Origin of the sequence: Alkalicoccus luteus (assembly GCF_052061695.1) — a bacterium.
GTDB classification, from domain to species: domain Bacteria; phylum Bacillota; class Bacilli; order Bacillales; family Salisediminibacteriaceae; genus Alkalicoccus; species Alkalicoccus luteus.
On the sequence record NZ_JBPZEY010000005.1, the window covers coordinates 1 to 57,671 of the forward strand.

53 protein-coding genes, 1 pseudogene and 3 riboswitches (1 of these 57 running past the window's edge) are annotated in these 57,671 nt (G+C 49.9%); of the genes and pseudogenes, 9 read left to right on the top strand and 45 right to left on the bottom strand.

What is annotated here, in order from left to right:
• Positions 1-698: 698 nt before the first annotated feature.
• Positions 699-1,280 carry a biotin transporter BioY gene (locus ACSZLD_RS07815; protein ID WP_444684833.1) on the top strand — a complete coding sequence of 194 codons (582 nt, stop codon included), beginning with the start codon at positions 699-701 and terminating at the stop codon, positions 1,278-1,280.
• Between the two features lie 46 nt (positions 1,281-1,326).
• On the opposite strand, the gene ACSZLD_RS07820 is transcribed toward ACSZLD_RS07815, so the two are convergent.
• From ACSZLD_RS07820 to ACSZLD_RS07830, 3 genes are all read right to left on the bottom strand, one after another.
• Entirely contained in the window at positions 1,327-2,514 is a 1,188-nt protein-coding gene (locus tag ACSZLD_RS07820; RefSeq protein WP_444684834.1) for a DctP family TRAP transporter solute-binding subunit, read from the bottom strand.
• Between the two features lie 64 nt (positions 2,515-2,578).
• Positions 2,579-3,853, bottom strand: coding sequence for a TRAP transporter large permease (locus ACSZLD_RS07825; protein WP_444684835.1), 1,275 nt, complete (start codon positions 3,851-3,853; stop codon positions 2,579-2,581).
• A gap of 29 nt (positions 3,854-3,882) precedes the next feature.
• Positions 3,883-4,461, bottom strand: coding sequence for a TRAP transporter small permease (locus tag ACSZLD_RS07830; protein ID WP_444684836.1), 579 nt, complete (start codon positions 4,459-4,461; stop codon positions 3,883-3,885).
• 452 nt (positions 4,462-4,913) lie between these two features.
• Here ACSZLD_RS07830 and ACSZLD_RS07835 point away from each other — a divergent pair, with 452 nt between their 5' ends.
• Positions 4,914-5,393: a divergent PAP2 family protein gene (locus ACSZLD_RS07835; RefSeq protein ID WP_377909703.1), complete on the top strand. Its 480-nt coding sequence runs from the start codon at positions 4,914-4,916 to the stop codon at positions 5,391-5,393.
• A 54-nt stretch (positions 5,394-5,447) separates the two neighbouring features.
• Here ACSZLD_RS07835 and ACSZLD_RS07840 read toward each other — a convergent pair whose 3' ends face one another.
• The 3 genes from ACSZLD_RS07840 to ACSZLD_RS07850 form a co-directional block, all read right to left on the bottom strand.
• Entirely contained in the window at positions 5,448-5,768 is a 321-nt protein-coding gene (locus ACSZLD_RS07840) for a YuiB family protein (protein ID WP_377909702.1), read from the bottom strand.
• A 71-nt stretch (positions 5,769-5,839) separates the two neighbouring features.
• A complete protein-coding gene (locus ACSZLD_RS07845) occupies positions 5,840-5,965 on the bottom strand; it encodes a YuiA family protein (RefSeq protein WP_377909701.1) in 126 nt (41 codons plus the stop codon).
• A gap of 339 nt (positions 5,966-6,304) precedes the next feature.
• Entirely contained in the window at positions 6,305-7,513 is a 1,209-nt protein-coding gene (locus tag ACSZLD_RS07850) for an NAD(P)/FAD-dependent oxidoreductase (protein WP_377909700.1), read from the bottom strand.
• Between the two features lie 358 nt (positions 7,514-7,871).
• Between ACSZLD_RS07850 and ACSZLD_RS07855 the strand changes: the two genes are divergently transcribed.
• Positions 7,872-8,867 (top strand): NAD(P)/FAD-dependent oxidoreductase, encoded by a 996-nt coding sequence (locus ACSZLD_RS07855; protein WP_377909715.1) that lies wholly within the window; start codon positions 7,872-7,874, stop codon positions 8,865-8,867.
• 136 nt (positions 8,868-9,003) lie between these two features.
• Here the strand turns inward: ACSZLD_RS07855 and ACSZLD_RS07860 are convergent, their stop codons facing one another.
• Positions 9,004-9,354 carry a HesB/IscA family protein gene (locus tag ACSZLD_RS07860; protein ID WP_377909699.1) on the bottom strand — a complete coding sequence of 117 codons (351 nt, stop codon included), beginning with the start codon at positions 9,352-9,354 and terminating at the stop codon, positions 9,004-9,006.
• A gap of 183 nt (positions 9,355-9,537) precedes the next feature.
• Between ACSZLD_RS07860 and mqnE the strand changes: the two genes are divergently transcribed.
• Complete coding sequence (gene mqnE, locus ACSZLD_RS07865; RefSeq protein WP_377909698.1) at positions 9,538-10,632, top strand: aminofutalosine synthase MqnE; 1,095 nt, start codon at positions 9,538-9,540, stop codon at positions 10,630-10,632.
• 47 nt (positions 10,633-10,679) lie between these two features.
• Here the strand turns inward: mqnE and ACSZLD_RS07870 are convergent, their stop codons facing one another.
• Positions 10,680-10,922 (bottom strand): hypothetical protein, encoded by a 243-nt coding sequence (locus ACSZLD_RS07870; protein ID WP_377909697.1) that lies wholly within the window; start codon positions 10,920-10,922, stop codon positions 10,680-10,682.
• An 18-nt stretch (positions 10,923-10,940) separates the two neighbouring features.
• Complete coding sequence (locus ACSZLD_RS07875; protein WP_444684837.1) at positions 10,941-11,177, bottom strand: YuzB family protein; 237 nt, start codon at positions 11,175-11,177, stop codon at positions 10,941-10,943.
• A 239-nt stretch (positions 11,178-11,416) separates the two neighbouring features.
• Here ACSZLD_RS07875 and ACSZLD_RS07880 point away from each other — a divergent pair, with 239 nt between their 5' ends.
• Positions 11,417-12,499 (top strand): NAD(P)/FAD-dependent oxidoreductase, encoded by a 1,083-nt coding sequence (locus tag ACSZLD_RS07880; protein ID WP_377909696.1) that lies wholly within the window; start codon positions 11,417-11,419, stop codon positions 12,497-12,499.
• A gap of 98 nt (positions 12,500-12,597) precedes the next feature.
• Here the strand turns inward: ACSZLD_RS07880 and ACSZLD_RS07885 are convergent, their stop codons facing one another.
• On the bottom strand, positions 12,598-12,900 hold the full coding sequence (locus ACSZLD_RS07885; protein ID WP_444684838.1) for a YuzD family protein: 303 nt from the start codon (positions 12,898-12,900) through the stop codon (positions 12,598-12,600).
• Positions 12,901-13,029: 129 nt separating this feature from the next.
• Between ACSZLD_RS07885 and ACSZLD_RS07890 the strand changes: the two genes are divergently transcribed.
• On the top strand, positions 13,030-13,266 hold the full coding sequence (locus tag ACSZLD_RS07890) for a NifU family protein (protein ID WP_168007589.1): 237 nt from the start codon (positions 13,030-13,032) through the stop codon (positions 13,264-13,266).
• A gap of 56 nt (positions 13,267-13,322) precedes the next feature.
• Here the strand turns inward: ACSZLD_RS07890 and ACSZLD_RS07895 are convergent, their stop codons facing one another.
• The 3 genes from ACSZLD_RS07895 to ACSZLD_RS07905 are packed head-to-tail and all read right to left on the bottom strand — an operon-like array spanning position 13,323 to position 15,525.
• Entirely contained in the window at positions 13,323-14,303 is a 981-nt protein-coding gene (locus tag ACSZLD_RS07895; protein WP_377909694.1) for a 2-hydroxyacid dehydrogenase, read from the bottom strand.
• Positions 14,300-15,073, bottom strand: a complete 774-nt coding sequence (nucF, locus tag ACSZLD_RS07900) for a 5' nucleotidase NucF (RefSeq protein ID WP_444684839.1) — start codon at positions 15,071-15,073, stop codon at positions 14,300-14,302. Before nucF ends, ACSZLD_RS07895 begins: the two co-directional genes overlap by 4 nt.
• Positions 15,070-15,525 carry a DUF86 domain-containing protein gene (locus tag ACSZLD_RS07905; RefSeq protein WP_377909692.1) on the bottom strand — a complete coding sequence of 152 codons (456 nt, stop codon included), beginning with the start codon at positions 15,523-15,525 and terminating at the stop codon, positions 15,070-15,072. Before ACSZLD_RS07905 ends, nucF begins: the two co-directional genes overlap by 4 nt.
• A gap of 168 nt (positions 15,526-15,693) precedes the next feature.
• On the opposite strand from ACSZLD_RS07905, the gene glpX reads away from it, so the two are divergent.
• The gene (glpX, locus tag ACSZLD_RS07910; protein WP_377909691.1) at positions 15,694-16,665 is read left to right on the top strand and encodes a class II fructose-bisphosphatase; all 972 of its coding nucleotides are present in this window, start codon (positions 15,694-15,696) and stop codon (positions 16,663-16,665) included.
• 43 nt (positions 16,666-16,708) lie between these two features.
• Here glpX and ACSZLD_RS07915 read toward each other — a convergent pair whose 3' ends face one another.
• The 20 genes from ACSZLD_RS07915 to ACSZLD_RS08005 all read right to left on the bottom strand — a co-directional run bounded on the left by ACSZLD_RS07915 (position 16,709) and on the right by ACSZLD_RS08005 (position 36,945).
• Positions 16,709-17,020 (bottom strand): YutD family protein, encoded by a 312-nt coding sequence (locus ACSZLD_RS07915; protein WP_377909714.1) that lies wholly within the window; start codon positions 17,018-17,020, stop codon positions 16,709-16,711.
• A 47-nt stretch (positions 17,021-17,067) separates the two neighbouring features.
• Positions 17,068-17,952: a lipoyl synthase gene (gene lipA / locus ACSZLD_RS07920; RefSeq protein ID WP_377909690.1), complete on the bottom strand. Its 885-nt coding sequence runs from the start codon at positions 17,950-17,952 to the stop codon at positions 17,068-17,070.
• A 411-nt stretch (positions 17,953-18,363) separates the two neighbouring features.
• Complete coding sequence (locus tag ACSZLD_RS07925; RefSeq protein ID WP_444685009.1) at positions 18,364-19,716, bottom strand: sodium-dependent transporter; 1,353 nt, start codon at positions 19,714-19,716, stop codon at positions 18,364-18,366.
• Between the two features lie 389 nt (positions 19,717-20,105).
• Positions 20,106-21,680 (bottom strand): Na+/H+ antiporter NhaC family protein, encoded by a 1,575-nt coding sequence (locus ACSZLD_RS07930; protein ID WP_444684840.1) that lies wholly within the window; start codon positions 21,678-21,680, stop codon positions 20,106-20,108.
• A gap of 74 nt (positions 21,681-21,754) precedes the next feature.
• A riboswitch (Lysine riboswitch) is annotated at positions 21,755-21,925 on the bottom strand.
• Positions 21,926-21,970: 45 nt separating this feature from the next.
• Positions 21,971-22,474 carry a type 3 dihydrofolate reductase gene (gene folA, locus ACSZLD_RS07935; RefSeq protein ID WP_444684841.1) on the bottom strand — a complete coding sequence of 168 codons (504 nt, stop codon included), beginning with the start codon at positions 22,472-22,474 and terminating at the stop codon, positions 21,971-21,973.
• Positions 22,471-23,265, bottom strand: coding sequence for a thymidylate synthase (locus ACSZLD_RS07940; RefSeq protein ID WP_377909687.1), 795 nt, complete (start codon positions 23,263-23,265; stop codon positions 22,471-22,473). Before ACSZLD_RS07940 ends, folA begins: the two co-directional genes overlap by 4 nt.
• Before the next feature lie 13 nt (positions 23,266-23,278).
• Positions 23,279-24,652 carry a bifunctional metallophosphatase/5'-nucleotidase gene (locus ACSZLD_RS07945; protein ID WP_444684842.1) on the bottom strand — a complete coding sequence of 458 codons (1,374 nt, stop codon included), beginning with the start codon at positions 24,650-24,652 and terminating at the stop codon, positions 23,279-23,281.
• 14 nt (positions 24,653-24,666) lie between these two features.
• On the bottom strand, positions 24,667-25,491 hold the full coding sequence (locus ACSZLD_RS07950) for a sulfite exporter TauE/SafE family protein (RefSeq protein WP_377909685.1): 825 nt from the start codon (positions 25,489-25,491) through the stop codon (positions 24,667-24,669).
• A gap of 32 nt (positions 25,492-25,523) precedes the next feature.
• Positions 25,524-26,390 (bottom strand): DUF72 domain-containing protein, encoded by an 867-nt coding sequence (locus tag ACSZLD_RS07955; RefSeq protein WP_444684843.1) that lies wholly within the window; start codon positions 26,388-26,390, stop codon positions 25,524-25,526.
• Positions 26,391-26,514: 124 nt separating this feature from the next.
• Positions 26,515-27,912 carry a Fe-S cluster assembly protein SufB gene (sufB, locus tag ACSZLD_RS07960; RefSeq protein ID WP_377909683.1) on the bottom strand — a complete coding sequence of 466 codons (1,398 nt, stop codon included), beginning with the start codon at positions 27,910-27,912 and terminating at the stop codon, positions 26,515-26,517.
• Positions 27,913-28,041: 129 nt separating this feature from the next.
• Positions 28,042-28,488: a Fe-S cluster assembly sulfur transfer protein SufU gene (gene sufU, locus ACSZLD_RS07965; protein ID WP_377909682.1), complete on the bottom strand. Its 447-nt coding sequence runs from the start codon at positions 28,486-28,488 to the stop codon at positions 28,042-28,044.
• A complete protein-coding gene (locus ACSZLD_RS07970; RefSeq protein WP_377909681.1) occupies positions 28,475-29,698 on the bottom strand; it encodes a cysteine desulfurase in 1,224 nt (407 codons plus the stop codon). Before ACSZLD_RS07970 ends, sufU begins: the two co-directional genes overlap by 14 nt.
• Positions 29,699-29,700: 2 nt before the next feature.
• Positions 29,701-31,008 carry a Fe-S cluster assembly protein SufD gene (gene sufD / locus ACSZLD_RS07975; protein WP_377909680.1) on the bottom strand — a complete coding sequence of 436 codons (1,308 nt, stop codon included), beginning with the start codon at positions 31,006-31,008 and terminating at the stop codon, positions 29,701-29,703.
• A 25-nt stretch (positions 31,009-31,033) separates the two neighbouring features.
• On the bottom strand, positions 31,034-31,813 hold the full coding sequence (gene sufC / locus ACSZLD_RS07980) for a Fe-S cluster assembly ATPase SufC (protein ID WP_377909679.1): 780 nt from the start codon (positions 31,811-31,813) through the stop codon (positions 31,034-31,036).
• Between the two features lie 389 nt (positions 31,814-32,202).
• Positions 32,203-32,346 (bottom strand): YuzK family famiily protein, encoded by a 144-nt coding sequence (locus ACSZLD_RS16865; protein ID WP_502306120.1) that lies wholly within the window; start codon positions 32,344-32,346, stop codon positions 32,203-32,205.
• A gap of 663 nt (positions 32,347-33,009) precedes the next feature.
• Entirely contained in the window at positions 33,010-33,960 is a 951-nt protein-coding gene (locus ACSZLD_RS07985; protein WP_377909678.1) for a MetQ/NlpA family ABC transporter substrate-binding protein, read from the bottom strand.
• A gap of 19 nt (positions 33,961-33,979) precedes the next feature.
• Positions 33,980-34,648 (bottom strand): methionine ABC transporter permease, encoded by a 669-nt coding sequence (locus ACSZLD_RS07990; RefSeq protein WP_377909712.1) that lies wholly within the window; start codon positions 34,646-34,648, stop codon positions 33,980-33,982.
• 7 nt (positions 34,649-34,655) lie between these two features.
• Positions 34,656-35,681 (bottom strand): methionine ABC transporter ATP-binding protein, encoded by a 1,026-nt coding sequence (locus ACSZLD_RS07995; protein WP_444684844.1) that lies wholly within the window; start codon positions 35,679-35,681, stop codon positions 34,656-34,658.
• 156 nt (positions 35,682-35,837) lie between these two features.
• A riboswitch (SAM riboswitch) is annotated at positions 35,838-35,946 on the bottom strand.
• A gap of 167 nt (positions 35,947-36,113) precedes the next feature.
• Positions 36,114-36,497: a glycine cleavage system protein GcvH gene (gcvH, locus tag ACSZLD_RS08000; RefSeq protein WP_377909676.1), complete on the bottom strand. Its 384-nt coding sequence runs from the start codon at positions 36,495-36,497 to the stop codon at positions 36,114-36,116.
• A 91-nt stretch (positions 36,498-36,588) separates the two neighbouring features.
• Positions 36,589-36,945, bottom strand: a complete 357-nt coding sequence (locus ACSZLD_RS08005; protein WP_377909675.1) for an arsenate reductase family protein — start codon at positions 36,943-36,945, stop codon at positions 36,589-36,591.
• Positions 36,946-37,086: 141 nt separating this feature from the next.
• On the opposite strand from ACSZLD_RS08005, the gene ACSZLD_RS08010 reads away from it, so the two are divergent.
• The gene (locus ACSZLD_RS08010) at positions 37,087-38,220 is read left to right on the top strand and encodes an FAD/NAD(P)-binding protein (RefSeq protein ID WP_444684845.1); all 1,134 of its coding nucleotides are present in this window, start codon (positions 37,087-37,089) and stop codon (positions 38,218-38,220) included.
• Positions 38,221-38,342: 122 nt separating this feature from the next.
• Here the strand turns inward: ACSZLD_RS08010 and ACSZLD_RS08015 are convergent, their stop codons facing one another.
• Genes ACSZLD_RS08015 through ACSZLD_RS08025 form a run of 3 tightly spaced genes read right to left on the bottom strand, consistent with a single transcriptional unit; the run spans position 38,343 to position 43,725 of the window.
• A complete protein-coding gene (locus ACSZLD_RS08015) occupies positions 38,343-40,121 on the bottom strand; it encodes an acyl-CoA dehydrogenase FadE (RefSeq protein ID WP_444684846.1) in 1,779 nt (592 codons plus the stop codon).
• 19 nt (positions 40,122-40,140) lie between these two features.
• Positions 40,141-41,322 (bottom strand): acetyl-CoA C-acetyltransferase, encoded by a 1,182-nt coding sequence (locus tag ACSZLD_RS08020; protein ID WP_377909672.1) that lies wholly within the window; start codon positions 41,320-41,322, stop codon positions 40,141-40,143.
• 18 nt (positions 41,323-41,340) lie between these two features.
• Positions 41,341-43,725 (bottom strand): 3-hydroxyacyl-CoA dehydrogenase/enoyl-CoA hydratase family protein, encoded by a 2,385-nt coding sequence (locus tag ACSZLD_RS08025; RefSeq protein ID WP_444684847.1) that lies wholly within the window; start codon positions 43,723-43,725, stop codon positions 41,341-41,343.
• Positions 43,726-43,941: 216 nt separating this feature from the next.
• Here ACSZLD_RS08025 and ACSZLD_RS08030 point away from each other — a divergent pair, with 216 nt between their 5' ends.
• Positions 43,942-45,075 (top strand): YibE/F family protein, encoded by a 1,134-nt coding sequence (locus ACSZLD_RS08030; protein WP_444684848.1) that lies wholly within the window; start codon positions 43,942-43,944, stop codon positions 45,073-45,075.
• Between the two features lie 427 nt (positions 45,076-45,502).
• Here the strand turns inward: ACSZLD_RS08030 and ACSZLD_RS08035 are convergent, their stop codons facing one another.
• The 9 genes and pseudogenes from ACSZLD_RS08035 to ACSZLD_RS08075 form a co-directional block, all read right to left on the bottom strand.
• Positions 45,503-47,539: a bifunctional 2',3'-cyclic-nucleotide 2'-phosphodiesterase/3'-nucleotidase gene (locus ACSZLD_RS08035; protein ID WP_444684849.1), complete on the bottom strand. Its 2,037-nt coding sequence runs from the start codon at positions 47,537-47,539 to the stop codon at positions 45,503-45,505.
• A gap of 416 nt (positions 47,540-47,955) precedes the next feature.
• The gene (gene secY / locus ACSZLD_RS08040) at positions 47,956-49,257 is read right to left on the bottom strand and encodes a preprotein translocase subunit SecY (protein ID WP_377909668.1); all 1,302 of its coding nucleotides are present in this window, start codon (positions 49,255-49,257) and stop codon (positions 47,956-47,958) included.
• Positions 49,258-49,504: 247 nt separating this feature from the next.
• Positions 49,505-50,044: pseudogene (locus ACSZLD_RS08045) on the bottom strand (DsbA family oxidoreductase); the annotation flags it as partial.
• Between the two features lie 113 nt (positions 50,045-50,157).
• The gene (locus ACSZLD_RS08050) at positions 50,158-51,315 is read right to left on the bottom strand and encodes a homoserine dehydrogenase (protein ID WP_444684850.1); all 1,158 of its coding nucleotides are present in this window, start codon (positions 51,313-51,315) and stop codon (positions 50,158-50,160) included.
• The gene (gene acsA / locus ACSZLD_RS08055) at positions 51,312-52,979 is read right to left on the bottom strand and encodes an acetate--CoA ligase (protein WP_444684851.1); all 1,668 of its coding nucleotides are present in this window, start codon (positions 52,977-52,979) and stop codon (positions 51,312-51,314) included. Before acsA ends, ACSZLD_RS08050 begins: the two co-directional genes overlap by 4 nt.
• Positions 52,976-53,725 (bottom strand): ABC transporter ATP-binding protein, encoded by a 750-nt coding sequence (locus ACSZLD_RS08060; protein ID WP_377909665.1) that lies wholly within the window; start codon positions 53,723-53,725, stop codon positions 52,976-52,978. Before ACSZLD_RS08060 ends, acsA begins: the two co-directional genes overlap by 4 nt.
• 13 nt (positions 53,726-53,738) lie before the next feature.
• On the bottom strand, positions 53,739-54,584 hold the full coding sequence (locus tag ACSZLD_RS08065) for an ABC transporter permease (RefSeq protein WP_377909664.1): 846 nt from the start codon (positions 54,582-54,584) through the stop codon (positions 53,739-53,741).
• A gap of 15 nt (positions 54,585-54,599) precedes the next feature.
• Positions 54,600-55,583 carry an aliphatic sulfonate ABC transporter substrate-binding protein gene (locus ACSZLD_RS08070; RefSeq protein ID WP_444684852.1) on the bottom strand — a complete coding sequence of 328 codons (984 nt, stop codon included), beginning with the start codon at positions 55,581-55,583 and terminating at the stop codon, positions 54,600-54,602.
• A gap of 66 nt (positions 55,584-55,649) precedes the next feature.
• Positions 55,650-57,431 carry a PLP-dependent aspartate aminotransferase family protein gene (locus tag ACSZLD_RS08075; RefSeq protein ID WP_377909662.1) on the bottom strand — a complete coding sequence of 594 codons (1,782 nt, stop codon included), beginning with the start codon at positions 57,429-57,431 and terminating at the stop codon, positions 55,650-55,652.
• A gap of 143 nt (positions 57,432-57,574) precedes the next feature.
• A riboswitch (SAM riboswitch) is annotated at positions 57,575-57,671 on the bottom strand; it runs 20 nt beyond the window's last position.

The following is a 57,671-nucleotide window of genomic DNA, read 5'->3' on the forward strand; positions in this document are numbered from 1 at the left end:
CCTCCCGGTTTCCCGGTCGGTCAGAACGGAATCTGGCTAAAGATTCCTGTATTTCAAAAATTGACAGAGAATGATTCATTCTCTTTCCTTCTTCTTGTCTTTTGTTTAGTTTTCAAAGGGCCGTGTTGCTCGGCGTCGCTCGTTTTGGCGACTTTTTAATCATAGCATTTATGATGTTTCGTCGTCAATAACTTTTTTGGAAGAAAAGCGCTTTGTTTACTGCGGCTTCTCTCAAGCGACATTAAATAATATATCACGATAATAAATGGTTCGCAATAGATTATTTCATTTTTTGTATCTCTTTTTTACAAAGAAAAAAGCGCGTCTCGTTGACGGCCTTTCATATTTTAATTGCTGCCTGAAGGAAAGTCAATCACCATTCAAAATAAATTCACTTCTGATTCGTGTTTATCATTACTACTGTTTACTTAACAATTTGCCGTTCGGTCAATACACCTTTCAGTAGAGGATAAATGCTTTGTATTCATGATGCTCCGTGATTTCTTTACTCGACTGCTCCTCACCTCTTTTTAAATCTCCTTGTTCTAGTAGCTTCGATAATCGCCAGCGAGGTCCGCTTTACATCTTTATAAATTAGAAATAAAGAAAGAATTGACAAAACTGTGCTTTCATTTTACGATTTTGTTAACCTTACATAGTTAAACTGGTTAACAAATCGAAATGAAGGAGTGTTTACATTGAAACATTATTCAAAAGCACGAGCGATCACTTTTGCTGCTATGTTCATTGCGCTGATAGCAATTGGAGCCAATATGGCAGCTGTCGTAACAATCGGAGCTGTCCCGCTCACATTTCAAACCGTTGTGGCTGTCCTTGCCGGTCTCATTCTGGGCAAAAGGCTTGGAACATTCGCCATGCTCGGTTACATCCTGCTTGGTGCAGCAGGCGCACCGGTGTTCGCCGGCTTCTCGAGCGGCATGGCTGCGCTCGCCTCTCCTACGTTCGGCTTTATCTTATCCTTCCCGGTTATCGCCTTTGTAACAGGAATGATCTCAGAACGTTCGGCTTCTAGCACGAAGGCAGTCTACTTCACGGCAGGCTTAGCCGGGCTCGCAGCAAACTACGGCATTGGAGTACCATACGTTTACCTGCACTCCACCATTATTCTTGGCGTTCCGGATCTTGCATTTTGGGCGGTTGCTGCCGGGATGACTCCTTTCTTTATAAAGGATTTCATTCTTGTCTTTTTCACAGCGGCGCTTGCCGTGAAGCTGAAGCCTCATCATTCTTCGAGACCCGCTCTGCGGAAAGCAGCTTAATTGAAAAAAAACTCGCAGTCCGTTGAGGGACTGCGAGTTTTTTTTGTTATTCGTCTTCGTTATCTTCCGCATCTGCGTTGTCTGCTTCATTATCGCCGTCCGTTTCCGTCGGATCTTCGCCGGACATTTCAGCGATCTCTTCTTCAAGCATGTCGAGGATCATTTCCCCTTCTTCGCCGCCTTCTTCATCTCGATAGATGTCACGAACCGGGATCGCGAGTTCACGGAATGCATCACGCTCATCTTCAGAGAGTTCGTAAATTTCCGTCGGGTTCTCTTCATCGTCTTCGATCTGAGCAAGGAACTCTTCGTTCTGCTCTTCCTGAATATCAAAGCCGCGCTGACGCATTTCTTCTACTGCTTCATCAATAACCCCGCGAGTAGCATCATCCAGACCGTTGTAGAAATCCGGGTTTACCGTAGTCATCGTGACGTACATGTTGTGGTTGGATATCGTCATATGGTCCTGAACCTCGTTAAAGTTTGCATCCGCGATAAAGAAGATCGGGTTCTCCTGTCCATCTACTGCTCCCTGCTGGAGACCTGTATACAATTCACCCCAGCTCATTGCAGTCGGGCTTGCTCCGTACGCGCGGTAAGATTCCAGAATGAGTGGGGATTCCTGCGTGCGCATCTGGAAGCCCTGGAAATCATCCGGTGTACGCAGCTCTGAATTACCCGTCCACTGCATCGCACCCTCCGTCCAGAACGACAGCGGCATAATACCCTGCTCTTCGTAACGGGCTGCAAGGTGATCATTGATCGCTTCTGATTCGTTCAGGATGTCCTGATTCACTTCCTGGTCGTCGGTAAAGAGAAATTGCAGAGCGAAAATATTTCCTTCCGGTACAAGTGTTCCAGTAAAGCCTGGAGAGATAATCGCAAATTCAACGATACCGTCTGTCAGCTGTTCAACCTGATCGACCTCACTTCCGAGTGCACCAAATTCATACACGTCAATTTCCAGCGCGCCATCTGATTTTTCACTGACAAGTTCTGCAAATTCTTCTGCATAGACGTACTGCACTTGTCCTTGTGTTTCTTCTACAACAAAACGCCACTGCTGTGGCTCAACGTCAACTGCTTCCCCATCTGCTGCTTCTTCGTTTCCGCCGGCATTATTGTCTGCGCCGTCATTGCCTTCGTTTCCATTACCTTCGTCATTGCCGCCGCAGGCAGCAAGCACGAGACTAAGCGACAGAGCACCTGTAATCAGTCCAGTCTTTTTCATCATAAAGTAATACCCCCAAATAAAATGTAATTAATATTTTAAAAATACTTCCTGCTCTTCCTGCTGATTAAAAGATATTCAGCAGGAAGAGAGAAATATCTTCAAACAGTATAACGAGCACCGAAATAATCAGCAGCATGATAATGTAAGGCGGCGTCCCCCTGATAACGTCCAAATAGGACTTGTTGAACACCGCACTGGCGGTGAAGATATCCACCCCGAACGGCGGCGTTGCCGAACCCAGTGCTGCCTGGAAAACGATGACGACACCGAGATGAATCGGATCGACTCCTGCAGCTGTTGCTATTGGCGCAAAAATTGGTGTCAAAATGAGAATGACGACGATCGGATCGACAAACATACACCCGATAAAGAAAAAGATTGCAACGATAATCAGCACGTTGAGTGCAGTCGGATCCGCCGGCAGAACGGCGTCTGTCAGCATCCCCGGAATACGGGCAAACGAGATGACCCACGAGAACGCCTGGCCTCCTGCAACGAGCACGAAAACGGCTGCTGTTACGATTCCCGATGACAATGCAATATTCGGTATTTCTGTTAATTTAATCGAGCGGAAAATGAATACTTCCAGAATCAGCGCATACAGCACGGAAATTCCGGCGGCCTCAGTCGGCGTAAACTGACCTGTATAAATACCGCCGATAATAATGATCGGAAACCCAAGAGGCAGAAGTGCTTTTAGGGTCACGTCCCCTCTATCTTTCCAAGGCAGTTTTGGCGCAAGCGGTATGTTAAGAATCTTCGCGTAAATATAAGAGTAAACAGCGAAAAAGATAAAAATAAGTACACCAGGGCCGATACCTGCGATAAACAAGTCTCCAACTGAAGCGTCTGCTACAAGCGCATAGATAATCATTCCGATACTCGGCGGAATAAGCAGTGCGACGTCGCTGGAGTTAATAATCAAAGCGATTGCGCTTGAATCCTTATAACCTACTTTTAACAATCGTTCACGCATTGGCTTACCAATTGCTACAACGGTAGCCTGCGTTGAACCTGAAATAGAACCAAACATTGTACAAGCTGCAGCCGTGGTAATCGCATACCCGCCGCGAAGATGTCCGACGAAGGCGCCAACGAAGTCCAGAAGCTTCTGGGAGGTGCGCCCCGACGTCATGATGTCGGCCGCGAAGATAAACAGCGGGACGGCAATCAGTACATAGGAAGATATCCCTTCCACCATCTGCTGGATCATAATGGTCGGCTCAAGCCCATCCATGAAAAAGAGGATGATGATGAGCGGTCCTGCAATGAGCGGTATCATCATTGGAAAGCCCAGCAGGAGCAGAAGCACCATGACCCCTAATAATGTCCAAAGCATAGCATGTTCCTCTCTGCCTCTATGCGGCTTTACTGTTCACTATAGTCTTTTTTGTCCTGAGCAAGATAAATTTCTTTGTTAACGAGATTGATCCACATATTCCGTAAAAACTGAATTCCTCCGAGGAAGCACCCGATTGGAATAGCGACTACCATCAGCCAGAAAGGAAATCCGATTGCTGCAGTCGTTCTCCCGCTGACGTAAATACCGTGCGTGTACAGTACCGCGTAGTAGCCGACAGCAAACAGGACAATTGCGGTGACAAACGGAATAATGATCGCCAGTGTTTTTTTCACTTTCCGAGGTGAAAGGTCGAAAAACGCTGACATACTGATGTGCCGTCCCTTACGAGCTGCATAGCTGATCCCGATAAAGCTTGCCACGATAACAGACAATCTGCTGAGCTCAGCCGCAAAAAACCAGCTGTCTCCTGTGATCATCCGGAAAATAACATTTCCGAATGTCAGGACGGAGATTGCGATAATTGACCACTTCAAAATGAACAGTTCAACCGAATGGAGCGCAGAGTCCAGAAAGAGCAAGACCTTCCGCACGATACCCCACACCGCGATAAGTGCAGCCCCGAGCCATTGCATACCCTTTTTCAAATGCCCATCCCCCCTTCTATTGTTCATGATAGTATTTCGCTTTCATGCTTTATATATCCTTCTAAAAAGAAGAAAGGAAACAAGTTTGATGTTGTTTCCTTTTCACTCACGGTACCTATATAGTATGTAGAGCATGCTCAAAAGTACCGTCAGTACTCCTATTAAATAGGATAATACAAGGCACGCCACACCTCAAAAACGGTATGCCCTCTTTTTCAGCCAAAATACCTGCTCAGAACGACTTACGATGGGACATCTGTCCACAACGCAATATTCAGGCACATGCCGCCTTGATTGCCAAATTCCCGATCTGACATTTTTTTAAACATTTGTTCCGCAATCTTCGTTTTTTATCCAACAGAAGAAAGCCCCGTTTTTGCACGGGACCCTTGTGGTATACTAAACTGTACAAAGTCCAACGATGCTGAAACGGAGAAAGGACGATCCGACCGATGGAGTTTTTTGCAAATATCCCGCTGTTAATTGCATTATTTACAATCGGGTTTGCCCAGTTTATTAAAGTACCTCTGCAGTACATTGCGACACGAAAAGTCGAGTGGGAGCTCTTAACGAGCACCGGCGGCATGCCGAGTTCTCACTCCGGAGCTGTAACAGCCCTGGCTACGGCACTTGCGATTGAATACGGGTTCGACTCGCCTTACTTTGCTATCTCAGCGATCTTTGGGATTATCGTAATGTTTGATGCGACAGGCATCCGCCGGCATGCCGGCTATCAGGCTACTGTCGTGAATCAGCTCGTAACCGATTTTAATAAGTTTAGCGAGGAAATGAAGCATTGGCCGGATAAACAGGCTGAAGAAAAGCGCAACGAATTAAAAGAGCTTCTCGGGCATCAGCCGATTGAAGTATTCTTTGGCGGCCTGCTGGGTGTCGTTATTGCGATTACATTTTATATGTTATTTCCCGTTTAAAGGGGCTCGAACAAAAAAACGGACCGGCATTCCGCCTGGTCCGTTTTCGACGTTCTAAAACATTTGATAGCCTCTTACACGCAGCATACGAATCGCAATGCCGGCTAAGATAGCTCCGATCATGCCTGCAGACAGGATGACGATGTCGGAGATCGCAAGAGATGCCAGACTGCTGCCGACGTTTGAAAAGGTGTTAACCGGTGACGTGAATACGCTGAAGAAGCCGATATCCGTAACGAGAAAGATGATGACGAGCGGGTAGAGCACAGCCATCACCCACGTGGAGCGGAGCAGCATATTCAAAATAAAGCCGATGCCAAAAAATAAAACAAAGTAGAGCAGAACAGCAATAATGAGCTGTGGAATGGATAGCACGGTGATGTTCCCCTTTCTTTCAGTCAAAATCAGTGTACTGAATAGAAAGCGAAACGTCAATCACTTGCTATTTATTGAGGTCTTCCGGACCCCCCGCAAGCCGGGCATGTTTCCGTGCCACCGAGTAAAAGCTGATGATACCCTTTCCCTGAACAATACGGACACTGTGTTCTTTTCGTATGCTTACGCTGATACATGCTTTATCTCTCCCTTTATAATTATCTGATATTTCTGATAATATATCAGATTATCTGACAAAGGCAAAACTTCTTTATCGCTTAAAAGCGTTCATGTAAGCGTCATCATAACGTGTTTCCTGCTATATTGTAGTATTTTCGCACGTTTTCACTTCTTTTTTGCCCAGGGGAATTTTAACTCTATGCCTCTGCCAAATCGGAGCATCTTGCGAAGTTCCAGCAGACAGCAGGAGGAAAGCGAGCATCTGCACATACAGGCAGATGTAAAGATATTGATCTGCCGACACTCTAAAAAGAGGCTGTCCGTCAGACGGACAGCCTCTTTAATAGAAACGTATTTTAAAACATTTTCAGCTTTCCTTTTTTAATGACGAGCGGCATGCCGCCGAGAAGGAACAAATAGCGGTTGTCGATCATCTTTTTGACAACAGAAGCTGAGTTGCCGTAAATCTTGCGTTTACCGACAACGCCGATTGCTTCTTTGCCGCCAAGGGAAGCAACAGTTCCTTTAATATCAGGCTTGAACGTTTCAAGCTCTTTTTTGCCTTCGACGAGTGCTTTCAGATTGTTGGCAGTCGTATATGCCTGCTGAATCGCAATCTGAGCTGTCGGAGGATACGGACGCTCTGTTTCTTCATTAATAATAAGTGCACAGTCGCCGATTACGAAAATATCGTCATTTTCCGGGCTGCGCAGATCATCGGTTACTTTAATGCGTCCGCGCATCGCGTCAAACCCGGACTTGTCGACAACCGGATTGCCGCGCACACCCGTTGTCCATACGATCGTATTCGTTTTAATTTCAGAATCATCGTTTAACACAACGCTGTTTTCACGAACTTCCTTAATTGGTGTATTAATCATGAATTCTACACCGCGGGACTCCAGCACGTTCATCGCATACTCTACCAGCTCTTCGTCAAAGCCCGGGAGTGCAGTCGGTGCTGCTTCTACTGAGATCAGGCGGACCTTCTCACGCGGAATATCATATTCTTCGCACAGCTCAGGAATGCGGTCGGTCATTTCCCCAACGAACTCAATTCCTGTAAAGCCTGCACCTGCTACGACAAACGTCAGCGTCTCATCGAATTTCTCATCCTGCTTATTGTAGCTGGCAAACTGATAGTCGATATGCTCTTTGATGAGGCGGACAGAGTTTACACTGCGGATAGAAAAGGCATGCTCCTGAACACCTGGGATACCAAACGTTTCCGGAATCGATCCGAGGCCGAGTACCAGATAATCGTAATCGATCACAGAGTCCTTCAGCACTACTTTTTTCTCGTCGCGCTTGATCTCTACTACAGAGTCTTTAATGAAGTTAATTTTTTTCGTATCAATAACGTCATCGATCTTCATGCGCGTCTGGTCATGATGCATCGTTCCTGCTGCCGGCTCATGCAGCCACGTCGTCTGATAATGGTAGTTGTGCTTGTTCACAAGAGTAACTTCCGCATCTTTGACGACCGTTGACTTCTGCAGGCGGGCTGCTACGATCATACCGCCGTAACCGGCACCGAGAATGACTATTTTCGGCTTATTCTTCATTCCACTCACTCCAGTCGAATAATTTTCAGCTTCATCTCCCGCTCTGCAAGTAAGAGAAGAAGATCAATAGAATGTGATTTTATTCACGTACTATGGCAAAAAGAAACGCAGTTGAAGATGAGCTGCACGTGATTCATCCATGTTAAGGTAAAACCCTCTACAATCATAGGACGTTTAAAGCTGCATTTCAACTACTTTTTGAACATTGTCTGAACTATTTCATCTATAGTGTCTATTCTAACGTTTTCGGGTCGTTCGTACAAGAAAAGCGCTGTTTTACAGGCAGGCGCCTTTTCTTTCCTCCGCATAGCGTCTATAATAGGTTCGTACAATCAATAACACGGAGGTGCTGATGAACGTGTCACACGAACGGGAAGTATACGATATTACGATAATCGGCGGCGGGCCCGTCGGATTATATACGGCATTTTACGCAGGACTTCGTCAAATGAAGGTGAAAATCATTGAAGCTATGCCTCAGCTCGGAGGACAGCTTTCCGCACTTTATCCGGAGAAATACATTTATGATGTTGCCGGGTATCCGAAGGTGCGGGCCCAGGAGCTGGTCGACAACTTGACCGATCAAGCGATGCAGTTTGACCCTGAAGTCATACTGGATCAGTCTGTTCAGGACGTTGAAAAGGACGCAGAAGGTGTTTTTACGCTTCGTACGGATAAAGATGAGCATTACACGAAAACAGTCGTGATTGCCGCAGGCGTCGGTGCATTTCAGCCGCGCCGTCTGAAAATTGAAGGTGCTGAACAGTTTGAGGACGCCAACCTGCACTACTTTGTGAACGACATCAACCAATTTGCAGGTGACCGCGTTGTTCTTGCAGGCGGCGGAGATTCAGCCGTTGACTGGACGCTGATGCTTGAAGATATCGCTGAGGAGGTCACGATTGTCCATCGGCGCGATAAATTCCGGGCGCACGAGCACAGCGTCAGCCAGATGGAAGATTCCGAGAAAATCAACATCAAGACACCGTTCAGCGTAGAAGAGCTGCATGTAGAAGACGGCAAGATCAAAAGCGTTACGCTTAAACACAAGGATGGCGAAGTTACGGAGCAGGTCGATATTGATTCGCTCATCGTCAACTACGGATTCGTTTCAAACCTCGGTCCAATCAAAACGTGGGGGCTCAATATTGAGAAGAATTCAATTGTCGTCGATTCCAACACAGAGACAAACATTGAAGGCATCTACGGTGTCGGTGATATTGTCACGTATGACGGCAAGGCGAAACTGATCGCGACCGGCTTCGGTGAAGCTCCAACTGCCGTAAACAAAGCGAAGGTTCTGATCGATCCGAAAGCAAAAGCAACCGCGGGCCACAGCACGAGCCTCTTTTAATTAACAAGCGCTCCCTTCTTTCAAGAAGAGAGCGCTTGTTTTCCTTTCCAGGAGCTTTTCCATGCAGGATCGAAACGTGACGTTACCTGTCTAAAAAGAGCGGCCCCTTTAACAGGACCGCTTCTTTATTGATCTATTAGCAATTTTCCGGCGTTCCGGCGTTCGTTGCTGTACGGAATGATGCACCGCAGCCGCAGTTGGCAATGGCATTCGGATTGTCGAGCGTAAATCCGCCGCCCATCATGTTCGTTTTATAATCGATCGTGACACCATCGAGCATTGGTGCACTTTCATTATCTACAACAAGCTTAATATCATTTACTTCAAGTGTCTGGTCATCATCATGAACATCGGATTCAAAACCCATTCCGTAGGACAGACCTGTGCATCCTCCGCCTTGAACGCCGACACGCATGTAGTTAGCTTCATCGTTCTGCTCCATCATCGTTTTGATTTGAGCAGTTGCCGCTTCCGTAATGGTAATCATGCGGATTCCTCCTTCTAAAAGCTGGTTTGTGTCTTTAGTATATCAGCCGTCCCCCCTCACCCGCAAATGTGCCGTTCAACGGTTCTGTTTGGCAACCCGCAACAGAAGGTGATAGAATAAAGGAAGTTTCGTACTGCGAAGCGCATGTACGTGTTACTTTACTAAAGGCAGGGGATTGAGATAATGAGTACCATCATAGTGGATGATCAGCTGCATGAGATACGGGAAAAGATAGAGCGCGGAGAACGTTTGACGATCGAGGACGGGTTGAAGCTGTATGAAACGCCGGATCTTCTCGGCGTTGCCCAGATGGCAAATATGGTGAATGACCGAATTAACGGAAACAACGTTTACTTTATCGAGAATTTGTATATTAATCCGACCAACGTCTGTGAAGCAAGCTGTGCGTTCTGCGGCTTCAAGCGTAAGCCGGGTGAAGAAGGCGCTTATACAATGCATGAGGAAGAACTGCTGGACTACGTGCAGAAGCGCTGGAATGATAATATTCAGGAATTTCATATTGTCGGAGGCCACAACACCGACGTTCCGTTCGATTATTATCTGAACACCGTTCGTACACTGAAAAAGCATTACCCGAACGTCACGATCAAAGCCTACACCGGTGCAGAGATTGAGTTCTTTGCGCGTCACTCCAACCAGACGATGCGCCAGGTTCTTGAACAGCTGCAGGAAGCCGGTCTTGATACCCTTCCAGGCGGCGGCGCTGAAATTCTTACAGAGAACTACCGTGCAAAGATGAGCCCGGACAAGGCTTCTACAGATCAATGGCTGGAGGCGCACGAAATTGCCCATGATCTCGGAATGAAGACACATGCTACCATGCTTTACGGTTCAATCGAATCGAAAGAAGAACGTTTGATTCACATGGACCGGCTGCGTCAGCTGCAGGATAAAACGAACGGCTTTATGGTATTTATTCCGCTGGCCATGCAGCCTCGTAAAGCAACAGCCGGTCTGAAACGACGCACGTCTGCTTACGATGATCTGCGTACAGTCGCAATCAGCCGTCTGATGCTCGACAACTTCGACCACATTAAAGCGTACTGGATTAACATTGGGGTTCAGCTCACGCAGATGTCCCTCACCTTCGGCAGCTCCGACATTCACGGCACGCTGATCGAAGAACGGATTTCTCACTCCGTTGGTGCCCTGACGTCTCAGAGCCTGACACGCAGTGAGCTCGTTCACATGATCAAAGGGGCAGGAAAAACACCTGTAGAGCGCGATACCTTCTATAACGTTATTAAAACGTACTAAAAAAAGACCGGCCTGGATTCTTTCCAGCGCCGGTCTTTCCGCGTGTTTTATGCTTTTCGCAACGGTTCATCCGCCCAAAAGTAGTCGTCATCAGCCTCCAGAATCACCATGGTGCTGCGGCAGCAAGGCAAATTCAGCCTTGTTTTGACCCCTTCACGAGCCCGTTTCAATGTCGACTGTTTCATGTGCGTTAACACGCTCGATGCGCCGCAGTAAGGACACTCATCCACGTACACGTCTCCCATTTGAATTTCGTATGGCCACGTATGGTCGAACGGAATTACTTTCACCAGTGTTCTCCCCCCTCATTAAAACATCGGGTTTTCTTCGAGGTGCTGATAAATATTATGCAGGAGTTCATCATTTGTATCACCAACGACCATATCGCCGTTCACAAGTGCATAGCGGTTACGTGCGCACATCCCGCAGTAGCTGAGACATCCATATTCGATCACATCGAGATCCGGGTCTTTTTCGAGCTCCTCCATTACTTGCTGGGTCCCGCTGGCGAGGTTGCTGACGCAAAATTCTATGATTGGTTTCATTCTTTCTCACCTCACAGCTGTTGTATCTTTGTATATGCTACGTCCCTGCCCTGTCATTTGTCAACAATCACGTTTTATCACTGCAGGATTGGCAGGTTAAACGCTTTCACTATTTATTGTAGTTCCCCTTAAAAACTGGTATATTGAAACTGGTGTTGAAAATAATTAACTAAGTTCAGAAGAGAGAAGCGATGTGCAGCCGTTTTTTCTCCTTTTGCACGATGGAAAGGGGTGATCCCGTGCATCATCTTGTTGTATTAGGTGGTGGCTACGGAGGGCTTCGCGTCATCCAGAGATTATTAGCCGATAAAGAAGTGAACGATGTTAAAATAACTCTGGTCGAGCGGGAAGCGTATCATAGTTTGAAGACCGAGTTTTATGCACTGGCAGCAGGTACAGTGGCAGACAGACACCTGCGAATTCCTTTTCCGGACGACGACCGTGTAGAGCATATTTGTGAAACTGTCACCTCAATTGATATTGAGGCGCAGCAGGTAGAGCTCAAATCCGGTAATGTCCTCTCCTACGATGACCTCCTCATCGGGCTCGGATGCGAAGATAAGCATCACGGTGTTCCCGGAGCCCAGGAAAAAACACTCAGTATTCAAAGCATGCGCCGCGCGCGCAAAACAAATCAGATCATTCAAAATGTACCGCATGGCGGAAGAGTCGCTATTGTGGGCGGCGGATTAAGCGGTGTGGAAACGGCAAGTGAACTGCGCGAGAGCCGGACCGATCTTGACATTCGTCTTTATGACCGCGGCGAGAACATTTTATCCATGTTTCCTCCCAAGCTGTACAATTACGTAACAGACTGGTTTATTGATAACAACATCACGATTATCAATCGAGCCAACATCACAGAGGTAGACTGGAAAACGCTGTATAACCACGGAGAGCCGGAAGAACTCGATGCCATCATCTGGACTGCCGGTATTCAGCCGAATAAGCTTGTACGTGATATTTCAGAGCGCCATCATCTGGAGACAGACCGGATCGGACGTGTTCAAGTGACAAAGTATCATACGATCCCCGGATTTGATAACGTCTTCATGGTTGGAGACTGCGCTGCCTCTGATCATGCACCGAGCGCACAGCTCGCCGAAGCACAGGGAGATCAGATTGCTGTTCTGCTCCGCCACAAGTGGAACGGTCAGCCTTATCCGGAAACGATGCCGAAGATGAAGCTTAAAGGCGTCCTCGGCTCGCTCGGAAAAAAGCACGGCTTCGGCCTCATGGGCGAACGTCAGCTGATCGGCCGGGTGCCCCGCGTACTGAAATCAGGTGTCCTTTGGATGTATAAACACCATTCAGGCTCCTGATACGTAAGCTCTATAACAGGCACAAGCCTGCCAGCAGCATGAAGCAGTCTATTGACCAAAAACGCACCGGCTCCATGCCGGTGCGTTTTTGCCTTCTTTTATTCGGGCTGTGCTTGTTCGATTGATTGGTACACCTGCGGCAGCCTCGGATCACCTTCTGCAATGACTTCTCCGTTTAATACGACGAGCGGATAGAAAAATTCGTCGTCCAAAATCCGTTCAGCATACGATTTTTCTTCATCGGATTCCGGTGCTTCTATATCCACGTAACGAAAATGTATCTCCCGGTCCGGATACTTTCTCGACACAGCGGCCTCAAGCCATTCCATCGTTTCTTTCGCGCTAGGCAGGTGGATACAGCTGGCACACTTTTGTTCAGCGCCATACACAGTTAATTTCATGCCTTCCCACTCCCTTTCCTGCCTTCATTTTACCATTTTCTAAAACGAGCCGGAAAGATTTTAAGCCTCATACATAGATTTTTAAACCGACTAATACTATAATGGGAACAAAGGAAAGGAGTGTATGTTATGACAACAGATACAATGGAGTCACAAGTTCAGGAAGTACTCGATAAACTGCGTCCGTTCCTTCTCCGTGATGGCGGTGACGTAGAGCTCGTAGATATTGAAGAAGGTGTGGTTAAAGTACGTCTTATGGGCGCCTGCGGTTCATGCCCAAGTTCAACAATCACACTGAAAGCTGGTATTGAGCGTGCCCTTCTTGAAGAAGTGCCTGGCTTTACTGAGCTTGAACAGGTATTCTAAATCACATACCGCATAGAAAAACGCTGCCGGTTCAGGCAGCGTTTTTTCATTGGTTGTCAGGGACTCTCCGGCTCATTAACCTGTGTGACAGCTCCGGCGCCATTCAAAACGCCTGCAATATTTCGGGCGGCCAGTCGAATCATCTCGTTTCTCGTGCTGGTCGTAGCACTCCCGATATGCGGCAGAGCGGTGACCTGAGGCAGTGTCAGCAGCGGATGTGAGGAGCGAATCGGTTCGTCTTCAAATACATCCAGCCCCGCACCTGCCAGCTCGTGATGCTGGAGCGCGTCAAACAGGGCCTCTTCATCAACGAGCGGACCTCTGCCGATGTTGATCAGATGGGCTGTCGGCTTCATTATGGCAAGCTCTTCACGGCTGATCATATGTTTCGTTTCCGGTGTCAGCGGTGCTGTCAGTACAACAAAATCGCTGTTTCGCAGTAGGTCCTCTTTCTCCCGGTACACGACGCCGAGCTCCTGCTCCGCCTGTTGTTTACGTGAGCGTGTGTGGTAGCCTACCTTCATGCGAAAGCCTGATGCTCTGGCTGCGACGGCTTCCCCGATACGCCCCATTCCAATAATACCGAGCGTCGCTCCGTATACATCCGCTCCTGCAAACATATACGGGCCCCACTGAGTCCATTTATCGTCTTTGATGTAGCGCTCTGCTTCTGTAACCCTGCGCGCCGAAGCCATCAGCAGCGCAAAGCCCAGATCGGCTGTCGCTTCCGTTAAGACATCCGGGGTATTGCAGACAGCAACCCCTCGTTTGCTGCATGCCTCAACGTCAATATTATCAAACCCGACCGCAAGATTAGCTGCTGCTTTTAAGCGGGGCGCGTTCTCCAGCAGCTCTTTATCCACACGGTCACTCAGCATCGTCAGCAATGCGTCTGCTGAAGCGGCTTTCTCCAGCAGAACATCGCGTGGCACCGGTTCGTCAGCTTTTTCCCAGCATTCCACCCTGGCATGCTTTCGAAGCTCCTGCAGGTGTTCATCCGGCAGCTTTCTCGTCACGTACACATACGGCTTTGTCATTTCGTTTCCACACTCCATTCATCAAGCGTTGTTACGGTAAAATCAGGACGCTGCTTCTGCCATGCCCGATCTTCAGGACGGGTGAAACCCGAAAATACGAGCAGTGTCGCAATCCCGGCACGTATCCCCGCCATGATATCCGTCTCGTAGTTATCCCCGACCATGACTGTCGCGGCAGGAGGCGTACCGAGACGCTTCATAGCCTCTTCCATAATAATCGCTTCCGGTTTCCCGATAAACGTCGGCTCCACACCTGTCGACACGTGAACGACAGAGGTCAGTGACCCGTTACCCGGAAGCATCCCGCGCTCTGTCGGCACAGCTTTATCTGCGTTTGTTGAAACAAACATCGCTCCGCCTCGAACCTCTAAACAGGCTGCAGCCAACTTTTCATAGGTTATCTGTCGATCGATTCCCATAACGACAGCATCGGCGCGTTCCGATACCCTGCTGTGTCCTGCAGCATCTAGTGCGGAGAGCAGACCGTGTTCTCCGATCGCATAGACGTTCAGAGCTCCGTGTTTTCGCTTTAAATAAGAAGCACATGCTTCTGCTGATGTCATTACCTGGGAAGCTTTTGCCTGAATCTCCATTTCCTGCAGCTTTTCTGCAATTTGTTCCGGTGTTTTGGAGGAATTGTTTGTGACAAACAAATAAGGAATCCTGGCGTTAACAAGTCTGTCTACCAGTTGTTTTCCTGCATCAATACGCTCTGTGCCCCGATACATGGTCCCGTCGAGGTCGAGCAGGTATCCGTCAAACTGCCTCATGAGCGATCCTCTTCCTCAGGCAGGAAGGCGGAAACCGGACCCAGCTCGTTCGTCAAATACGTCCGGACACGACCGGGAAACGATTCAACCGCCCGTTTACCGGCATCTGCCTTTTTCGTCAGCTCGTCCAGATTTGTTCTTGTATATTCCTGCAGCAGCTGCTTCCGGAGCGGCAGCAGCTTTTCGATGCTGTCTGCTTCTTCTTGATTCACCACTTTCTCATCCAGCAGGATCGCCACAATGTCTTCGAAGCTGCCCGGATCGCGCATAATAAAGCCGTCAATCATTTGATTGCCCACATCCATCATCGTTTCCACTATCATATGAGCCGCCCGCTCAAATGCAAGCTTCCCTTCGATGGTGTCCGCTCTCGAGTCGCTGTAAAGGTAATCGGTTAGTTCTTCCATGTACTGAAGCCGTTCTTCTATTAGCTTGCGATCGACAAAATACATAACGTTGACCTCCTAATTAGTATGTTACATTGAAAGCGCTAAATCGAAATATTCATCATTTATTGGCTGATTATCGTTTTAATTGTATGTATTGTTTGATACTATAAATAAGGATTTACATAACGATTCTATTATACATGTTTTCATGAATGATTTGGAGGAATGAGAATGGACAGGGAACTGGCACTGGAAGTCGTACGAGTTACTGAAGCAGCGGCACTTGCATCGGCTCAATGGATGGGAAGAGGACTGAAAAACGAAGCAGATGACGCAGCAACGACAGCGATGAGAGATATGTTTGATTCCGTCAACATGAATGGAACCGTCGTGATTGGGGAAGGCGAACTGGACGAAGCACCGATGCTGTATATTGGCGAAAAGCTCGGCACCGGAAACGGGCCTGAGGTTGACATTGCCGTCGATCCGCTTGAGGGGACGAATATCGTGGCAAAAGGACATCCGAACGCTATGGCCGTGATTGCTGTCGGAGACCGCGGTACGCTGCTTCATGCACCGGATATGTATATGGAAAAACTCGTCGTCGGTCCGGAAGCAGCAGGCCTGGTCAGATTGGACGATCCGATTGAGAAGACGATTGACATCGTTGCGAAAATGAACGATAAACGGGTTCGTGACGTCACCGTAATTATTCAGGAGCGGGAGCGCCATGCCGACCTTGTCCGGCGCGTACAGGAAAAAGGAGCTCGGGTAAAGCTGTTTGGAGACGGCGATGTGGGAGCCTCGATCGCCACCGTTATGCCTAGGACAGGTATCGATTTATTTGTTGGAACCGGCGGCGCACCGGAGGGCGTGATTTCTGCTGCGGCGATCAAAGCGTTAGGCGGAGACATGCAGGCACGGCTTGTTCCGCACAATGACGACGAATTTGAACGCTGCGTGAGCATGGGTCTTGCGGATCCCCGCTGCCTGCTGGGACTGGACGACCTCGTAAAGGGAGAAGACGCCATCTTTGCCGCAACAGGTGTATCAAGCGGGGAACTGCTGGAAGGAGTACGCTTTCTGGGACAGGATCTCGTTGAAACCGATACGATCGTTATGCGGGCAAAGACGGGGACGGTGCGCTTTATTAAAGCCCATCACCGTCTTAACCGTAAGCCTCACCTTCAGGAAACGGAATAAACGAACAAGCACGTCCGGATCAGCTGATCCGGACGTGCTTGTTTTATGCTTGCTCTGCTTCCTGCTTATTCTCCCGGCTTTCCTGCTGCTTAGCGCTCGTTTTTTTCAGCACAAAGTAGGCGCAGCCGAAATTACAGTATTCATAAATGTACTCCTGTAAAAAGCTGATTTTCGTATCAGGTGACGATTTACGATGCTGTTCCTCAAAGAAACCTTTTAGTCGAAGCTGCTCGTAGCCCCAGTCCCCTACAATATAATCGTATTTGTTTAAAATATCGCTGTAGCGGTTTTTAAAAGCTTCTTCATCCCAACCGTCCCGTACGTCTTCTACGATTTCATACGTATTGCCTGACATGGTAATCAACGGCTTCACCTGCCTTTCTGCTGCCTGGGCACCAGTGATTAAGCATTAGCCTGTGCTGCATTTACCTGCTCATCTGCATGGTAGGAAGAGCGAACGAGAGGTCCTGCTTCACAGTGCTTGAATCCTTTGGAAAGTGCGATTTCTTTCAGTTCTGCAAATTCTTCCGGAGTCCAGTATTTTTTGATTTTTAAGTGAGACTTTGTCGGCTGCAAATATTGGCCGATCGTCATAATATCCACATCTGCTGCGCGCAGATCGTCCATCACTTCGATAATTTCTTCTTTCGTTTCACCGAGACCAATCATAAGACTGGATTTCGTTGGAATCGCCGGATTGAGCTCCTTTGCTTTCTTTAACACACCGAGCGTTCGGTCATACGTAGCTCGAGCACGCACGCGCGGCGTCAGACTGCGGACCGTTTCAATGTTGTGATTGAAAATTTCCGGCTTCGCATCAATCAGCGTTTTGACGTTCTCTTCTTTACCGCCCATATCAGAAGGAAGCACTTCAATGCTCGTATTCGGGTTCATCGCACGCACCTGCCGCACGGTTTCCGCAAACACTGCTGCCCCGCCGTCACGAAGATCGTCGCGCGCTACAGCTGTAATGACGACGTGCTTGAGTCCCATGACCTGAACAGACTCTGCTACTCGCTGCGGCTCATCCCAGTCAAGCTCATTCGGCAGACCTGTTTTTACTGCACAGAAGCGGCATGCTCTCGTGCACACATCCCCTAAAATCATAAACGTTGCGGTTTTACGCTCTGCCCAGCATTCGTGAATGTTCGGACACTTCGCCTCTTCACACACTGTATGCAGGCGCTTCTCTCTCATCAATTTCTTTAATCCTTTATACGACTCGTTCGTATTCAGCTTTATCTTCAACCACTCGGGCTTACGCAGATACTCCTCCTGCTTGGCCATAGAAGCTCACGCCCCTTCATTAGATTCATTATTACTTTACCATAATAATGCATTCTTCTCCAAGGCGAGGAGTGTGATTTATTTGAGAACTCGTTCCTTTTTCCTGCACCATCCTCCGGCAGCTGATCCATCCGTTCATAGAAGATAACGTTCTTGGTCAAAATAAGCCTTTCCCACCTGAAACCTCTTTAAACGTACAAAGCTGCTGGAACTGCTGCTCTTTTAAGAGCGTGTACAGCGGTCACCCTGAGAAAGAACCGAAGAGAAGCCCGAGGCAGGCTAGGTAAGCAAAGAGGAATACAACCAGACGAATAATCAGGATAGCTGATAGACTTTGTCAACAGCCTGAAAAGAGCAGCCCCTGAAGAAGGGCCGCTCTTTTGAAATATGCTGATTTAGTCCAGGCTTTTTTTAGGCTCCGAAAATATTCTGGAACAAGATCCAGGCGATTCCGATTGGGGCAACGATTCGAAGCATCCAGAGCCAGAGAACGCCGAATGGCGAGTTCGTCAGACCAGTTTCCTTCAGTGCATCAACCTGGTTCCAGCCCCATCCGACGAACAGCGCTACGATCATTCCAGCTAGAGGAAGCGTATACTGGTCCGTGATCGTATCGATCAGATCAAGGAATGGCAGTCCGAAGAATTCGAACGTGAGCGGTCCGCCCTGGCTGAGTGCTGACGGGATACCGAATACGGTAACCGCAATACCTGCAAGAAGCGTTGCTTTACGACGGTTCCAGTTCAGCTGGCGCATCACATACGATACGCTTACTTCCAGCAGGGAAATCGCAGAAGACAGCGCAGCGATTGCGACCAGGAAGAAGAAGAAAATCCCAAAGATCGTACCTGCTCCGCCCATCTGGTTGAATACTTCCGGAAGTACGATAAAGATCAGACCAGGGCCATCGTCCGGCTCTACGTTTGCAAACGTGAATACCGCAGGGAAAATCACGATACCTGCGACGATCGCAAACAGCGTATCAAGCGTCACAACACTACCCGCTGCCGTCGTCAAATTCGCTTCACGAGACAGATAGCTGCTGTAGGTGATCATTGCACCCATACCGAGTGAGAGCGTAAAGAATGCTTGTCCAACAGCAGAGGACCATACCCCAGGCTCTGCAAACGCGGACCAGTCCGGTGTGAACAGGAAGGCAAGACCTTCGCCTGCGCCGTCAAGGGTCAGACTGTAAACAGCTAAGAAAATAAGGATGATGGCAAGGAGCGGCATGAAGATTTTATTCGACAGCTCAATCCCCTTCTTAACGCCGAAGAAGACAATTCCGAGTACAAGGGCCATGAAGATGACCTGCCAGACAACCGGTGCTGCAGCTCCGCCGATAAAGGTCACGAAGAAGTCAGCGTAGTTGCCTTCCCCTACTCCAGTTGCCTGTCCAGTCAGATAGGCGAAGAAGTAGTAAACAACCCAGCCGGCAATAACGCCGTAAAAGGACAAGATTAAAAAGGACGTCAGCACCCCTAGGATACCACCGATGACCCAAGGTTTCCCTGGTGCAATATTGTTGTAGGATCCGACTACATCAGACTGTCCGCGGCGTCCGACGGAAAATTCCGCAAGCAGGACCGGCAGCCCGATCAGGAAGATACACAGCACATAAATGAGCAGAAAAGCGGCACCCCCGCTTTCGCCGGCGACATAGGAAAAGCGCCAGATATTTCCGAGTCCGACGGCGGACCCAACTGCCGCAAGGATAAAGCCAAGTTTCGTTGCAAATTGTTCTCGTTGATTGGTAACCACGATGAAATCCCTCCCTCTCTATTTATCGAACCATGGTACGCTATTCGTATGATCTCCCCCTGATACTTCCCTCCTTATCGATTTCCATAATTAATCAAAAAAGGCTTCTTTGCTATTTCATTATAATTATATAATGGAAAATTGTCAAAGACTTTTCTGAATATTTCTTTTATGTAGAAAATTGAAATTATCGTTAGTATATCAACGTTTTCGACGGGTTTCTACACGTTTTGCAGTATCCTCATGGAAAATTAATTATTTTTTTCTCATAATGTATACAAGCGCGTATAAACACCGTTATACGAGGACTGTATCGTAACGAGCCAACCTTCATGAAAAAACGAGTGTCTTTCCGCAGGAACACGGAAAAACACTCGTTGAGGGTTTCGGTTTTATGATATTGCGGCAGAACGATCATCTAACCGCTTCGTGTAGATACGAATGCCGAACAGCAGCAGCGCCAGCATCCCGGCTCCGGCAGCGAGCCCAAGCAGCGTGCTGCCCGTAAGGCCGAGCACGAGGAATGAGGCGGATGCCGTGACACCGATTAGAAGCGCATACGGCAGCTGCGTGAGCACGTGATCGATGTGATGACTCCCTGCACCTGCTGAGGACAGAATGGTCGTATCCGAAATCGGCGAGCAGTGATCTCCAAAAATGGATCCGGCCAGAACAGCCGCCAGCACTGGCAGCATGAGCGTAATATCAACAGCCGCAGCGATATCTCCGGCAATCGGCAGCATGATGGCGAATGTGCCCCAGGAAGTTCCTGTGCTGAATGCCATAAATCCTGCAAGTACAAACAGCAGAACTGGAAGCAGCGCCGCTGGAATAAAGGTATCCACCTGTGATGCCAGGTACTCCCCTGTTCCGAGCGCATCAATGACTTCAATAATCGTCCATGCAAACACGAGAATATATACAGCCGGAAGCATCGACTTTACCCCGCTCCAAAGTCCGAGTCCGATCTGAGAAACACGGATACGGCGGAAGAAAGCGAGGATGAGCGCAGATGCAAAGCTGATTAACCCGCCGTACAGCAGTGCAGCAGCGACGTCTGTGTTTTCAAACACAGCCAGGATGCTGGCTTCCCCTTCCGTTCCTTGAATGCCGGTGATGACCATAAACAGAACGGTTGCTCCGATAAGAATTAAAATGGGGATAACTAGATCGGCAACCTTCCCATCCGTTTGCGGAACAGTCTCTTCGTTTTCGCCGGGTATAGCCCCGCGGGAACGGTCTACCAGTTCACCTGTTTCGATTGCCCGGTGTTCATGTTTACGCATCGGTCCAATATCCAGCTTCCAGTAGGCGACGGCAAATACGGCAATGATCGCAAATACCGCATAGAAATTCATCGGTGCAATCATCAGAAATGCCTGCAGCGATCCATACTGGGCTACGCCATGAGTGGCCAGAATCCCCCCGATAATCGTGATGATGTACGCACCCCAGCTGGAAACCGGTGATATAACGCACATCGGCGCTGCTGTCGAATCGACGACGTAAGCAAGCTTCGCCCGGGAAATACGATGCCTGTCCGTCAACGGTCTGCTGACGTTCCCGACCGTTAAGCTGTTGAAATAATCATCAATAAAGATGATGATGCCAAGGAAGCCAGCAGTGAACTGTGCTCCTGCCCGGGTTTTCACACGCGCAAGCGCCCACTCCCCAAATGCACGGCCACCTCCGGTGATCGTGATAAGAGCTGCGATCATCCCCAGCAGAAAGAGAAACAGAATAATATAAAATTCCCACGTATTCACCCCGTCAGCTGTCCAGAAAATCGACGTGACGGTTCCTGCTATATCGGCAATGGCCGCATTTACAAACATATCCTCTGTCTGATGCACCATCAGCGCACCGACAATAATCCCTGCTCCGAGTGACAGCAGCACACGCTTTGTAATCAGTACAAGTACGAGTGCGAGCACCGGCGGCAGCAGTGATAAAATTCCATGTTCCACGTTCGTCATCCTCCCTTTTATCCATACAAAAAGAGCAGGGGAAGCCCCTGCTCGTTGTATCACAGTTGATTCCTCCGTCAGGCAGCTCTCCACAGTTCCCTGTGACAGTGCTTTATCTGTTCAATAAAGCCCCAGCTGAATGAACCGGCTGTCCATTCGCTTCGGCAGCATTGCCTTTCCTGAATCGTCCCTGCCCTGCCGGACTCGGATTCAGTACTGATCGCAGCTGCTCCTCCACCTCACATGACGTGAGGTATCTACCATTTATTCATTATGACTGTGGAATCATATCACAGATTCTGACCGTCTTCAACCACTCTCTCCAAAGTCTGAAAAGTGTGAGGATGCTGATTTTTCTCATCCATCTGACCGTTCATCTCCGCTGTAACGGCCCATTCCTTTTCGTCGAATGGAGGAAAGAACGTATCGCCTTCAAACGAAGCATCGATGCGTGTCAAATACATACGTGCCGCATAAGGAAGAAACATTTCGTACAGCTCTGCTCCCCCCATGATGACGATTTCTTCGTCTTCCGCTGCGAGTGCCAATATGTCATTCATATCGCTGATCGTTTCGATTCCTTCATGCGAAAAAGAAGCGTCGCGCGTCAGCACGAGGTTACGCCGTTTCGGGAGAGGTCTGCCGATTGATTCAAACGTCTTACGCCCCATCACGACCGTTTTATGCAGCGTCGTCTGCTTGAAAAAAGCTAGATCGCCCGGCAGCTTCCACGGCATGCCCCCGTCCTTACCGATGACCCTGTCCCGATCCATGGCCGCAATCATCGAAATCATACCGACACCTTCCCTTTAATCGCAGGGTGCGGATCATATCCGGACAGCTCAAAGTCTTCGAACGTAAAATCTTCGATTCGCTTTACATCCGGGTTGAGCTTCATGATTGGCAGCGGGCGCGGATCGCGCGAAAGCTGCTCTTTTACCTGCTCTACATGATTATTATAAATGTGCACATCGCCAAACGTATGCACAAAATCCCCTGGCTTCAAGCCGCATTCCTGAGCGATCATCATTGTCAGGAGCGAGTAGGAACCGATGTTAAACGGCACCCCCAAAAACACATCCGCCGACCGCTGATACAGCTGGCAGGAAAGTCTGCCGTCTGCCACATAAAATTGAAACAGGCAGTGGCATGGTGCAAGCGCCATTTCATCAAGCTCTCCTACGTTCCAAGCGTTCACGACCATTCGACGTGAATCCGGATTCGACTTAATCGTGTCAATCACGTTCCGCAGTTGATCGATTTGTCTGCCATCCGGCGCCGGCCAGCTTCTCCACTGCCGGCCGTAGACGGGACCAAGGTCCCCATCGTCACCAGCCCACTCGTTCCAAATTCGTACGCCGTTCTCCTGCAGGTACTTCACGTTTGTATCACCTTTAATGAACCAGAGCAGCTCATAGATCATCGCCTTTACGGCCATTTTCTTTGTCGTCACAAGTGGAAAGCCTTCTTCTAAATTCATGCGCATCTGATAGCCGAATGTGCTGATCGTTCCTGTACCGGTCCGGTCTTCTTTAGCAGTTCCGTTCTCTAAAACGTGTCTGCACAGATCGAGATAGGTTTTCATGAGAATCCTCCTTTTATTTCGTCACCGGCGATGCCTTGCCGTACGTCTTTTCCAGCTTCCAGGCAAGTACATCCCGCAAAAATTCCGGCATAAAGTACTGTTTTGAATGGAGATCATTCATCAGCGGATATAAATGGCTGAACGTAAATAGATCCGGAACAGCCAGGCTGTAGATACGGCGGTCTTCAATCAGCCGCTCGGCATCTCCATTTATGAGGCCCTCCCTGCCATAAAAAGATGTCATTCCAAGCACTTTCCCGCGAAAGCCGTAGCCTCGCAGACGGTAGTGAATCATCGTTTCTTCATTGGAAAGACGGATGATTTTCTTTAAATCGGTTCCCTCGATTTTTACGACAGCAGGGTTGATTGGATGAGGACAGATTTGATGGAGATGATGTCGCGTGACCTGGCCTGCAGGCAGGCTGTTTAACAGCAGTCCGGCATTGAACATAGCTGCATCTGCGCTGCACCACTCACGAAGGCCCTCTGCGGCAAGTGCGGTAAGCGAGGACGGTTCATACCAGGAAACGTGCAGCGCTTCAGGCAGTTCAGCGACCGGATGATAAAGCTGAGGCAGTGCTTCTGCTTCCAGCCGCTCCAGATGACGCCCGGTTTCGCCATCCCCCCGGATGCCCTTTACTTCATGAGTGTGAATATGCTTGACACGCGCCGGACTGCCGCTTTCTGTTTCGATCGTAATTTCGCCAATATGGGAAGCGGAACGTCCGCACTGGTGAATCCACGTTTGATGATGCAGCTCGCCATTCTCCAGAACATGATGCGTATGGGCTCCGAGTATCACCGAGATAGCTGGAAACGCCTCTGCTAGTTCGCGGTCAAGCCGAAGTCCGAGGTGGGATAAACAGATGATGCCGTCAGCATGCCGGCTCATCTCAGGGAGAAGCTCGCCCATCTCCTGCAGTGGGTCTTCCACTTTCCATCCGAGCTCCTCATAAAACTGATAAAACGGAATGGTTAATCCAACGACCGCAAGCCGGTAGCCATCCGGGAGTGTGTAAAGCTCCCACGGCTTGCACCAGGATGGACGATTACCATCCGGATGGTACAGGTTGGCTACGAGTACATCAAACTCTGCTCGTTCATAGAGAGATTCAAGTGCCGCTTTCGGCAGTGTGATGCCTTCGTTATTACCGATGGTCACTGCGTCATAGCGCATCTCGTTTAACAGCTCCGTGTTTCCACGACCCATCAGGCCTTCTGTTAACGGGTGCACCCGGTCGCAGTGATCGCCTATATCATAAAGGAGGACATGCTCACCTCGCTCTTCTGCTGCTTTCCGTTTCACCTTCAGCAGGGCAGCAGCAGCAGGCCACTGGTCCAGCTCGCTGTGAAGATCATTTGTATGCAGAATCGTTACTGTTGCCACGCCGGGACCTCCTTTTATAATCCGGTTATTCCTTCATAGATAAGCCTGATGCCGATCAAGAGCAGCACAATTCGCAGCGCGAGCACGAGTGTATCACTTTTCAGCCGGCGATTGATCCATGCCCCTATCTTCCCGCCGAACCAAGCTCCCGGAATGAGAGCTGCTGCGTATACCCAGTCCACATTCCCAAGTGCGACGTGGGATGCAGAGCTTACAAGCGCAGAGAGAAAGACGAGAAACATGGACGTTGCTACTGCAAAATGCGGCGGAAAGGCAAAGAGAATGATCATAGCAGGCACCATAAGCGAGCCGCCGCCAATGCCGAACAAGCCGGAAAACATGCCGACAAAAAAGGCAATTGAAATGCCAAGCCACGCTTCATAGCCATATTCACGGATCGTGCCGTCCGGCTCGCGGAAAGTCCGTTTGATTCCGCCCGGCCGAAGGGGAATCGGCTTAATTCGGTGCCGGATCAGCAGGATAAACGATACGATAATAATAAAGACGCCGAATGCGATTAAAAAACTTGCGACATCAATGCCGCTGTTCAGCCAGACGCCGAACAGGGCTCCAGGACCGCTCCCTGCAAAGAAGAGCAGCCCGCTTTTTAAATCAACGACTTTCTGCTTCATATAAGCAAGCGTCGACGAGAGACCGGTAAAAATCATCACCAGCAGCGATGTTCCGACCGCTGTCTGCGGCGTAATGCCGCTTAACAGCTCTGTATAGCCTCCGAGCACCATAAGTGCCGGGACGATAATTATTCCTCCTCCAAGTCCCATAACGCTGCCGACAATCGCAGCTGCAAGACCGAGGAAGGCAAGGGCAATCCATTCCATTCGTCATGTACTCCTCTGAAAAGCAGCGGAGGTCAGTCTTCGTTATCAAATAATCCAAGCTGCTTCGGAGCCGGCCCCTTTACCGGCAGACCAGCCATTTCCTGCAGCCGCTTTGCATTGCCGGCTGCGTGACCTCCTGAATTGTTGTTAAACACGACTGTCACCGCGCGTGATTGGTTCGTAAGCTTCTCCACTTTTTCGAGTATGTCGTGGAGCTCTTCTTCGTTATAATCGTACAAATAGCGGACTTCGCGCCACTTCTGCCCCGGGGCCGGCTTTTGCCAGGCCGCTTTATTCCGGCCGTGAAGCCTCACAAGCGTATGCTCCTTGTGTGTGGCTTCTCCGACCCATGGAATGGATCGTTCACCGATCTGAGGCTCATCGCAGACGCTGTGAATCCAGTCGTCCTGCTTCATGTAATCGAGCGTTTTTTCTTTGTATGCCTCTGTATACCACGAGGAATGACGGAATTCGAGCGCTGCCGGAAAACGACGCAGCTCTTCCCGGAGCCACTTTATGTATTGCACATGCTTTTGTGTGCAGTCAAACCAGGGCGGGAATTGGCACAGGACGTAGGACAGCTTTCCAGCTTCCAGCATCGGCGTGAAGGCAAGCCGAAAGGCCTCCAGCATTTCCTCCCGTGAATCAAATGGGCTTCTGCCGCGCTGATGACCGGTCATCCCTTGATACGCTTTTGGAATAAATTGAAACCCTTCAGGCGTCTCCCCAAGCCACTTTTGAATATTTTTAGCCGGCGGGACGGCATAAAAAGAGGAGTCGAGCTCTACTGCCGGAAAATGCCTGGCGTATGCCTCCAGTTTAGACGCTTTCGAAGGAAGATCCTCATAAAGCGTATCGTGGTCTCCCCAGCCTGTCAGTCCTATATCTATTCTGCCCATGATACCCGCTCCTTTCAAGTGCTTTTTCGCTTATTCGCTCTGAACTTCCTTTCCCCCGGAAAAGAGAAGTCGAAACAAAAAGCGGACCCGCCGAAAGGCAGATCCGCTTCAGAGCAAATGCGTATTACCCGATTGAACCTTCCATCTCGAACTTAATGAGACGGTTCATTTCAACCGCATATTCCATTGGAAGCTCTTTCGTAAATGGCTCGATGAAGCCCATTACGATCATTTCCGTTGCTTCCTGCTCGGAAACACCGCGGCTCATCAGATAGAAGAGCTGCTCTTCCGAAACTTTGGAAACAGTCGCTTCGTGCTCAAGCGAAATATTGTTGTTCAATATTTCGTTGTACGGGATTGTATCAGACGTTGACTCATTGTCCATGATGAGCGTATCACACTCAATGTTGGAACGGGAACGCTCTGATTTACGCCCGAAGTGCACGATTCCGCGGTACGTTACTTTACCGCCATGCTTGGAAATAGACTTCGATACGATCGAAGAAGAACAGTCAGGCGCAAGGTGATGCATCTTGGCACCAGCGTCCTGATGCTGGCCTTTCCCTGCAATCGCAATGGAAAGAACGTTTCCGCGTGCACCGCGGCCTTTCATCACGACAGCCGGATACTTCATCGTCAGCTTCGAGCCGATATTTCCATCGACCCATTCCATTACAGCATTTTCTTCTGCAACGGCACGCTTTGTTACGAGATTGAATACGTTCGGCGCCCAGTTTTGAATCGTCGTGTAGCGGCAGTACGCATCTTTCTTCACGATGATTTCAACAACGGCACTGTGAAGCGAGTTCGTTGTATAAACTGGAGCAGTACAGCCCTCTACATAGTGCACGGAGCTGTCTTCATCGGCAATGATGAGCGTACGCTCGAACTGACCCATATTCTCTGAGTTAATACGGAAGTAGGCCTGGAGAGGCGTATCCGTCTTAATCCCTTTTGGCACGTAAATGAATGAACCGCCGGACCATACGGCAGAGTTCAGTGCAGCAAACTTGTTGTCGGATGGAGGAATCACTTTACCGAAGTGCTCGCGGAAGATTTCTTCATCTTCTTTAAGCGCTGTATCCGTATCCTTGAAAATGATACCCTGCTCGGTCAGCTCTTCCTTCATATTGTGATACACAACTTCAGATTCATACTGCGCAGAAACACCTGCGAGGTATTTTTGCTCTGCTTCTGGAATACCCAGCTTGTCAAACGTATTTTTAATTTCTTCCGGAACCTCATCCCAGGAACGCTCGGAACGTTCTGACGGCTTCACGTAATACGTGATCTCATCAAAGTCCAGCTCGGACAGATCGCCGCCCCACTGAGGCATCGGCATCTTATAAAATTGTTCCAGTGACTTCAGTCGGAAATCAAGCATCCACTGAGGTTCATCTTTAATCTTGGAGATTTCGCGCACGATCTCTTCGGTCAGACCTTTTTTCGAACGGAAAATCGATACGTCCTTGTCCGAAAAGCCGTACTGATACTCTTCCATTTCCGGCATTTTCTTCGCCATGGTGAAACCCTCCTTGTAAATCTATCTGCAAAAACAGCACTGACGGTCTGTTCGTTCCTGTACAACTTAGGCGCCTTTTGACGCTGTATATCCATTTTACATCATATCGGCATCACTTACAAAAAACGACTATGACTGGTCCTCTTCTTCAAGCCCCTGCTCCATTGCTTTCCAGGCAAGGGTAGCGCATTTAATCCGTGCTGGAAATTTTGCAACTCCCTGCAGCGCTTCAATGTCGCCAAGATCCAGTCCAGCTGTATCGATGTCTTTCCCGAGCATCATGTCGGAGAAAAGCGAAGACATGCGCAGCGCGTCGTCAACGGGAAGTCCTTTGACTGCCTGTGTCATCATGGACGCAGAGGACATGCTGATCGAACATCCGTCGCCGGTAAAGGCAGCTTCGGCAATGTGTCCGTCATCCACCTTCATCTGCAGCTGAATGCGGTCACCGCAAGTCGGGTTATTCATATCAACCGACAGCGTATCGCCTTCGAGCTCTTTTTTATTACGCGGATTTTTGTAGTGATCCATAATTACCTGACGGTAGAGTGTGTCCAGCTGATTACCCAAAGACATCGCCGAAATACTCCTTTGCTTTGTGAAGAGACGCGACGAAGCGGTCAACATCCTCTTCCGTATTATAAAGATAGAAACTGGCTCTTGCTGTCGCTGTCACATCCAGCCACTTCATCAGCGGCTGTGCACAGTGATGTCCCGCACGCACCGCTACACCTTCGGAATCCAACACAGTGGCAAGGTCATGCGGATGCACATCGTCGGCATTAAATGTCACGATTCCCGCCCGTTCCTCCGGGCCGTAAACCGTTACACCGTCTACATCCTTTAACTGATCAAGCGCATAGCGTGCGAGCTTTTTCTCATGTGCCTCAATGTGATCAAGACCGATTTCTTCAAGAAAATCAATGGCTGCGGCCAGCCCAATCGCACCGGCAATGATCGGTGTGCCGCCTTCGAACTTCCACGGAAGCTCTTTCCACGTAGAGTCATAAAGGCCCACGAAGTCGATCATTTCACCGCCGAACTCCACCGGCTCCATCTTCTTTAACAGGCTCTTCTTCCCGTAAAGCACACCGATACCGGTCGGACCGCACATCTTATGACCGGAGAAAGCATAAAAATCGGCATCCAGATCCTGTACGTCCACTTTCATATGCGGAACGGACTGAGCACCGTCGACGACCATCACCGCACCATGGCGGTGAGCCGTTTCCGTCAGCTCTTTGATCGGATTAACGGTACCGAGTACGTTTGATACGTGCATGACCGATACGATCTTGGTACGATCCGTGATCGTTTTCTCAGCATCTTCCATGGAAATTGTGCCGTCCGGCTGCAGCGGAATGTACTTTAATTCAGCACCTGCAGCCTTGGCGAGCTGCTGCCACGGAATGATGTTGCTGTGGTGCTCCATCGGCGTAATCACAATTTCATCTCCAGGTCCGACATTTTCCTTGCCATAGCTGGAGGCAATCAGGTTAATGGCAGTCGTTGTGCCCCGAAGAAAAACGATCTCCTCCATGCTGGAAGCACCGATGAACCGCCGAACTTTCTCACGAGCTCCTTCATAGCCATCTGTAGCCATCGAACCGAGTGTGTGGACGCCGCGATGGACATTCGAATTGTAGCGGTTGTAATAGTCCTCTACTGCTTCAATGACAGAAGAAGGCTTCTGTGAAGTCGCTGCGCTGTCGAGGTAAACGAGCGGATGCCCGTTAACCTCCTGGTCCAAAATCGGGAAACGTTTGCGGACGTCCTGCACATTCATAATCAGTACACTTTCCTTTCGATAACGTCGAACAGCTGCTCTTTGACTGAGTCGATTGGAAGTGCGCCTACAACCGGCTCAAGGAAACCGTGAATGATCAGCCGCTCTGCTTCCGTACGGCTGAGACCGCGGCTCATCAGATAGAACATCTGCAGCGGGTCAATTTTACCAACAGAGGCAGCGTGCCCTGCTGTTACATCGTCCTCATCGATCAAAAGAATCGGATTCGCGTCACCGCGGGCTTTTTCGCTGAGCATGAGAACACGTTCTGTCTGTTCACCGTTTGCTTTCGTTGCACCATGTTCGATTTTAGAAATACCGTTAAAGATCGAGGTGGCAGCTTCCTTCATAACACCATGCTTCAAAATTTGGCCGTCTGTATCTTTGCCGAAATGAATCACATTTGTTGTGAAGTTTTGAATCTGCTTGCCGCGGCCGATGGAGACCGTTTTTGTATCGCCGTAGGAGCCTTGTCCGTGCAGATACGTTGTATTTTCCGAGACGGTGTTACCGTCGTTCATTTGACCGAGTGCCCAGTAAAGCTGTGCATCCACACCGCTGACATAACCGCGGCGGTTTACGTACGTTGTCACGCTGTCTGTCAGGTTATCAACAGCTCCATAGCGCACAACTGCTCCGTCACCGACATACACTTCGGAAATGATGTTGGCCACTGCTGCGTCACCAGATCCTTCACTCAAGTAGTTTTCGATATACGTCAGACGGCTGTTTGCTTCTGCCACGATCAGGACGTGGTTGAACAAGCCGAAGCTTCCTTCATGAGCAAAAATAGCTTGCAGCGGTGCTTCTACTTCCACACCTTCCGGCACATAAATAAATGTACCGCCGTTTACGAGCGCTGCATGGACTGCTGTAAGGCTGTGCTCGTTAACAGATACGGCATCCTGCATGAAGTATTTCTGCACAAGCTCGCCGTGTTCGCTTACTGCAGTTGCCATATCAGTAAAAATAACACCTTTGGCAGCAAGTTCATCCTGTACGGAGCTGAACTGCGTCACGCCGTTTTTCTGCGTCAGCAGGTTATCGATCTTCGCTTCTTCCCCTACAAGCGTTCGAACGGCGTCCGACAGTCCGCTGTAAGAAGAAGTTGCTTCTGTTGCTGCATCATATGAGAAAGAAGTGAAGTTCCACTTCGTAATCTTTGTTTTATCCGGCTTTGGAAGCTCGAGCTTCCCTGCCTTATCAAGCGCTGCAAGACGCTGATCCTTAAACCACTGAGGTTCTTCCCGATTCTCAGAAAAGCTTTGCAGCTGCTGCTCTGTAACTGGAAACGTCAGTTCCGTTGTCATAATCTAACTCCTCCTCCTGCAGTAATTACTGCCCAACAGTTTCGTCTTCGATTCCAAGCTCTTCCTTGATCCAGTCATAGCCCTGCTCTTCAAGCTTCTGAGCAAGCTCAGGTCCGCCGGATTTCACAATGCGGCCCTGCATCATAACGTGGACAAAGTCCGGCTTGATGTAGTTGAGGAGACGCTGATAGTGCGTGATAATCATGCAGCCGAAGTCTTCGTTGCGCATTTCATTGATACCCTTTGCTACTACTTTCAGTGCATCAATATCGAGGCCGGAATCGATCTCGTCCAAAATCGCAATTTTCGGTTCAAGCATGAGAAGCTGAAGAATTTCGTTCCGCTTTTTCTCACCGCCGGAGAACCCTTCGTTCAGATAACGGTGCTGGAACGACTGGTCGATCTCAAGCGCACCCATCTTCTCGTCAATTTTACGGATAAACTGCATGAGAGAAACCTGGTCATCCTCGTCGCGATCTGCGTTCATAGCAGAGCGGATGAAGTCCGCGTTTGTTACACCGGATACTTCGCTTGGATACTGCATCGCAAGGAAAAGTCCTGCGCGTGCACGCTCGTCAACTTCCATCTCAAACAGGTCTTCCCCATTAAATGTCGCTTCGCCGCTCGTTACTTCATAGTTAGGGTGCCCCATCAGTGCAGAAGCAAGCGTCGACTTCCCTGTACCGTTTGGTCCCATAATCGCGTGGATTTCGCCACCTTTTACTTCAATGCCGAATCCTTTTAAAATTTCCTTATCCTCGATGGATACGTGCAGATCTTTCACACTCAGGCTTGGCTTAGTCATGAATGATACCTCCATATTTTTTGAAAGTTAGTTTATATACATGTTATAATAGTCGTTGTGCCGAAGCACGTTTCTATCATAACACAGGAACCTTCAATAGATTCTCTAATTATTTTCATTCTAATCTTATCTTATCTATTAACTGAGTTCAAGGAAAAGAGATAATTTAATAAAGAGTCAGCGGTATCAGTACATTGTCATCTTCTATCGTGTCCGCTTCACCGAACAGCTTCTTCAAGTTCATTCTCAATAGAATGGGCTTTTTTTGTTTTAATTGAGAATAAATCTTAATTAACCTTTCTACAGATTGAGCAGAACGGAAAAAGCATGCCTGAAGGACATTTCGTCCCGGCATGCTTTTTAGTCATGTATAGGCTGAGTGTTTTGTTCTATCCGTGAAGAAACTGCTGTACAATTTTCTGGCTTTCTGCATATTCCTGATCCCTTGCAGTTTCTACCTGCATTCTGTTCTCAAGTTTGGAATTGTATTCCCCGTAGCACATTCCGTGGGACGACTGCATTGCCTTTTCCATTTCTACAGTGTGTTTCGTCGTAATAAGATGGATAGCTCATCACATTCCTTCCAGATAATTTGTCCTCTTTGTTCAAGGGATGATGTAAGTATAGTATGGAACGGCTTGTGAACCAATGCGCATGCAGCGTTATATTATCTGACAATTCACTCTCCTTGTCCATTTGCTTATTTCAAGTCTTCTATCTGTACATTTTGGGACATTTTCTCCCATTTGCTCTACCTTTCACAAATGAAGCGCTTACATAGTGATGGACTTGTCTACCCCTTTAGTATCAAGGTTTCCAGCTCGCTGACGCCTTGTGTTTTTCAGCAAAAATTGAAGCTGAAATAATTGCCTGACGGCGGGACCAGTTCTGTATTATTGATCGATTTCCTTCAGGCAATATAACCTTTGCGGCGGCTTACGTTATTTATTCGTTTTGCCGATTTGTTTTATTGTGTCAATCATTTTTAGATTCTGATGGATTTATTCAGGCGGCATTGAATTGCGTTGCCACGGCGCCGTGTACCTTTGCCTGCCAGTTACGCTCCTTTTAATATATATGCCGGCGGCCGGGCATTTATCCGAAGCCGCAAACGGTTCATCCGGAAAGAGAAACGATGCAATGAACAAACGGAAGACCGCCCTTCACGTGAAGGACGGTCCCGGTGAATGACGTCATTACTCAGCTGGAATAACGGCGCCTTCGTATTCTTCTTCTATAAAGTCACGGACATCGTCAGACAATAGCACGTCTACAAGAATGTCAGCGCGTGGATCGTCTTCATCTTCGCCGCGGACCGCAATGACGTTGGCATACGGATTGTCCTCAGCGGATTCAAGTGCGATCGCATCTTCCTGTGGATTAAGACCTGCATCAAGCGCGTAGTTCGAGTTGATCAGGATCGCATCTGCTTCGTTGTTCTCATAAGCAGTTGGCAGCAGAGCCGCTTCTACGTTTGCCTGGAAGTTAAAGTCATTCGGGTTCTCTGCAATGTCATCAACCGTTGCTTCAATTCCGACGCCTTCCTCCAGCGTAATCAGACCTTCCTCTTCAAGCATGGTCAAAATTCGGCCGTGGTCAGCTACGGAGTCACTCATAATAATATCCGCGCCTTCCGGCAGATCTTCCAGCGTATCATAGTCCTGAGAGTAAAGACCGATCGGCTCGATGTGAATACCGCCTTTGTTCACAAAGTCATAGCCAAATTCATCGATTTGAGACTCAAGATACGGCACGTGCTGGAAATAGTTCGCATCCAGCTCTCCTTCATCCAGTGCCTGGTTAGGAAGGATGTAGTCGTTGAATGTTACGATTTCCAGTTCAATGCCCTCTTCTTCAAGCATAGGAGCAGCAAATTCCAAAATTTCAGCGTGTGGAATGTTGGACGCTCCAACAGTGAGCGGCTCAAAATCACCAGCTGCTTCTTCATCTGCTTCATTGTCTTCCTCGTTACCTGCTTCATCGGCGTTATTGTCAGCCGGTTCACTGTTATTTTCTACGTCCTCGACGTTGTCAGCATTATCGCCGCTGTTGATCTCCGTCGTGTTATTGTTTTCTCCTTCGCCGCATGCTGCGAGAAAGGCCAGTGATAAAGCACTGATTCCTGCAAGTTGAATGGTACGTTTCATTTGATTCATTCCTCCTGATTTATCGTTTATCTATTTTATTCGTAATCATATCGCCAATGAACTGAAGGGCAAATACAATTACCAGAATAATCACGGTTGCAGTGAGCGTTATTTCCGGATTGTTTCGCTGGAACCCATCCCGGAAGGCCAGGTCACCAAGTCCGCCTGCACCGATGACACCTGCCATTGCCGTGTAGCTGACAAGCGCAATGGCTGTAACGGTGATCCCGGAAACAAGTGCCGGCATCGATTCCGGAAGCAGAACTTTACGAATAATCTGTCCGTTTGTGGCCCCCATAGCTTTCGATGCTTCAATAACTCCTTTATCGATTTCACGAAGCGCAATCTCTACCATTCGAGCGTAAAAAGGTGCAGCTCCGATAATTAATGCCGGAAGAGCAGCCGATGGTCCAAGAAATGTGCCGACGATCGATCGAGTAAACGGGATAAGCAGTACAATTAATATAATGAAAGGAATCGATCGGAAAATGTTTACATACGCCCCGATAACAAAGTGCGCCGCTTTATTTTCCCAAAGCTGCTTGCGATCGGTTAGGAATAAAAGCAGTCCGAGAACAATCCCGAAGACAAACGTAAACACGAGTGCTACAACAGACATGTAAAGTGTTTCGACAGTGGCATTCCACATGTTGTCCCAGTTTACATCCCCAAGGAACGCTGCCTGAATGATAACGTTATCCACCGTGGATCACCTCCACTTCAACTTCCTGTTCGCGGATATAGGCGACCGCCTGCTGAACGGTATCAGCTTCCCCGTTCATACTGACGAACAAGGAGCCGTAGGACCCGTGCTGCGTCTGCGAAATCTTTCCTTGCAAAATGCTGATATCGACGTCGAATTTACGTACAACGTCTGTGATCAACGGCCGCTGCGTATCGCCGCCGACAAACGTCAGCTGCAGAACATGACCGATGCCCTCGCGGTCCAGCAGGTGGTTCAGTGCCTCTTCTGTCTCTTCCGGCTCAGTCACCTGCTTCACGAATTCCTTCGTCATCGCCTGCTGCGGGCGGCGGAAAATATCGAGAACGTCTCCCTGCTCCACGATCTTCCCGGCTTCCATTACAGCAACCCGGTGACATATTTTCCGGATCACATGCATTTCGTGCGTGATCAGAACGATCGTCAGCCCAAGCTTTGCATTGATGTCGACGAGCAGATCGAGAATCGAATCCGTCGTCTTAGGATCAAGTGCGGACGTCGCTTCGTCACAGAGCAGCACTTTCGGATCGTTTGCCAGCGCACGGGCAATGCCGACACGCTGCTTTTGACCGCCGCTCAGCTGAGATGGATAGGAACCGTCCCGTCCGTCTAACCCGACGAGCTGAATTAATTCATCGACTCGTTTCTTCTGCTCCTCCTTCGGCACCCCTTTGATCTCAAGCGGAAATGCAATGTTTTCCGCAACCGTTCGGGACCAGAGCAGATTGAAATGTTGAAAAATCATGCCGATCTCCTGCCGGGCCTCTCTCAGCTTTCCTTTAGATAAGCTGTGCATTGGCCGTCCGGCGACATCGACCTCTCCTGAAGTCGGTGCTTCCAGCATGTTAAGCATGCGGATCAGCGTACTTTTACCAGCACCACTGTACCCGATTACTCCAAATATTTCTCCTTTATCAATTGTCAGATCAATATCATCCACTGCCCGGACGTCGCCGTCTTTCGTGTGGAAAATTTTCGCTAGCTTCGAGAGCGTAATCAACAGAGAAACTCCTTTCCATCTATTTGCAATTAAACATACCTCTTTAGTCCATTTAACGCACAGAAGCGTTCATGCAAAAAAATATAACGTACGAAAAAAGCCCTTCTGCCATACAGATGAGCAGAAAGGCTTTCTTGTTTAAAAAGAAAAGCTTTCTTCTCATCTGCCGGACGTTCGTCATCCGCAGGAATTGGCACCTTCTGTACGCGTGTACAGTGGTTGCCGGGTTTCATCGGGCCAGTCCCTCCACCTCTCATGATAAGAAGACTATTCGTTTTTTTCGTCTGATATGGATATTATCACTGCGATTTAAGCTTGTCAACAAAAAACGATCTGCTTCTTGAAAGCTGCCAATGACGTTCATGACGCTGGTCACCTGTCCAGAAAAAACCGTTCAGCTTTTGATAAGCCGAACGGTTTCAGATTGCTGTTCTATTCCTGATCAATCATGTTCTGGTAGGCATCCGCGTCCATCAGCTTGTCGACATCGTCCTGGCTGGACACTTCTACGACAACCATCCACGCCTGCTCATATGGGGACTCGTTTACGAGCTCTGGAGAATCCTCCAGTTCTTCGTTGATTTCCACCACTTTTCCGCTGACTGGCGCGTAAAGCTCGGAAACCGTTTTAACCGATTCCACACTTCCAAATGGTTCGTCTGCCTTCAGCTCATCTCCAACCTCCGGCAGTTCTACGAATACGATATCGCCTAATTCACTCTGTGCGAAATCAGTGATGCCGATTCGTACTTTTCCATCTTCCTCTTTTACCCATTCGTGCTCTTCTGAATACTTATAATCCTTTGGCAGGCTCATGCTTCGGATCCCTCCATCTGCGTAGTAAGTAAACAAACACTTCCTCTTCCACTATAATATAACAGCTGCTGGCACCGCAACCGGCGGAAGCTTATTTCCAGGTTTTCTCGTAGTCTGCTTCGCGGAAGCCGACTGTGACATGTCCATCTTTTGCAGCAATCGGACGCTTGATCAGCATACCGTCTGACGCAAGCAGTTCCAGCTGCTCTTCTTCCGGCATATCCCCAAGCTTATCCTTTAAGCCAAGCTCACGGTATTTCTGTCCGCTCGTGTTGAAGAACCGCTTCAGCGGCAGCCCGCTCTGTTCATGAAGTTTTTTGAGCTCATCTTTAGAAGGCGGATGTTCAACAATATGTACCTCTTCTAATGCGACTCCTTCATTTTCCAACCACTTTTTAGCTTTTTTACACGTCGTGCATTTCGGATAATGATAAAACGTTACGCTCATCGCTCTCACTCCTTTCCTCATTCAGTTTACCGCATCTCGCATCATTGTTCTATCTTCTGTTGCGCCGGTGAAGCAATTTCGATATACTTTCGATAAATCGTAATTATTTCGTTTTACAATTTCTTTCAGGAGTTGATTTAGATGCGTGACGTTTCATGGCTCATCGTTGGAGGCGGCATACAAGGGATGACGGCAGCGGTTCATCTTTGCAGACAGGCCGGCATCTCCGCTGCAGATATTGCTGTGGTAGACCCTCATCCAGAGCCGCTTGCTGTTTGGAAAGAACGTACAGAAAAAATCAGAATGCCCTATTTACGCTCCACGTTCGTTCACCATTTGTCGCCGGATCCATTAGAGCTGGAGAAGCGGGGCGACAGCTTTCTCGGCCGCTACAAGCGTCCCTCCCGTTCTATGTTCTATGACACGTCTAAAGAGCTGCTGCAGGAAACAGGCATTGCTGACAGCTGGCTGCAGGATACGGTCGTTCACGTGGAAAAAAGTCAACCCGGCTGGACCGTTTATGGAAAAAAGAACACGTTGACGACAGCCAATCTCTTGTTAGCTCCCGGAGGCGGCAGCCGCCCTGTGATTCCCGCTGCCCTCCAGCCTGAGGCAGTGCACGTTTACGACCCGTCCTTTGACCCTGCTGCTGTTACCGGACGCGCCGTTGTCGTTGGAGGAGGTATTTCTGCTGCGCATACGGCGATTTATCTCGCCGAACAACGTCACACCGAAACCGTTTTGCTGCATCGCAAACCGCTTCGCGTTTCCCAGTTTGACAGCGATCCCGGCTGGCTCGGACCGAAGCGGATGCAGGCATTCAGCCGTATGGATCACCGAAGACGGCGCCGCTGCATTCACACAGAAAGACGGACTGGCACGATGACGCGCGAGCTGCTGTTTAAGCTGAGAAAGCTCGAACGGGATGGACGACTGACGATGATGCAGGATGAAGCTGCCGGATCCCGGCGCTGCGAAGACGGCATGGTCGAGCTTGAGCTCACGTCCGGAAGCCTTCTGTCAGCAGATTCCGTAACGGCGTGCACGGGCTTCTCCAAGGAGCTTCCCGGGTCCGCCTGGATTCAGCCGCTGATTGACGCTTATTCGCTTCCTTGTGCAGACTGCGGGTATCCAAAGCTTTCCCCATCGCTTATGTGGACAGATCGTCTTTACGTCACCGGTGCCCTCGCCGAGCTGGAAATCGGCCCGTCAGCGAGAAACATCGCCGGTGCCCAGCGCGCAGCCAGAAGGATCGCTGCATCTGTCTGCATGTGAAAACCCCGGTCCGCCTGTGGGGAGACAGGAGGACCGGGGTTTTCTGAGAGAATGTCTTTCTGCTGCCAGAAAGAAGATTATAATTATTTTAGGGCGGCATCCCGCCCTAAAGTAGCTAACAGTTATACGACGTAACGCTCTTCTGCAATGATCTTCTGCGCAAGCTCACGCTTTTTCGCGATCAGGTTCACCGGATTGTGGCGCGTCAGCTTTTTCAGAATAGACAGCATCGTTCTCAGGCTGTCCCCTTCTTCAAGTGCTACAAGGGATTCCTTCGCTACTGCTTCGATGTTATTGAATGCTTCCTGTGCATAAATCTGCGTCATGAGAAGCTTTTGAGCCGCTTTGTCTTCACCATCGCGGGCCATTGCTTTTTCTGTACGCAGAATCATCGATTCAATGTTGAATACTTCGTTCACGATATCTGCTACGTTCGCAAGCAGCTCCTGTTCCTTCTGCAGCTTTTCACCGTACTTTTGTGCAGCGGTGCCTGCAATCATGAGGAACACTTTCTTCGCGTTCTCCAGCAGGTAACGCTCCTGCTCAAGCGGCTCATCGCCGACTTCCTGAGGCATCATCATCATGAGCTCTTCCTGAAGACCTGCTGCCTGCTCCAGAAGCGGCAGTTCGCCTTTCATTGCTTTTCTCATAATCGTAGCCGGAACGAGCATGCGGTTGATTTCGTTTGTTCCTTCAAAAATACGGTTGATTCGGGAGTTCCGGTACATCGTTTCCACTTCGTACTCGGCCATGAAGCCGTATCCGCCGTGGATCTGTACCGCTTCGTCTACGACGAAATCCAGAACCTCTGAACCGAAGAATTTATTTAATGAGCACTCAATCGCATATTCACTGATCGCTTTTCCGATTGCGCCGCCGTCCTTCTGTTCTTCTTCGGACAGGTTTTCGAACGCCTGGTCAATCAGGCCGCCTGTGCGGTAGATCGTCGATTCCATCGCATACGTTTTCGCTGCCATTTCCGCAAGCTTCTTCTGAATCAGCGTGAACTTGGAAATGGACATTTTAAACTGCTTGCGCTCATTCGCGTATTTTGCCGAAAGCTCAATCGCACGCTTTGCGCCGCCGATACAGCCGACGCCGAGCTTATAACGCCCAACGTTCAGGATGTTGAAAGCAATGACGTGACCTTTGCCGACTTCTCCAAGAAGGTTCTCTTTCGGTACTTTAGCTTCGTCCAGAATCAGCGTCCGGGTAGAGGACCCTTTAATCCCCATCTTCTTCTCTTCCGGACCGACAGAAACGCCTTCATAGTCGCGCTCGACGATAAATGCGCTGAAGTGTTCACCGTCGACTTTAGCATAGACGACGAACACATCCGCAAAACCAGCGTTCGTAATCCACTGTTTTTCACCTGTAAGCACGTAGTGGCTGCCGTCTTCAGTCAGCTTTGCCGTCGTTTTCGCGCTCAGCGCATCGGAGCCGGAAGTTGGCTCTGTCAGCGCGTAAGCTGCGATCTTTTCACCGGAAGCCAGTGCAGGCAGATAATTCTCTTTCTGCTGCTGATTACCGAAGAACACGATTGGCAGAGAGCCGATCCCGACGTGCGCCCCCTGCGTCAGGGAGAAAGATCCTGCAAGCGCAAATTTTTCCGTGATCAGCGAGGAACTGATTTTATCGAGGCCAATGCCTCCGAATTCTTCCGGTACATCGGCACCAAGAAGGCCTAATTCTCCAGCTTCCTTCAGCAATCTGACGGAGCGGTCAAACTCGTGGTTCTCGATGTGCTCGATTTCCGGCACTACTTTGTTCTTTACGAAATCTTCTGTCGTTTTCGCAATCATCTTATGCTCTTCGCTGAAATCCTCCGGTGTAAATACGTTTTCTGCTGTCTGGCTGTCGAGCAGAAATCCGCCGCCTTTTACCTTTTCCGTTGTTGCCATGATGATCATCCTTTCTGGATTAGACTAGCTCAAATACTCCTGCAGCTCCCATACCTCCGCCAATACACATCGTTACGACACCAAATTGTTCACCGCGGCGCTTCATTTCGTGAATAAGGCTGAGCGAAAGCTTCGTTCCTGTACAGCCAAGCGGATGTCCAAGCGCAATTGCTCCGCCGTTTACGTTTACTTTGTCATGATCCAGGTTTAAATGCCGGATCACCTGCAGCGCCTGCGAGGCAAAGGCTTCATTCAGTTCGAATAAGCCAATATCCTCCATTTGCAGACCTGCCTGCTTAACAGCCTTCGGCACGGCTTCTACCGGTCCGATTCCCATGATGTCCGGAGCAACGCCGGCAACGGCAAAGGATCGGAATTTTACAAGCGGCGTCAGGCCGTCCTGCTCTGCTGCTGCCCGGTCCATCACGAGAACAGAGGCTGCTCCGTCACTCATCTGCGATGCGTTTCCGGCTGTAACCGTGCCGCCTTGCTGATTGAACGCAGGCCGGAGCTTTGCCAGCGTATCCGCTGTCGTATCCTCCCGGACGCCTTCATCCTGGGCAAGCGTCACTTCTCGTTCAACGAGCTTGTGATTTTCATCAACACCGCGGAGTGTCACGGGTACCGGCACGATTTCATCTTCAAACTTACCGCCTTTAATTGCTGCTGCCGCACGCTTGTGGCTTTCTGCAGCAAATTCATCCTGATCACGGCGTGAAACGCCGAATCGCTTGGCGACTTCCTCTGCTGTGAAGCCCATTCCCATATAGTATTCAGGCGCTTCCTCAACAAGATGCGGATTCGGGGCAATCACGTGTCCGCCCATTGGAATCAGGCTCATCGATTCTGCACCGCCTGCAAGCACTGCACTTGAGTGTCCCAGCATAATGCGTTCCGCACCGTAGGCGATGCTTTGCAGCCCGGATGAGCAGTAACGGTTAATCGTAATCGCCGGTACGTGGTCCGGCAGTCCTGCCAAAGCAGAGATATTGCGGGCCATGTTCATGCCCTGCTCTGCTTCCGGCATCGCACAGCCAATGATGACATCTTCAATCCGCGAGGCATCAAAATCTCCAGCGCGTCTCAATGTTTCTTTTATCGTAACGGCAGCCAGATCATCCGGCCGCACGCTGGCAAATGTTCCTTTTTTTGCTTTACCGACAGGCGTTCTCGAGCCTGCCACAATCACTGCTTCGTTCACTCCGACCCCTCCTTTTGACTAGTTGCGCAAAGGCTTCCCTTTTGTAAGCATATGCTGCATACGCTGCTGTGTCTTCGCTTCGCCGACGAGGCTCAGGAATGCTTCCCTCTCCAGATCAAGCAGGTACTGTTCATCTACTTCTGAACCGTAAGGAACTCGTCCTCCTGCGAGTACAAACGCCAGCTTTTGTGCTATTTTCACGTCATGATCGGATACATGTCCGCCGTACTGCAGCGTTTTTGCACCGAGCAGCATCGTCGCATATCCTCGCTCGCCGACAACAGGAATCTTCTCCCGTTTCGGTGCGCGGTAGCCCTGTTCATACAGGTAGAGCGCCTTCTGCTTCGCGTCATGCAGCAGGTGGTCGTCGTTGATGCTGATGTCATCCTGCGGACGCAGAAAACCGTATTTCTGTGCTTCATGAGCACTCGTGCTGACCTTCGCCATCGCGATCAGTTCAAACACATTGTTGCTGACAGCCTGTAAATCGACTTTCGTACCTTCTGGAATCGCCTTCAGGTGGCGCAGGTACAGCTCTTTGTTTCCGCCTCCGCCTGGAATAAGTCCGACGCCCGTTTCTACAAGTCCCATGTACGTCTCCATTGACGCCTGCAGTCCTGCTGAAGGCAGTGCAATCTCCGTTCCGCCGCCGAGCGTCATTTGGAACGGTGCCGTTACGACCGGCTTTTCCGAGTAGCGGATGTTGGCCATCGACTGCTGGAACTGGCGGACAACGAGATCAATTTCCGGGTAGTTCATGTCCTGTGCTTCCATCAAAATCATCATCAGGTTCGCGCCGACACAGAAATTTTTACCCTGGTTGTTAATGACAAGCCCTTTGTAGTTTTTCTCTACTTCTTCAATCGACTTGTTGATCATCTGCATGACGTCAAGTCCAATCGAGTTGTTCGGCGACGTAAATTCGAGTACTGCTATGTCATCTCCAATATCAATCAGAGAAGCACCGGTATTTTTCATGATCACCGTGTTGTCATTTTTCCACGACTTCAGATGAATCACTTTCTCATTAATCGCAGCTTTTTGATAGCTGCCGTTCTCGTAGTAAGTCGCATGCCCGTCGTAGAAGCTCGTTTTCCCGGAAGAAAGCATCTCTTCTACCCATTCCGGCAGTGTTTCACCTTCCTCTTTCATACGCGCTGCGGATTTTTCAAGCCCGATGGCATCCCAAGTTTCGAAAGGACCAAGCTCCCAGCCGAAGCCCCACTTCATTGCCTGATCAACATCATAAATTGAGTCAGCCACTTCATAGGCTTTCTCAGCAGCGTATAAAAGCGTTGGTTTCAGGATATTCCAGACGAGCTTTCCTGCCTGATCGTCAGCATAAACGAGCGCCTGCATTTTGGCTGCTTTGCCTTTTGCCTGCTTGCTCTGCTGAACGGAAGGCGCTTTCATTTTCCGGCGGGACTCATACTCCATCGTTTCATAATTGAGCTCCTGAATGTCACTTCTGGAATCGGTCTTTACTTTCTGATAAAAACCTTTTCCGCTTTTGCTGCCGAGCATGTTTTCTTCAATCATTTTTTTCATAAAGGCCGGCGGGTCAAAGACGTCTTTTTCATCTCCTTCAACCTGATCGTACACGTTTTTCGCTACGTGCATGAATGTATCAAGTCCGACTACATCCAGCGTACGGAACGTCGCACTTTTCGGTCGCCCGAGAGCAGGACCTGTAACGGAGTCTACTTCACCAACGCTCACGCCCTGTTTCATCATTTCCCGTACGGTTACGAGCAGTCCGTACGTGCCGATGCGATTCGCAATGAAGTTAGGCGTGTCCTTTGCTTCCACAACGCCTTTACCGAGCACGTCTTCCCCAAACTGTTTCATGAACGATGTCACTTGTTCATCCGTCTGCTGTGTCGGAATCACTTCCAGCAGCTTCAAGTAGCGCGGCGGGTTAAAGAAATGGGTGCCCAGAAAGTGGCGCTTGAAATCTTCGGAGCGTCCTTCTGCCATTGCTTCAATCGAAATACCGGATGTGTTCGAGCTGACGATCGTGCCTGGACGACGGTGCTCTTCCACCTGGCTGAACACTTTTTGTTTGATATCGAGGTTCTCAACGACTACTTCAATAATCCAGTCCACTTCAGACAGCCGGTGCATGTCATCCTCAAAGTTGCCTGCTTCAATAAGATCAGCATTCTCATGACGAGCAAGTGGTGCCGGTTTTTGCTTTTTAAGCTTTTTGATCGCCTCAAGCGACAGCTGATTGCGCACTTTCTTTCTCTCTAATGTGGCTACCTGGCTTCCTGACGTCTCCGCATCTTTCGGTACAATGTCCATCAGCAGCACAGGAATGCCGATATTGGCGAGATGAGCAGCGATCCCGGAACCCATTACGCCGGATCCGAGTACTGCTGCCTTTTTAATATGACGGGTCATAAGCTACCTCCCTGGATACTCTTTTTTTGAATGAATACTCATTCATTTTTACATGAAAAAAAGAAGCGCTTTCACTACTTTTACTATAGTAAATAATTGGCGTTTATGCAACTAAAAATTGAAAAAAATCTGTTTTCTTTTTCAATCGCCAGCTCCTCCTGTTCCGCCAAGCTCTATGATACAATAACAGCAGCCGTAAGTTGGAGCGTGATACGTTTGAAACATTCGTTACTTATCGTACTTGCTTTTTTAACAGCATTTGCCGTCTGGCCTGCTGAAACGAACGCACAGGAAGCGGAGACTGTCCGCGGGGAAATCATCGTGATGGAAGAAGAATCACCCGGGTTCCAGCGGATGGAAATCCTGATTGACCAAGGCGAGTTTTCAGGAGAAACAGTGACGGTAGAACAGACGTTATCTGGTAACCCTGCACAAGATTTTTATTACAGTACCGGCGACCGCGTGCTTGTCTACATAGAAAGTGAAGATGGCACCATCACCCGCTCGCTTGTTCGAGAGCTCGCGCGGGATCATTACTTAATGTACCTCGGCATCTTTTTTGCTCTGTCGCTTGTTTTGATCGGTGGGCTGAAAGGCATTAAAACAGTGATTTCGCTTGCCTTTACCATTTTTCTCATCATGCAGCTGCTCATCCCGCTTATTTTAGGCGGCATGCCGCCAGTCTTTACGACGATCGTCATTGCCTCTATTATTACCGTTGCTTCCGTCCTGCTGATCAGCGGCTGGAACCGGAAATCGGCGGCAGCCGTCCTCGGTACCATCGGCGGGGTCATCCTTGCGGGCTTACTCGCTTCGGTGATGACGCGTGTGACGAGACTGACGGGCTTTGGTGCAGATGACGCCCAGATGCTCATGTACGTGCCGAATACATCATTCGACTTTCAGGGGCTGCTCCTTGCAGGCATGATCATCGGAGCTGTCGGAGCGGTGCTCGATGTCGGCGTGTCGATTGCTTCAGCCGTAGATGAAGTGAAGCGGTCCAATCCGGCCGCAACGGCCAGACAGCTGATCAAATCCGGCATGAACCTCGGCCGCGATATCATGGGGACGATGGCGAACACGTTAATTCTCGCCTACACCGGGGCTTCCATGACGCTGCTGCTCGTGTTGAATGCACATAACGTTTCGTTTAACCGAGTTATCAACATGGAAGCGATGGCAACGGAAATCATCCGGATTCTGGCCGGAAGCATCGGACTTATCTATGCGATTCCATTAACCGCTGTGATTGCTGGTATTCTTTACAGCCGTGCTGACTCTGAAAAACTGGAGCAGCAGGCTGCAAAACCGCCGCTTTGGAAACGAGTTCTGCTTCGTAAAAAAGGATGACGATCCAACACCCGCCGGCAGCGTTCGGCGGGTTTTTGATTGCCATTGCAATAGCTGCGTCAGGTGACTTGGGGATGGAGCACGGGCACATAAACAGAAAGCTGAACTCGACTAAAGTTGAACGTTTTCCCTGAGAAGTTAATGATTTGGCGGAACAGGATGAACGTTTATTCGTTATATCAGCTCTAAGTTGAAGCTCGTAAACATATGACAGAGAGTCTTGAACCTTTCAAGAAAAAAGTTGAATTTATTACAGATGGTGTTCATGCTTTTGCTTCAAAAGTTGAACACTTTCACGTAAAAACATCATTTCTTTTAAAGGCACTCTCCAGTTAACGAGAAGCAGGACCCTGCTAAGCCGTTTTTTTTCAGACAATATATAAAACAGCCCTCCGGCATCACCGGAGGGCTCTCATGATGTTCTCTATTAAACGGTTGCGCGTCTGCGCACGGTCAGAAGCACAGCCCCTGCAGCAGCTGCTGTCAGACCAAGGATGATCAAGTACGGATAAGCGGTTGCCGTAGCCGGCATTTCATCGCCTTCCGTCTGTCCAGGATGATCTGCATAGATGTCCGATTCGGTGCCGTCTACGTCAAAATTGTAGGCAAAGTATGCGCCGTCTCCATCATCTGTGTAGCTGCCTGTGAAGCTGACCTGATCAATACCGAGTCGTTCCAGGTGATCAACTCCGTCCGGAGAACTTGTAAAGAGCACATCTCCAGCCATATCCTGTGGCAGCAGTGCCCAGTTAAAGGTTGCGTGCGGATGATATGTTCCGTGAGCCTGCAGATACTCTGCAATGACCTGACGGTTTTGTACGTTCGCATCTACAAGTTCTTCAACCAGCGCAACGTCTTCCAGGTGATCGCCACCGCCGCCTGCACGATAGTTATTTGTCACAACGAGGAATTCCATATCTTCTGTAACTGGCTCGCCTTCATACATCAGATCGGTAACGCGCTCGCCAACCGGCTGCGTCACGTCCAGATAATAGTCGACACCTTCAATGACGTCAAAGTTAAATGCGGAGAAGCTCGCGTGCAAATCCTGATCCTCTGTTGCAGCAGGATCAATCTGTTCGAAGTTTTCGGCAGAACGCTCCAGCCACTGCTCAAGCTCTGCGCCATCAATGTCTACGACCTGCAGCGTGTTGGAATATACGTAAATATCCGCCAAGTCACCAATTGTTACTTCGCCGGCATCCACTTCCGTGAATCCGCCGCGGTATCCGGCCCGGAATGGCGCTGCTGCGGAGAGAAGCGGCTTCTCTTCATATTCTGTGCCTTCCAGGTAGTCCTCTGTGTACCACAGCTGGGCATCGTTTACGAGCTGTGTCACTTCATTATCCATAACGAGAGAGAAAAAGCTGTTCATGCCTTCCGAGAACGAGCCGACAACTTCATTGATGTAGTCGACTGTTTTCTCATGAACGTCGATAATCAAATCAACGATACGGTCATTTGATTCAACGCCCTCAACCCCGATGACTTCAGAAGCAGAGGATTGAATTGACCATTCCCCATCAGATTCGGTCAGGCTGAGGTCAATTGTTCCGAGGTGGCTCCCCCATGACCCTGCCATAACAGCCGGAATGCCGTGGATCGTACCAGCCTCGTCATCAACGCCCTCTACTTCATCATAACCGGAGTTTCCAGGGAACGTCTGGTGTGCGTGTCCCATGACAAGGGCATCGATACCGTCTACAGACTCAGCGAGTGATACGGCTGCATGCTCTGTTTCACGGTCGCTCGTATTAACCCCCGTGTGAGCGAGAGCAACGACTACGTCTGACTGCTCCGCGAGATCCGGAACGTAGCGCTGAGCAGATTCTACAATATCACGCACTTCAATATTGCCTTCCAGGTGGAGGTTGTCCCACTGCATGATCTGCGGCGGCACAAAACCGATGACGCCGATATCAATCGGCTTTCCGTCTACTTCGTGCTCAATGATCGTATACGGCTCGTGATAGTGCTCTTCCCGGTCCGTACCAGCTTTATAGACGTTTGCACTTAAAATCGGGAAGTCTGCTGATTCGATCACGTTATCCAGGTAATCGAGACCGAAATTGTACTCATGGTTTCCGATTGCAGCAGCTGAGTAGTCGAGATCGTTCATCGCTTTGATGACAGACATCGTGTCGCCTTCCTCAACCGGCTCGATCAAAATTTCCATTTCCCCGAGCATGCTTCCTTCAAAAATATCCCCGTTGTCGAACAGAATCGTGTTTTCTTTCTCAGCCCGAACCTGTTCAATCAGCGACGCTGTTTTCACAAAACCGTAGTCGTCTACCGCCTCGTCATTCATGTAGTCGTACGGCATCAGATACGAGTGAATGTCGGTCGTCGTCATGATCGTCAGATCGTGCTGTTCCTCTGCTGATACAGCAGCCGGAAACATGATCATCCCCGCAGCACCGGCGAGCGCCGAACGCTTCATCCAAGTTGAGAACTGTTTTGCCATTATGTATAACCTCCCCTGAAGTATGTGGCCCCTTTTACCAGCTTAGCGTACAGTCAGAAAAAGGGTTACGTTTGAGATTTTACCATAATCAGCTGGTGCTATACGTCTGTATGTGAAATCGCTTCAAAAACGATTGATAGTACCAGCAGGGAGTTGGTGCGATTATGAGACTTTCTTCGGAACTCTAACTTTTTTTGTGCGACTTTTGAAACATCAGACGTCTGACAGATTTTTGAAATTGTGTTGACGTCGAAAAAACACACCTGTGAAAGTTTGCCGGAGACGAAGGTGGAAACAGGTTTGTTTATTGGAGAATGACATCACGACAGGCAGATGCAAAGTTATTCATCCGTAAAACGTTATCGACAACCTGAAAAACGCACCGGCGCTCAGCCGATGCGTTCTTTGTAATGCTATTAAGAGGAGCGGCGCATAAATCCTGTGTAGCGCCGGTCAATCAGCTGACTTTCAATTCGCTTCATCGTATCAAGTGCAACCCCGACGACGATGAGAAGACCTGTACCGCCGATCTGCACCGCTGGCGGAAGGCCGGCAAGTGTACCGAAAATAAGCGGTAAAATCGCTACAGTTGCCAGGAAGAGCGAGCCGACGAATGTCAGTCTGTAAAGCAGGCGGACGATATAGTCCTGTGTTGCTTTACCCGGACGAACGCCTGGAATAAATCCATTCTGTCGCTGCAGGTTCTGCGCCATCTGCTCCGGATTCATCTGCACAAACGTATAGAAATACGCAAAGGCGATGATGAGCAGCGCATAAAAGACCATGCCGATCGGGTTCGTATAGTCAAATGTCTGCACGATCCACGTTGAGATCGGACTGCCTTCCCCGACGAAGTTCGCTACTGTAGGCGGGAAGATAAACAGCGACATCGCGAAGATGACCGGGATAACCCCCGCTGCGTTTACCTTAATCGGCAGGTGAGATGACTGTCCGCCGGTTGCACGGCCGCCAGCTGCGATTTGCTTCGCGTACTGAACAGGTACTTTTCGTTCAGCCTGCTGGACAAAGATAACGAATACGACTACTGCCAGAATCGCCAGTACGATCAGGGCCACAATGACAATGTTTAAGAAGAGCTGGTCCCCTGCATCGGCAATATAGATCGTATACAGCTGCATCACGCCGTTCGGAATTCCTGCTGCGATACCGGCAAAGATCAATATCGAAATACCGTTTCCGACACCTTTAGCCGTAATCTGCTCACCGAGCCACAGCAGGAAGGCCGTGCCCCCGGTAAGGGTGATCGCAATGATCAGGTACGTTGAAACGGACGGATTCGGTACGAGACCCGGCATCAGGTTATTGAACCCGATGGACATCCCGAGTGCCTGTACAAACGCGATAGCGATCGTTCCGTACCGCGTCACGTTGGCCAGTTTTTTTCGGCCTGCGTCTCCTTCACGCGCCCACTCTGCAAACTTCGGTACAACGTCCATGCGAAGGAGCTGGACGATAATGGAAGCCGTAATGTACGGCATGATTCCGGTTGCGAAGATCGAAAAGTTTTCGAGCGCCCCGCCGCCAAACGTATTCAGAAAGCCTAGTGCGGCAAGTCCGTCGAAGCTGAGCGCATCCGCGTTCACTCCCGGAGCGGGAAGATGAGCGCCAATACGGAAAACGACAAGGATCGAAAGCGTGAACAAAATTTTATTCCGCAGATCGCCTGCCTTAAACATCCCTCTTAAAGTACTAAACATACGCTTAAACACCTCTGTTCATCTCAAAAATCTCAGATGCCTGCGTAAACGCCTACGCATCCTGATGCTGTGCTGGTCGTGCATCCCCTATCAAAAAACAATCGTTCCACGTCAAAATTACTGCCTTATCAGTCTATCATATTCATGCGGACCGCGCGCGGACAATTTTACTTAGAACCGAAAAAAAATGCAGAAAACAGCAAAAAATCGTCCCGAAAACGGAACGATTTCCTCCTTTTATGGAAAACTAATCCATCTCCTCAGCCAGTGCCTGCTCGTACGCCTGCTGCCTCTGCAGGCCGGTTAACTTCTGGCCGCCAATGAAAAAGGTCGGCACTGCCTGAACTCCCTCTTCATAGGCACGGCGCTGCGATGCTTCGCGCTCATCGGAATACACTCGTTTCTTCAGTGCTTCCCGAAACGCTTTCGGCTCCAGGCCGGTTTCCCTGGCCAGAGATTCCAGCACATCCGGATCACCAATATCGAGTCCTTCTTCATAAAATGCTTTAAACAGCCGGTGCGCATACGCGTTGCCCAGGTTCTGCTCCTTCGCAAACAGCAGTCCTTCATGAGCAAGATGGGTGTGCGGCTGCGGATCCGTCATATTGAGATTCATCGTAACACCGAGCTGGTCGGCGATCGGCAGTATGCGCTGGTGCCATGCCTGCTGAATATAATCGCTGTGCGGACTCAGCGTTTCCTGCGGATACGGCCGCAGTTCAAACGGGAGCCATTCTATATCTACATCTTTTCCTTCCATTGCACGAAAAAGCGGAGCCTCCGCTAAATAGCAGAAAGGTCAAACGAAATCGCTGTAAATACGGACTTTTATACTCATCTTTCAGCCTCCTTCAGCTTTTGAACGTAGTGTAGCAGAAGGCGGCTGGGACAGCCAGCAATTTAGACTGGCTGCAGCACTTCTTCGGGACAGCCTAGTACAGCAAGCGCCTTCCCTTCCGGTCTGCGGCGGACGACTGCTCCGTACTTGCCGTCGGACTCGACAATCCGGCTGACAGGCTCCAGTTCATCTGAAATGGCGCTGCCGGTAATAAACCAGTACGGGAACGGTTCCTCCTCAGAAGGAGCCGACTCGGTGAACGGCGGCTCTTCCTCTGCCGTATTCGTCCAATGATTGATCACGTCCTCGATCACCGCACCTGCCGTCGGAAATTTCCCGGCTCCCGGTCCTTGAAACAACAACGGTCCGCTCAAGGATGCTTCCACATAGACGCCGTTGTTCACATCCTCTACGCCGTAAAGGGCATGATCCTTTAAGACGAGCTTCGGACCGACGAAGGCTTTCGTTCCTTCTAATGAAGCAACGTGCTTGATTCGTCCACCGAGCTTTTCTGCTAAATGCAAATCGCGTACATCCATACCGCGGATCCCCTGCGGACGCTCTTCCGTCCATTCAGGTCCCGCGCCGTTGATCCAGAAACTCAAGATCGTCGTTTTAAACCAGGCATCCCACCCATCAATATCCTTATCCGGCACCGCTTCTGCGTAGCCTAGTGCGGTTGCTTCCTCCAGTGCTGCTTCAAATGCGGTACCTTCCTCCCTCATTTTCGTCAAAATAAAGTTGGAAGTGCCGTTTACAATTCCCTCTACGCGCAGGATGCGGTTTGTTTTCAGCGTATGGCGGATGGAGGAAAGGATTGGGATGCCGCCGGCGACAGCCGCTTCATAAAATAATCTGCTGCCGGAGCCTGCAGCAAGCAGATGCAGCTCTTCCCCGTGCCGGGCAATCAGCTCCTTATTGGCGGAAATCACTGAGATCCCCTTTTGCAACAGCTTCCGAACGGCTGGATAGGCCTCCTCCGCATCCGTCACCGCCTCTACCACAGTGTCCACCCCTGCTTCAAACAGCGCCTCGAGCCGATCGGTCACGAGCGTTTCCGGTCCGGTTGTGCGGGTTTTTGACGCGTCTTTAACTACGACGACTGGAATCGTGAAAAAACCAGCGAGTGTTTCAACGCGCTTTCGTTCTTTCTCCAGGCTTTCATAAACACCGCTCCCGACCGTTCCAAATCCAAGGATTCCTAATTTTCTCGTACTCATGTTGCAGCCTCCTTCTCCAGCTCACGGCGCTTTAATTCCCGCCGTAATATTTTCCCGCTGATCTTTGTCTTCGGCAGCTCCTCGACAATTTCAATTTCTTTCGGAGCGGCGTGTGCCGCGAGGTTCCGTTTCACAAACTGCCGGATTTCTTCTGACAGCCCTTCCCGCTCCTCATATCCTGCGCGAAGCGTGATAAATGCTTTGATGATATGGCCTCGAATTTCATCAGGTTTGCCGATCACGCCGGCTTCCGCTACGGCTTCATGCTCAATCAGCTTCGACTCTACTTCGAACGGGCCGACCTGCTCGCCGGCCGTTTTAATTAAATCATCGTCACGCCCCTGGAAAAAGACGTAGCCATCCTCATCCTGCAGTGCCGTATCACCGGATAAGTACCAGCCGTTTTCCGTGAAATACGAGCGGAACTTCGCCTCGTTTTTCCATATCTCTTTCATTAATCCCGGCCACGGAGAACGCACCGCAAGCTTCCCTTGTCTGCCGGCAGGAAGCGGCTCGTTGTTTTCATCCAGAATCCCAATTTCAATGCCAGGGAACGCTTTTCCCATCGAACCTGGTTTTATCGTATCAGACGGCAGGTTCACGATCAGGTGTCCGCCTGTTTCGGTCATCCACCACGTATCATGAATACGGACCCCAAACTCTCTGTACGCCCAGTGAATCACTTCCGGATTCAGCGGCTCGCCAACACTCAGAATATGGCGCAGGCTTTTCAGGCTGTACTGCCTGTGAAGATCCCCTTCACTCATCAGCATCCTAAACGCTGTCGGAGCACTGTACCAGATCGTCACGCCGAAGCGGTCAATCAGACGGTACCACTCGGCGGCATCAAAGCGGCCGCCGTGTATCACGACAGATGCCCTGTTCAGCCAGGGTGCGAACACGCCGTACACGCTGCCTGTCACCCATCCCGGATGAGAGGTGCACCAGTATACATCATCTTCCTTAATATCAAGCACCCACCGTCCGCTGATGACATGATGCGGCAGCACCTTTTGTGCATGCAGCACGCCTTTTGGTTTGCCGGTAGAGCCGGACGTATAGTGAATCAGCATCCCGTCCTGTTCCCCGCGCCACACGACCGGTTCCTCTTCGTTCTCGTGAACCGTTTCTGCTTGCAGTTCATCGATCAGCCACGTTTTTTTCAAGTGCGGCAATTCGCTTGCCGGAACTCGTTTGCCGAGCTCCTCGTCGGTAATCAGATACTGCGCTTCACAGTCGTGCATCCGCTCCTTGACCGCTTCTTCCATAAACGCTTCAAACAGAGGTCCGGCGACTGCTCCAGCTTTAATAGCCGCCAGTACAGCAAAGTAGCAGTCCGGCGACTTCGGCAGAAAAATAAATACGCGGTCCCCAGGCAGCACTCCTTCCGCCTTCAGAACGCGCGCATAGTGATCGGTAATTCTCTTCACCTGCTCAAACGTGTACAAAGCTTCTTCTGTTCCGTCGGTGTAAAGCAGCGCCGTCCGGTCTCCGTAGCCGTCGTCGACGTGGCGGTCAATGCACTCATATGCTGCGTTCCATTTTCCCTCCGGCACTTTACCGAGCCGGTTTACGGCGTCCTCCCAGCTCGTTTTTCCCCGCTGCCGGTCAATCGTAATGTTTGCATTCGCCGCCGTAAGCGGAGAAGGATTCAAAACGTTCATGCACGGACCTCCCTCTGTACGTTTCTCGTCATATCGAGACTCTCAAGAATATATTCCTTCAGTTCAGCAAGCTGCGGATCGCTTTTGCGGCGCGGCTTGGCCGGAGTCACTTTTACATTGTCATGCAGCTCGCCCGGCTGCCCTTTTAAGATAACAATCCGGTCGCAGAGCGTGAGCGCCTCGTCGATATCGTGCGTGACGATGATCATCGTAGGGCTGTAGCGCTCCCAAAGCTCCAGTACCATATCCTGCAGCTGCAGCTTCGTAAACGCATCCAGCGCACTGAACGGCTCGTCCAGAAGCAGGGTGGATGGCTCTGTCACAAGCGCTCTGGCGATGGCTGTCCGCTGCGCCATTCCCCCTGAAAGCTGCTTCGGATAGTGGCCTGTAAAATCCTCCAGACCGACGACCTTTAACAGCTCAAGTGCCTTTTGCTTCTGCTCCTCTTTCGGCCCTTCCAGGCCGAAGCAGACGTTATCCAGTACGGTCAGCCACGGCATCAGCCTTGGTTCCTGAAAAATAATACCGAGTTCTCCGGAGGGGCCGTTTACTTCCTTTCCGCTGATGCGAATAGTGCCGTTGTAATCGGTGTCCAGTCCGGCTACTCCACGGAGAATGGTACTTTTTCCGCATCCGGATGTACCAAGCAGCCCGATGATTTCACCCGGTTCTGCCTGAAACGAAATATCTTCTACAGCTGTAACGCCGTCAAACGAACGTCCAAACCGTTCAACTTGTATGCTCATGCGGGTATCCTCCTTACGTTTTCAGGCTGTCCTGCCAATGCAGGGCGCGTGTCTGGATTTTTTTGAGCGCATAGTCCGTCAGCTTGCCCATGATCGCAAATAAGACAATGCTCGCGAGAATCACGTTTGGTGCCAGCGTATTCTGTCCCAACACTAGCAGATAGCCGAGGCCCTGACTTGCACCGAGAAGCTCTGCTGCCACAACGAACATCCATCCGAGACCGAGACCGCTGCGCAGGCCGGTGATAAAGGACGGAAGCGAGGCAGGCAGAATGATGCGCCGCACGAGTTGAAACTGTGACAGGCTGTATGCTTTGCCGACTTCAATTAATTTGCGATCCACGGACTGAATGCCGCCGACGACATTCAGATAAACCGGGAAAAACACACCAAGTGCGATCAGCGTCACTTTGGAAGGCTCGCCGATACCGAGCCAGAGTATGAAGAGCGGGACCCAGGCGAGGGACGGGATCGCCCGGAATGCCTGTATCAGCGGATCAAACATTGTTTCTGCATTACGGGACATCGCTACAACAGAGCCAAGAATCACAGCTGCAAGCGTGCCCCAGAAAAAGCCCCAGAGCAGCCGGTACAATGTGATGCCGATGTGTCCCCAGAGCGAACCGTCTGCCGCCATGGCCCCGATCGTGCCGAGAACCTCAGTGGGCGCCGGCAGCAGGTGGCCAGCAACGAGCTCAAAACGGACGGTCCCTTCCCAGATAAGGAGCAGCAGCACTGGGAATAACAGGGCCAATCCGGTTGTTTTTAAAAACGACGGCAGCGCACGCTGCTCCTTCTTTATACGGCCCGGCACCTCTGCCAAGGCTCTGTCTGCGGTTGTATCATGCGTTACTGCCATCGTAGTTCCTCCTTGTTAATCGTTGATTACATTCTCAGCAAAGGACGGATCAATCAGCTCATCCAGCAGATCCGACACCTCCAGCTCATCGTCCAGATTACCTGATTTCTGCAGCACTTCTCCTGCTGCGGTTAGGCTGTCGATATGCTCCTGACCGGGCACCGGATTATCAAACGTGTTCCGCTCCAGCTGCAGTTCTGCTACTGCTGGATCGATGCCTGCCTCCTGCACCATAATTTCCACTGTTTCTTCCGGGTTGTCGAGCGTCCACTGTCTAGCTTCCTCGTATGCTTCGATGACCGTTTCCACAGCTTCCGGATGCGCTTCAGCAAAATCTTCCGTTACGTTCAGAAAGCCGTACGTATTAAAGTCTTTGTTACGGTGGAACAGATCAGCGTTTATTTCCAGCTCTTGTCTCGCCATGTGCGGATCGAGTCCAGCCCAGGCATCCACCTCTCCGTTTGCGAGCAGGTTCGCGCCATCGTTGTGCTGAACCGGCACGACTTCAATATCCTCTTCGGAAAGACCAGCTTCATCAAGTGCGCGAATCAGGAAAATATACGGATCTGTTCCGAGCGTCGCGGCGACCTGCTTACCGGCAAGGTCTTCCACCGAATCGATATCACTGTCTTCCGCCGTAACAAGCGCTGTCCATTCGGGCTGTGAGTAAATATACACATTTTTGATCGGAGCGTTATTGCCCTTAGCCATAAGGGCCGCCGCTCCGGCTGAAGAGCCGAAGTCTACGCTGCCGCCAGACAAAAATTCCAGCGCGTTGTTGCTGCCTTGACTCAGCACGTAGTCAATTTCCGTTCCTTCATCTGCGAACGCCTCTTCCAAAAATCCCTTTTCCTTTAATACGAGGCTTGTTGGGGAGTAGTACGCGTAGTCCACTGTAATCGTATCGGGTGAAGACCCGTCTGCCTCTGATTCTGAGGAGCAGCCAGCGGCGAAAAGAGCCGCTGCTGCAATGCTTCCAAGTTTCCAATAGTTGTTCATGACCTTCACTCCGTTTTCATGTAAATTGGCAGTTGGTACAGGCGCCTCTCCCTGCTTCTCGTGTCGTTACAGCTCGCACGCAAACGTAGAAATGGTTCCGCGCAGGCGCTGGGCTTCTTTATAGGTGCAGCGATTGTGGACGACTTCAAGACCTGCTTCTTTCGCAATCACGGCTGCTTTTTCGGAAATGACACCTTCCTGCAGCCAAAAGATTTTCGGCTGAACCGATGCTGCTTCCTCGGCAATCTCAATCGCCGCTTCCGGACTTCGGAACACTTGCACGATGTCGATCGGACCTGGTACAGACGTGATGTCCGGATATGCTTTTTCGCCTAAAATCTCGGTTTCCCTCGGATTAACCGGGATGATGCGGTACCCGAGCCGCTGCATCTTTCGTGCCAGCCGGTAACTTGGCCGTGACTCTTTGCCGCTCAGTCCTACGACGGCGATCGTTTTCGGACGAACTGCTCCATTGTCATCCACCGTTGCACGATCCAGCGCCCAGCGAATCACGCCTTCGTCATTAATGACCGTTTTTTCTTCTGACGTTCCTTCACCTGTAGCAATCTGTAAGGCGTGATCGAGATCTTTTTTCAAGTCCTCCGCATTTTCAATTCCGACAGATAAGCGGACCAGATCTTCAAAAACGCCTGTCTTTTCGAGCTCATCCCCTGTAAGCTGCTGGTGCGTCGTCGAAGCGGGATGGATGATCAGGCTTTTTGCGTCGCCGACGTTCGCAAGATGAGACCAGAGAGAAACCGAGTTTATCAGCTTGCTTCCCGCTTCCCTTCCGCCTTTGATGCCGAAATTCACAACCGCTCCGCCACCATAGTCGAGTACTTTCTTCGCATTTTCATGAGCGGGATGACTCTCAAGCCCCGGATAGGAAACCCAGTCGACTGCCGGGTGAACTTCCAGATAGCGGGCCAGTTCCAATGCGTTTTCGTTATGACGGACGATACGCAAATGCAGTGTCTCAAGTCCCTGCAGCAGCTGAAATGCGTTAAACGGGCTCAGGCAAGAACCAAAATCGCGGAGCAGCTGTACGCGCAGCTTCGTGCTGAAGGCGAGCGTGCCGAAATCTTTCGCGTATACGATGCCGTTGTAGCTTGGGTCCGGTTCATTGAAGACCGGAAATTTCTCCGACTGCCAGTTAAAGCGGCCCCCGTCCACGACGAGTCCGCCGATGGAGGTGCCGTGTCCGCCGATCCATTTCGTCGCAGAATGAACGACGATGTCAGCTCCCTGCTGAATCGGGCGCGCTGTATAAGGCGTCGCGAACGTATTGTCAATGATAAGCGGAATACCCGCTTCGTGTGCGACCTCGGAGACAGCCGCAATATCGAGCACGTGCAGGCTCGGGTTGCCGATCGTCTCCGCAAAAACCGCTTTCGTATTGTCCTGAATCGCATCGGCAAAATGCTGCGGCTCCTGCGGGTCAACAAATGTGACATCGATCCCGTACCGCGGAAGCGTAACAGAAAACAGGTTATACGTGCCGCCGTACAAATTCGTCGCCGCAACGATATGATCACCGGCACTTGCGAGATTTAGAATTGACAGCGAAATAGCAGCCATTCCGGAAGAGGTAGCAACAGCCGCCACACCTTCCTCTAGCAGCGCGATCCGCTTTTCGAGCACATCCGTAGTTGGATTGCCGATACGGCTGTAAATGTTGCCCGGCTCATCAAGGGAAAACAGGCTCTCTGCATGCTCTGTATCGTGAAACAAATACGATGTCGTCTGATAAATCGGTACCGCTCGGGACCCTGTCGTCGGGTCAGGGGACTGACCTCCGTGTAAAATAACCGTTTCCGGATTATATGTCGCAAATGATTTTTCACTCATGATGCATTCCTCCTGTTATTATAAGTAAATCAATTGGAAAACTTAGTTTTAAGCTTGCAAAGCTCTTTCTTCTGCCCTCCTGAAGCAATTAAAAATCTCCCTATCTGAAAAAGATAGAGAGATACAGGAAGTCAGTCTGTTCTCTCTCATCTTTCAGAGCTTTATGCTCTGTGGAATTGGCACCTTCCCGAATCTGTCAATCAGATCCGAATGGTTGCCGGGCTTCATCGGGCCAGTCCC

Excerpts from the sequence above, each read along its gene's own strand:
- ACSZLD_RS07825 (WP_444684835.1), bottom strand. The coding sequence starts at position 3,853 with ATGCTTTGGACATTATTAGGGGTCATGGTGCTTCTGCTCCTGCTGGGC.
- ACSZLD_RS07885 (WP_444684838.1), bottom strand. The coding sequence starts at position 12,900 with ATGAAATTAACTGTGTATGGCGCTGAACAAAAGTGTGCCAGCTGTATC.
- ACSZLD_RS07955 (WP_444684843.1), bottom strand. The coding sequence starts at position 26,390 with ATGGGCAGAATAGATATAGGACTGACAGGCTGGGGAGACCACGATACG.
- secY (WP_377909668.1), bottom strand. The coding sequence starts at position 49,257 with ATGTTTAGTACTTTAAGAGGGATGTTTAAGGCAGGCGATCTGCGGAAT.
- ACSZLD_RS07915 (WP_377909714.1), bottom strand. The coding sequence starts at position 17,020 with ATGTCAGGCAATACGTATGAAATCGTAGAAGACGTACGGGACGGTTGG.
- ACSZLD_RS07940 (WP_377909687.1), bottom strand. The coding sequence starts at position 23,265 with ATGAAAACCTATCTCGATCTGTGCAGACACGTTTTAGAGAACGGAACT.
- ACSZLD_RS07875 (WP_444684837.1), bottom strand. The coding sequence starts at position 11,177 with ATGAAACCAATCATAGAATTTTGCGTCAGCAACCTCGCCAGCGGGACC.
- ACSZLD_RS07950 (WP_377909685.1), bottom strand. The coding sequence starts at position 25,491 with ATGGAATGGATTGCCCTTGCCTTCCTCGGTCTTGCAGCTGCGATTGTC.
- ACSZLD_RS08005 (WP_377909675.1), bottom strand. The coding sequence starts at position 36,945 with ATGAGCGTAACGTTTTATCATTATCCGAAATGCACGACGTGTAAAAAA.
- ACSZLD_RS08075 (WP_377909662.1), bottom strand. The coding sequence starts at position 57,431 with ATGAGTGAAAAATCATTTGCGACATATAATCCGGAAACGGTTATTTTA.
- ACSZLD_RS07970 (WP_377909681.1), bottom strand. The coding sequence starts at position 29,698 with ATGAATGTGCAGGACGTCCGCAAACGTTTCCCGATTTTGGACCAGGAG.
- mqnE (WP_377909698.1), top strand. The coding sequence starts at position 9,538 with ATGAGTACCATCATAGTGGATGATCAGCTGCATGAGATACGGGAAAAG.
- ACSZLD_RS08060 (WP_377909665.1), bottom strand. The coding sequence starts at position 53,725 with ATGAGCATACAAGTTGAACGGTTTGGACGTTCGTTTGACGGCGTTACA.
- ACSZLD_RS07860 (WP_377909699.1), bottom strand. The coding sequence starts at position 9,354 with ATGATTACCATTACGGAAGCGGCAACTGCTCAAATCAAAACGATGATG.
- sufB (WP_377909683.1), bottom strand. The coding sequence starts at position 27,912 with ATGGCGAAGAAAATGCCGGAAATGGAAGAGTATCAGTACGGCTTTTCG.
- ACSZLD_RS08050 (WP_444684850.1), bottom strand. The coding sequence starts at position 51,315 with ATGAGTACGAGAAAATTAGGAATCCTTGGATTTGGAACGGTCGGGAGC.
- ACSZLD_RS07850 (WP_377909700.1), bottom strand. The coding sequence starts at position 7,513 with ATGAAGAATAAGCCGAAAATAGTCATTCTCGGTGCCGGTTACGGCGGT.
- ACSZLD_RS08010 (WP_444684845.1), top strand. The coding sequence starts at position 37,087 with ATGCGTGACGTTTCATGGCTCATCGTTGGAGGCGGCATACAAGGGATG.
- folA (WP_444684841.1), bottom strand. The coding sequence starts at position 22,474 with ATGATTTCGATGATTGCGGCCATGGATCGGGACAGGGTCATCGGTAAG.
- sufC (WP_377909679.1), bottom strand. The coding sequence starts at position 31,813 with ATGACTAAGCCAAGCCTGAGTGTGAAAGATCTGCACGTATCCATCGAG.
- ACSZLD_RS08015 (WP_444684846.1), bottom strand. The coding sequence starts at position 40,121 with ATGGCAACAACGGAAAAGGTAAAAGGCGGCGGATTTCTGCTCGACAGC.
- ACSZLD_RS16865 (WP_502306120.1), bottom strand. The coding sequence starts at position 32,346 with ATGGAAAAGGCAATGCAGTCGTCCCACGGAATGTGCTACGGGGAATAC.
- ACSZLD_RS07835 (WP_377909703.1), top strand. The coding sequence starts at position 4,914 with ATGGAGTTTTTTGCAAATATCCCGCTGTTAATTGCATTATTTACAATC.
- ACSZLD_RS07890 (WP_168007589.1), top strand. The coding sequence starts at position 13,030 with ATGACAACAGATACAATGGAGTCACAAGTTCAGGAAGTACTCGATAAA.
- ACSZLD_RS08065 (WP_377909664.1), bottom strand. The coding sequence starts at position 54,584 with ATGGCAGTAACGCATGATACAACCGCAGACAGAGCCTTGGCAGAGGTG.
- acsA (WP_444684851.1), bottom strand. The coding sequence starts at position 52,979 with ATGAACGTTTTGAATCCTTCTCCGCTTACGGCGGCGAATGCAAACATT.
- ACSZLD_RS07845 (WP_377909701.1), bottom strand. The coding sequence starts at position 5,965 with ATGTATCAGCGTAAGCATACGAAAAGAACACAGTGTCCGTATTGTTCA.
- ACSZLD_RS07905 (WP_377909692.1), bottom strand. The coding sequence starts at position 15,525 with ATGTATTTTGTCGATCGCAAGCTAATAGAAGAACGGCTTCAGTACATG.
- glpX (WP_377909691.1), top strand. The coding sequence starts at position 15,694 with ATGGACAGGGAACTGGCACTGGAAGTCGTACGAGTTACTGAAGCAGCG.
- sufD (WP_377909680.1), bottom strand. The coding sequence starts at position 31,008 with ATGACAACGGAACTGACGTTTCCAGTTACAGAGCAGCAGCTGCAAAGC.
- lipA (WP_377909690.1), bottom strand. The coding sequence starts at position 17,952 with ATGGCCAAGCAGGAGGAGTATCTGCGTAAGCCCGAGTGGTTGAAGATA.
- ACSZLD_RS07820 (WP_444684834.1), bottom strand. The coding sequence starts at position 2,514 with ATGATGAAAAAGACTGGACTGATTACAGGTGCTCTGTCGCTTAGTCTC.
- sufU (WP_377909682.1), bottom strand. The coding sequence starts at position 28,488 with ATGTCTTTGGGTAATCAGCTGGACACACTCTACCGTCAGGTAATTATG.
- ACSZLD_RS07985 (WP_377909678.1), bottom strand. The coding sequence starts at position 33,960 with ATGAAACGTACCATTCAACTTGCAGGAATCAGTGCTTTATCACTGGCC.
- ACSZLD_RS07895 (WP_377909694.1), bottom strand. The coding sequence starts at position 14,303 with ATGACAAAGCCGTATGTGTACGTGACGAGAAAGCTGCCGGATGAACAC.
- ACSZLD_RS08070 (WP_444684852.1), bottom strand. The coding sequence starts at position 55,583 with ATGAACAACTATTGGAAACTTGGAAGCATTGCAGCAGCGGCTCTTTTC.
- ACSZLD_RS08025 (WP_444684847.1), bottom strand. The coding sequence starts at position 43,725 with ATGACCCGTCATATTAAAAAGGCAGCAGTACTCGGATCCGGCGTAATG.
- gcvH (WP_377909676.1), bottom strand. The coding sequence starts at position 36,497 with ATGAGCCTGCCAAAGGATTATAAGTATTCAGAAGAGCACGAATGGGTA.
- ACSZLD_RS08035 (WP_444684849.1), bottom strand. The coding sequence starts at position 47,539 with ATGGCAAAACAGTTCTCAACTTGGATGAAGCGTTCGGCGCTCGCCGGT.
- nucF (WP_444684839.1), bottom strand. The coding sequence starts at position 15,073 with ATGAGGCAGTTTGACGGATACCTGCTCGACCTCGACGGGACCATGTAT.